This window comes from Bacteroides sp. An51A (assembly GCF_002161565.1).
Taxonomy (GTDB): domain Bacteria; phylum Bacteroidota; class Bacteroidia; order Bacteroidales; family Bacteroidaceae; genus Phocaeicola; species Phocaeicola intestinalis.
This window is the reverse complement of the sequence record NZ_NFIC01000004.1, coordinates 288,357-340,000: the sequence shown is the minus strand read 5'-3', so window position 1 is coordinate 340,000 and position 51,644 is coordinate 288,357. Positions and strand designations below refer to the sequence as shown.

48 protein-coding genes and 8 tRNA genes (1 of these 56 only partly in view) are annotated in these 51,644 nt (G+C 44.7%); 21 read left to right on the top strand and 35 right to left on the bottom strand.

Going from position 1 to position 51,644, the window contains the following annotated elements; all coding sequences use genetic code 11:
* The 7 genes from B5G04_RS09875 to B5G04_RS09845 all read left to right on the top strand — a co-directional run.
* Window positions 1-935 carry the 3' portion of a 2-isopropylmalate synthase gene (locus B5G04_RS09875; RefSeq protein WP_013618797.1) on the top strand. Its footprint begins 562 nt before the window's first position, so 935 of the gene's 1,497 nt are visible here — the last part of the coding sequence; its start codon lies beyond the left edge, outside the window; the stop codon is at window positions 933-935.
* 25 nt (window positions 936-960) lie between these two features.
* Window positions 961-2,361 carry a 3-isopropylmalate dehydratase large subunit gene (leuC, locus tag B5G04_RS09870; RefSeq protein WP_087396981.1) on the top strand — a complete coding sequence of 467 codons (1,401 nt, stop codon included), beginning with the start codon at window positions 961-963 and terminating at the stop codon, window positions 2,359-2,361.
* 57 nt (window positions 2,362-2,418) lie between these two features.
* Window positions 2,419-2,793 (top strand): four helix bundle protein, encoded by a 375-nt coding sequence (locus B5G04_RS09865; protein ID WP_022039219.1) that lies wholly within the window; start codon window positions 2,419-2,421, stop codon window positions 2,791-2,793.
* A gap of 72 nt (window positions 2,794-2,865) precedes the next feature.
* Complete coding sequence (gene leuD / locus B5G04_RS09860; RefSeq protein WP_087250812.1) at window positions 2,866-3,462, top strand: 3-isopropylmalate dehydratase small subunit; 597 nt, start codon at window positions 2,866-2,868, stop codon at window positions 3,460-3,462.
* Between the two features lie 231 nt (window positions 3,463-3,693).
* Window positions 3,694-5,220, top strand: a complete 1,527-nt coding sequence (locus B5G04_RS09855; RefSeq protein ID WP_013618800.1) for an alpha-isopropylmalate synthase regulatory domain-containing protein — start codon at window positions 3,694-3,696, stop codon at window positions 5,218-5,220.
* A gap of 117 nt (window positions 5,221-5,337) precedes the next feature.
* On the top strand, window positions 5,338-6,399 hold the full coding sequence (gene leuB / locus B5G04_RS09850; protein WP_013618801.1) for a 3-isopropylmalate dehydrogenase: 1,062 nt from the start codon (window positions 5,338-5,340) through the stop codon (window positions 6,397-6,399).
* A gap of 90 nt (window positions 6,400-6,489) precedes the next feature.
* Window positions 6,490-7,311, top strand: coding sequence for a tetratricopeptide repeat protein (locus B5G04_RS09845; protein WP_087396979.1), 822 nt, complete (start codon window positions 6,490-6,492; stop codon window positions 7,309-7,311).
* 68 nt (window positions 7,312-7,379) lie between these two features.
* Here B5G04_RS09845 and B5G04_RS09840 read toward each other — a convergent pair.
* From B5G04_RS09840 to B5G04_RS09805, 8 genes are all read right to left on the bottom strand, one after another.
* A tRNA-Gly gene (locus tag B5G04_RS09840) sits at window positions 7,380-7,452 on the bottom strand.
* A gap of 25 nt (window positions 7,453-7,477) precedes the next feature.
* Window positions 7,478-7,550 (bottom strand) — tRNA-Gly (locus tag B5G04_RS09835).
* A 7-nt stretch (window positions 7,551-7,557) separates the two neighbouring features.
* A tRNA-Leu gene (locus tag B5G04_RS09830) sits at window positions 7,558-7,638 on the bottom strand.
* A gap of 10 nt (window positions 7,639-7,648) precedes the next feature.
* Window positions 7,649-7,724, bottom strand: a tRNA-Gly gene (locus tag B5G04_RS09825).
* A gap of 9 nt (window positions 7,725-7,733) precedes the next feature.
* A tRNA-Leu gene (locus B5G04_RS09820) sits at window positions 7,734-7,816 on the bottom strand.
* Window positions 7,817-7,839: 23 nt separating this feature from the next.
* Window positions 7,840-7,920: transfer RNA gene (locus B5G04_RS09815), tRNA-Leu, on the bottom strand.
* A gap of 10 nt (window positions 7,921-7,930) precedes the next feature.
* Window positions 7,931-8,006 (bottom strand) — tRNA-Gly (locus tag B5G04_RS09810).
* Between the two features lie 207 nt (window positions 8,007-8,213).
* Window positions 8,214-9,116, bottom strand: coding sequence for a DMT family transporter (locus B5G04_RS09805; RefSeq protein ID WP_087396977.1), 903 nt, complete (start codon window positions 9,114-9,116; stop codon window positions 8,214-8,216).
* Between the two features lie 114 nt (window positions 9,117-9,230).
* Here B5G04_RS09805 and B5G04_RS09800 point away from each other — a divergent pair, with 114 nt between their 5' ends.
* Window positions 9,231-9,452, top strand: coding sequence for a hypothetical protein (locus tag B5G04_RS09800; protein ID WP_225226370.1), 222 nt, complete (start codon window positions 9,231-9,233; stop codon window positions 9,450-9,452).
* 4 nt (window positions 9,453-9,456) lie between these two features.
* Here B5G04_RS09800 and B5G04_RS09795 read toward each other — a convergent pair whose 3' ends face one another.
* From B5G04_RS09795 to B5G04_RS09760, 8 genes are all read right to left on the bottom strand, one after another.
* Window positions 9,457-10,083: an HU family DNA-binding protein gene (locus tag B5G04_RS09795; RefSeq protein WP_087396975.1), complete on the bottom strand. Its 627-nt coding sequence runs from the start codon at window positions 10,081-10,083 to the stop codon at window positions 9,457-9,459.
* Window positions 10,084-11,090: 1,007 nt separating this feature from the next.
* Window positions 11,091-11,288 (bottom strand): hypothetical protein, encoded by a 198-nt coding sequence (locus tag B5G04_RS09790; protein ID WP_022041244.1) that lies wholly within the window; start codon window positions 11,286-11,288, stop codon window positions 11,091-11,093.
* A gap of 9 nt (window positions 11,289-11,297) precedes the next feature.
* Window positions 11,298-12,674 carry an ATP-binding protein gene (locus tag B5G04_RS09785; protein ID WP_022041245.1) on the bottom strand — a complete coding sequence of 459 codons (1,377 nt, stop codon included), beginning with the start codon at window positions 12,672-12,674 and terminating at the stop codon, window positions 11,298-11,300.
* A gap of 6 nt (window positions 12,675-12,680) precedes the next feature.
* Window positions 12,681-13,499, bottom strand: coding sequence for a DUF2971 domain-containing protein (locus B5G04_RS09780; RefSeq protein ID WP_022041246.1), 819 nt, complete (start codon window positions 13,497-13,499; stop codon window positions 12,681-12,683).
* A gap of 12 nt (window positions 13,500-13,511) precedes the next feature.
* Window positions 13,512-14,621, bottom strand: a complete 1,110-nt coding sequence (locus B5G04_RS09775; protein ID WP_087396973.1) for a DUF262 domain-containing protein — start codon at window positions 14,619-14,621, stop codon at window positions 13,512-13,514.
* 3 nt (window positions 14,622-14,624) lie between these two features.
* Entirely contained in the window at window positions 14,625-15,482 is an 858-nt protein-coding gene (dinD, locus tag B5G04_RS09770) for a DNA damage-inducible protein D (RefSeq protein WP_087396971.1), read from the bottom strand.
* A complete protein-coding gene (locus tag B5G04_RS09765; RefSeq protein WP_087396969.1) occupies window positions 15,482-16,504 on the bottom strand; it encodes an adenine-specific methyltransferase EcoRI family protein in 1,023 nt (340 codons plus the stop codon). The genes dinD and B5G04_RS09765 overlap by 1 nt, the downstream gene beginning before the upstream one ends.
* 5 nt (window positions 16,505-16,509) lie before the next feature.
* Window positions 16,510-16,722, bottom strand: coding sequence for a helix-turn-helix transcriptional regulator (locus B5G04_RS09760; RefSeq protein ID WP_022041250.1), 213 nt, complete (start codon window positions 16,720-16,722; stop codon window positions 16,510-16,512).
* A 395-nt stretch (window positions 16,723-17,117) separates the two neighbouring features.
* Between B5G04_RS09760 and B5G04_RS09755 the strand changes: the two genes are divergently transcribed.
* Window positions 17,118-18,212 carry a DUF1848 domain-containing protein gene (locus B5G04_RS09755; RefSeq protein ID WP_239414075.1) on the top strand — a complete coding sequence of 365 codons (1,095 nt, stop codon included), beginning with the start codon at window positions 17,118-17,120 and terminating at the stop codon, window positions 18,210-18,212.
* Window positions 18,213-18,365: 153 nt separating this feature from the next.
* On the opposite strand, the gene B5G04_RS09750 is transcribed toward B5G04_RS09755, so the two are convergent.
* Entirely contained in the window at window positions 18,366-20,489 is a 2,124-nt protein-coding gene (locus B5G04_RS09750; RefSeq protein ID WP_087396967.1) for a DNA topoisomerase 3, read from the bottom strand.
* A 152-nt stretch (window positions 20,490-20,641) separates the two neighbouring features.
* On the opposite strand from B5G04_RS09750, the gene B5G04_RS09745 reads away from it, so the two are divergent.
* Entirely contained in the window at window positions 20,642-22,900 is a 2,259-nt protein-coding gene (locus B5G04_RS09745) for a cation:proton antiporter (RefSeq protein WP_087397104.1), read from the top strand.
* 37 nt (window positions 22,901-22,937) lie between these two features.
* A complete protein-coding gene (locus B5G04_RS09740) occupies window positions 22,938-23,363 on the top strand; it encodes an HIT family protein (protein ID WP_022041254.1) in 426 nt (141 codons plus the stop codon).
* Between the two features lie 61 nt (window positions 23,364-23,424).
* Here B5G04_RS09740 and B5G04_RS09735 read toward each other — a convergent pair whose 3' ends face one another.
* The 4 genes from B5G04_RS09735 to B5G04_RS09720 all read right to left on the bottom strand — a co-directional run bounded on the left by B5G04_RS09735 (window position 23,425) and on the right by B5G04_RS09720 (window position 25,807).
* Window positions 23,425-23,856 (bottom strand): RNA-binding S4 domain-containing protein, encoded by a 432-nt coding sequence (locus B5G04_RS09735; RefSeq protein WP_022041255.1) that lies wholly within the window; start codon window positions 23,854-23,856, stop codon window positions 23,425-23,427.
* A 79-nt stretch (window positions 23,857-23,935) separates the two neighbouring features.
* Entirely contained in the window at window positions 23,936-24,499 is a 564-nt protein-coding gene (gene pth / locus B5G04_RS09730; RefSeq protein WP_022041256.1) for an aminoacyl-tRNA hydrolase, read from the bottom strand.
* A 35-nt stretch (window positions 24,500-24,534) separates the two neighbouring features.
* A complete protein-coding gene (locus tag B5G04_RS09725; RefSeq protein WP_022041257.1) occupies window positions 24,535-25,131 on the bottom strand; it encodes a 50S ribosomal protein L25/general stress protein Ctc in 597 nt (198 codons plus the stop codon).
* 286 nt (window positions 25,132-25,417) lie between these two features.
* Window positions 25,418-25,807, bottom strand: a complete 390-nt coding sequence (locus B5G04_RS09720; RefSeq protein WP_087250797.1) for a DUF3276 family protein — start codon at window positions 25,805-25,807, stop codon at window positions 25,418-25,420.
* A gap of 182 nt (window positions 25,808-25,989) precedes the next feature.
* Between B5G04_RS09720 and nusB the strand changes: the two genes are divergently transcribed.
* The 5 genes from nusB to B5G04_RS09695 all read left to right on the top strand — a co-directional run bounded on the left by nusB (window position 25,990) and on the right by B5G04_RS09695 (window position 29,403).
* Window positions 25,990-26,916, top strand: coding sequence for a transcription antitermination factor NusB (gene nusB / locus B5G04_RS09715; RefSeq protein WP_022041259.1), 927 nt, complete (start codon window positions 25,990-25,992; stop codon window positions 26,914-26,916).
* A gap of 43 nt (window positions 26,917-26,959) precedes the next feature.
* On the top strand, window positions 26,960-27,268 hold the full coding sequence (gene yajC / locus B5G04_RS09710) for a preprotein translocase subunit YajC (protein ID WP_022041260.1): 309 nt from the start codon (window positions 26,960-26,962) through the stop codon (window positions 27,266-27,268).
* A gap of 11 nt (window positions 27,269-27,279) precedes the next feature.
* Entirely contained in the window at window positions 27,280-28,299 is a 1,020-nt protein-coding gene (locus B5G04_RS09705; RefSeq protein ID WP_022041261.1) for a YbbR-like domain-containing protein, read from the top strand.
* Window positions 28,293-28,898 (top strand): dephospho-CoA kinase, encoded by a 606-nt coding sequence (coaE, locus tag B5G04_RS09700; protein ID WP_087396966.1) that lies wholly within the window; start codon window positions 28,293-28,295, stop codon window positions 28,896-28,898. Before B5G04_RS09705 ends, coaE begins: the two co-directional genes overlap by 7 nt.
* A gap of 73 nt (window positions 28,899-28,971) precedes the next feature.
* Complete coding sequence (locus tag B5G04_RS09695; RefSeq protein WP_022041263.1) at window positions 28,972-29,403, top strand: DUF5606 domain-containing protein; 432 nt, start codon at window positions 28,972-28,974, stop codon at window positions 29,401-29,403.
* A 305-nt stretch (window positions 29,404-29,708) separates the two neighbouring features.
* Here the strand turns inward: B5G04_RS09695 and B5G04_RS09690 are convergent, their stop codons facing one another.
* The 5 genes from B5G04_RS09690 to B5G04_RS09665 all read right to left on the bottom strand — a co-directional run bounded on the left by B5G04_RS09690 (window position 29,709) and on the right by B5G04_RS09665 (window position 37,968).
* Window positions 29,709-32,375: a M64 family metallopeptidase gene (locus B5G04_RS09690; protein WP_087396964.1), complete on the bottom strand. Its 2,667-nt coding sequence runs from the start codon at window positions 32,373-32,375 to the stop codon at window positions 29,709-29,711.
* Between the two features lie 18 nt (window positions 32,376-32,393).
* The gene (locus B5G04_RS09685) at window positions 32,394-34,442 is read right to left on the bottom strand and encodes a BACON domain-containing carbohydrate-binding protein (RefSeq protein ID WP_087396962.1); all 2,049 of its coding nucleotides are present in this window, start codon (window positions 34,440-34,442) and stop codon (window positions 32,394-32,396) included.
* Window positions 34,443-35,270: 828 nt separating this feature from the next.
* Entirely contained in the window at window positions 35,271-35,999 is a 729-nt protein-coding gene (locus B5G04_RS09675) for a hypothetical protein (protein WP_087207189.1), read from the bottom strand.
* A gap of 13 nt (window positions 36,000-36,012) precedes the next feature.
* Window positions 36,013-36,870, bottom strand: coding sequence for a hypothetical protein (locus B5G04_RS09670; protein WP_022041268.1), 858 nt, complete (start codon window positions 36,868-36,870; stop codon window positions 36,013-36,015).
* Window positions 36,871-36,906: 36 nt separating this feature from the next.
* Window positions 36,907-37,968 carry a hypothetical protein gene (locus tag B5G04_RS09665; protein ID WP_143270454.1) on the bottom strand — a complete coding sequence of 354 codons (1,062 nt, stop codon included), beginning with the start codon at window positions 37,966-37,968 and terminating at the stop codon, window positions 36,907-36,909.
* 730 nt (window positions 37,969-38,698) lie between these two features.
* Here B5G04_RS09665 and B5G04_RS09660 point away from each other — a divergent pair.
* Together B5G04_RS09660 and B5G04_RS09655 are read left to right on the top strand one after the other, a co-directional pair.
* On the top strand, window positions 38,699-40,600 hold the full coding sequence (locus tag B5G04_RS09660; protein WP_087396954.1) for an ATP-binding protein: 1,902 nt from the start codon (window positions 38,699-38,701) through the stop codon (window positions 40,598-40,600).
* Window positions 40,581-41,222 carry a response regulator transcription factor gene (locus tag B5G04_RS09655; protein WP_087396952.1) on the top strand — a complete coding sequence of 214 codons (642 nt, stop codon included), beginning with the start codon at window positions 40,581-40,583 and terminating at the stop codon, window positions 41,220-41,222. The genes B5G04_RS09660 and B5G04_RS09655 overlap by 20 nt, the downstream gene beginning before the upstream one ends.
* A gap of 164 nt (window positions 41,223-41,386) precedes the next feature.
* Here B5G04_RS09655 and B5G04_RS09650 read toward each other — a convergent pair whose 3' ends face one another.
* Complete coding sequence (locus B5G04_RS09650) at window positions 41,387-41,623, bottom strand: nucleotidyltransferase domain-containing protein (RefSeq protein ID WP_087396950.1); 237 nt, start codon at window positions 41,621-41,623, stop codon at window positions 41,387-41,389.
* A 115-nt stretch (window positions 41,624-41,738) separates the two neighbouring features.
* A tRNA-Phe gene (locus tag B5G04_RS09645) sits at window positions 41,739-41,811 on the bottom strand.
* Between the two features lie 194 nt (window positions 41,812-42,005).
* Here B5G04_RS09645 and B5G04_RS09640 point away from each other — a divergent pair.
* Window positions 42,006-43,523, top strand: a complete 1,518-nt coding sequence (locus B5G04_RS09640; protein ID WP_087396948.1) for a DUF3843 family protein — start codon at window positions 42,006-42,008, stop codon at window positions 43,521-43,523.
* A gap of 106 nt (window positions 43,524-43,629) precedes the next feature.
* Here the strand turns inward: B5G04_RS09640 and thiL are convergent, their stop codons facing one another.
* From thiL to sppA, 5 genes are all read right to left on the bottom strand, one after another.
* The gene (thiL, locus tag B5G04_RS09635; protein WP_087251512.1) at window positions 43,630-44,664 is read right to left on the bottom strand and encodes a thiamine-phosphate kinase; all 1,035 of its coding nucleotides are present in this window, start codon (window positions 44,662-44,664) and stop codon (window positions 43,630-43,632) included.
* 3 nt (window positions 44,665-44,667) lie between these two features.
* Window positions 44,668-45,477 carry a purine-nucleoside phosphorylase gene (locus B5G04_RS09630; RefSeq protein WP_022041274.1) on the bottom strand — a complete coding sequence of 270 codons (810 nt, stop codon included), beginning with the start codon at window positions 45,475-45,477 and terminating at the stop codon, window positions 44,668-44,670.
* Window positions 45,434-46,549 carry a tetraacyldisaccharide 4'-kinase gene (lpxK, locus tag B5G04_RS09625; protein WP_087396946.1) on the bottom strand — a complete coding sequence of 372 codons (1,116 nt, stop codon included), beginning with the start codon at window positions 46,547-46,549 and terminating at the stop codon, window positions 45,434-45,436. The genes B5G04_RS09630 and lpxK overlap by 44 nt, the downstream gene beginning before the upstream one ends.
* Window positions 46,550-46,571: 22 nt before the next feature.
* Window positions 46,572-46,748, bottom strand: a complete 177-nt coding sequence (locus B5G04_RS19805) for a hypothetical protein (RefSeq protein ID WP_158098017.1) — start codon at window positions 46,746-46,748, stop codon at window positions 46,572-46,574.
* A 186-nt stretch (window positions 46,749-46,934) separates the two neighbouring features.
* Window positions 46,935-48,698 carry a signal peptide peptidase SppA gene (gene sppA, locus B5G04_RS09620; RefSeq protein ID WP_087396944.1) on the bottom strand — a complete coding sequence of 588 codons (1,764 nt, stop codon included), beginning with the start codon at window positions 48,696-48,698 and terminating at the stop codon, window positions 46,935-46,937.
* 375 nt (window positions 48,699-49,073) lie between these two features.
* Between sppA and B5G04_RS09615 the strand changes: the two genes are divergently transcribed.
* Together B5G04_RS09615 and B5G04_RS09610 are read left to right on the top strand one after the other, a co-directional pair.
* Window positions 49,074-50,309, top strand: a complete 1,236-nt coding sequence (locus B5G04_RS09615; protein WP_087247918.1) for a site-specific integrase — start codon at window positions 49,074-49,076, stop codon at window positions 50,307-50,309.
* A gap of 27 nt (window positions 50,310-50,336) precedes the next feature.
* A complete protein-coding gene (locus B5G04_RS09610; protein WP_087247920.1) occupies window positions 50,337-50,699 on the top strand; it encodes a hypothetical protein in 363 nt (120 codons plus the stop codon).
* 89 nt (window positions 50,700-50,788) lie between these two features.
* Here the strand turns inward: B5G04_RS09610 and B5G04_RS09605 are convergent, their stop codons facing one another.
* Entirely contained in the window at window positions 50,789-51,082 is a 294-nt protein-coding gene (locus tag B5G04_RS09605; protein ID WP_087340413.1) for a helix-turn-helix domain-containing protein, read from the bottom strand.
* Between the two features lie 32 nt (window positions 51,083-51,114).
* Window positions 51,115-51,405 carry a helix-turn-helix domain-containing protein gene (locus B5G04_RS09600; protein WP_087396942.1) on the bottom strand — a complete coding sequence of 97 codons (291 nt, stop codon included), beginning with the start codon at window positions 51,403-51,405 and terminating at the stop codon, window positions 51,115-51,117.
* Between the last annotated feature and the right edge of the window lie 239 nt (window positions 51,406-51,644).

Here is a 51,644-nt window from a genome sequence, read left to right as displayed (position 1 = left end):
TCGACCACGTGGACGGCATTGACAAAGCTGTCATTTCTACCCACTGCCACAATGATTTGGGTATGGCTACAGCTAATACCATCAGCGGTGTGCTGAACGGTGCCCGTCAGGTGGAAGTGACCATCGACGGTATCGGAGAACGTGCCGGCAATACAGCGCTCGAAGAAGTGGCAATGATTTTGCGTTGCCACAAGCATCTGAACATTGATACCAACATCAATACCCAGAAGATTTATCCTACCAGCCGTATGGTTTCCAGCCTGATGAACATGCCCGTGCAGCCTAACAAGGCGATTGTGGGGCGGAATGCCTTTGCACACTCTTCGGGTATCCATCAGGACGGTGTGCTGAAGAACGTGCAGACGTACGAAATCATTAACCCGAAAGACGTGGGAATCGATGATAATGCGATTGTACTGACTGCCCGGAGCGGACGTGCGGCATTGAAGCATCGTTTGCATGTGCTGGGTGTGGAAATGAATCAGGAGAAGCTGGACAAGGTGTATGAGGATTTCCTGAAACTTGCCGACAAGAAGAAGGATATTACCGATGACGATATTCTGGTGATTGCAGGTGCCGACCGCAATGTGAATCATCACATCAAGCTGGAATACTTGCAGGTGACCAGTGGTGTCGGCGTGCGTTCGGTGGCAAGCTTGGGCTTGAATATCTCGGGCGAGCATTTCGAGGCTGCCGCTACCGGTAACGGACCGGTAGATGCTGCCATTAAGGCGGTGAAACAGATTATCAAACGTCAGATGACCTTGAAAGAGTTCACCATTCAGGCAATCAGTAAAGGGAGCGACGATGTGGGTAAGGTACACATGCAAGTGGAATACGACGGACAGATGTATTATGGCTTTGGTGCCAATACCGATATCATCGCGGCTTCAGTGGAAGCGTATATCGACTGCATTAATAAATTCAGAAAATAACGGAACGAGATAACATTTGAAACGTATGGCTAATACTTTATTTGATAAGATTTGGGATGCACACGTGGTGCAGAAAGTGGAAGACGGTCCCACGCAATTGTACATCGACCGCCTTTATTGTCACGAAGTGACCAGTCCGCAGGCATTTGCCGGCATGCGGGCGCGGGGATTGAAATGCTTCCGTCCGGAACGGATTTATTGCATGCCCGACCATAATACGCCGACACACGACCAGGACAAACCTATCGAAGACCCGGTTTCGAAGGCGCAAGTGGATGCATTGGCAAAGAATGCCGCTGATTTCGGATTGACTCACTTCGGTATGATGGACAAGCGGAACGGCATTATTCACGTGGTGGGTCCCGAACGGGGACTGACATTGCCAGGCATGACGATTGTCTGCGGCGATTCGCACACTTCTACACACGGTGCGATGGGAGCGGTTGCCTTCGGTATCGGCACTAGCGAGGTGGAAATGGTAATGGCTTCGCAATGTATCTTGCAGGCACGTCCGAAGACCATGCGTATTACCATTGACGGCAAATTGGGAAAAGGAGTGACTGCCAAGGACGTAGCCCTTTATATGATGTCGAAAATGACGACCAGCGGCGCGACCGGTTATTTTGTGGAATATGCCGGCGAGGCTATCCGTAGCCTGACGATGGAGGGACGTCTCACTTTGTGTAACTTATCTATCGAAATGGGTGCCCGTGGCGGTATGATTGCTCCCGATGAAGTGACTTTCGAATACATCAAAGGGCGTGAATATGCACCGAAGGGAGCAGATTGGGACAAGGCTGTGGCGTACTGGAAGACGTTGAAGAGCGATGAAGATGCCGTGTTCGACAAAGAAGTGCGTTACGATGCCGCCGATATTCAGCCGATGATTACTTACGGAACCAATCCCGGTATGGGGATGGCAATCACCGCTCACATTCCTGTTACGGAAGGAATGAGTGACGTAGAGAAGGCGTCTTTCGAAAAGTCCCTGCATTATATGGGCTTCAAGCCGGGAGAACCGTTGCTGGGCAAGAAAGTCGATTACGTGTTCCTCGGCGCTTGCACCAACGGCCGTATCGAAGACTTCCGTGCTTTTGCATCTATCGTGAAGGGGCGTAAGAAAGCGGAGAACATTACTGCTTGGCTTGTGCCGGGTTCGTGGATGGTAGATGCGCAAATCCGTGAAGAGGGGTTGGATAAAGTGCTTGAGGAAGCAGGCTTTGCTATCCGTCAGCCGGGATGTTCGGCTTGTCTGGCGATGAACGATGACAAGATTCCCGCAGGCAAATATGCCGTATCTACCAGCAACCGTAATTTCGAAGGCCGTCAAGGTCCTGGCTCACGCACGTTGTTGGCAAGTCCGCTGACCGCAGCCGCCGCAGCCGTAACGGGAGTGATAACAGATCCACGGAGTCTAATGTGCTAATAAATAATTTGTTAATGTGCTAATGAAGAATGTGTTTAATGCACTAATAATATTCTAATGAAACGGGTGACTGGAAATAGAATTGTGGATTTGAGTTTCGATTTTGCTTTGCAGGTTATTGCATTTTCAGAACGATTAGAATCGGAACGGAAATATGCAATAGCAAATCAATTGTTGCGGTGTGGAACCTCGATAGGAGCCAACGTATCCGAAGCACAAAATAGTGAAAGTAAAATTGATTTTATCCATAAGTTGAAAATTGCCGCTAAAGAAGCCGAAGAAACAAAATATTGGTTGTTGCTTTGCAAATACGCAGACAGTTATCCTTTTGAGGAAAGTTTATTAGTGCAGATTCACGAGATTCAAAAGTTGCTAACAAGTATAATCACAACAAGTAAAAAGACTGTGGAGATAAACAATAAAGACAAGTAATTTAGCCTATTATTAATTGGCTCATTATTAATTAGCACATTGTTTATTTCCACATTGTCACATTAAATTATTATGAAACAGAAATTTGATATAATTACCAGCACTTGTGTGCCTTTACCGCTCGAAAATGTAGATACCGACCAGATTATACCGGCACGTTTCCTGAAGGCCACTACACGCGATGAAAAATTCTTTGGTGATAACCTGTTCCGCGATTGGAGATACAATCCGGACGGTTCGCTGAACAAAGACTTTGTATTGAACAATCCGACATATAGCGGGCAAATCCTGGTGGCAGGCAAGAACTTCGGAAGTGGTTCCAGCCGTGAGCATGCGGCGTGGGCGATTGCCGGTTACGGCTTCCGTGTAGTAGTATCCAGTTTCTTTGCCGATATCCACAAGAATAACGAATTGAATAATTTCGTGCTTCCGGTGGTGGTAAGCGAAGGGTTCCTGAAAGAACTGTTCGACTCTATCTTTGCCGACCCGAAGACGGAAGTAGAAGTAAACCTTCCTGCCCAGACCATTACCAACAAGGCGACAGGCAAGTCGGAAACCTTCGAAATCAATGCCTATAAGAAGCATTGTCTGATGAACGGGCTGGACGACATCGATTTCCTTGTAGAAAACAAGGATAAAATCGAGGCTTACGAGGAAGAACACAGATAACACGTTATATTTTTCACCACAGATTACGCAGATTTTTTCTGTTTATAATTAATATTGATAAAGATTAATGAATATCCTCATAGATAAAAGGAGTTAGAAGGGAGTTATGCCTTCGGCAGGAGTTAAATGCCAATAGCACAGAAGTATTGGCTTCTTAACTCCTTGCCGGCTAAATGCGGACATTTATAAAAGATTAAATCTGTGTAATCTGAGGTGAGTAAAAAAAGTTTTATGGAAAATCATCCGAGAATAGAAATCATGGACACCACGCTCCGCGATGGCGAGCAGACCAATGGCGTGTCGTTCGTGCCCCATGAGAAATTAATGATTGCCCGCTTACTGCTTGAAGACTTGAAAGTCGATCGTGTGGAAGTAGCTTCGGCACGGGTGTCTGAAGGGGAATTCAATGCGGTAAGGATGATATGCGACTGGGCGGCGCGGCGGAACATGCTTCCGCGGGTCGAAGTGTTGGGTTTTGTCGACGGCCACGTGTCGGTCGACTGGATTCACGATGCTGGATGCAGGGTCATTAACTTGCTTACGAAAGGCTCGGAGAAGCATTGCACGTACCAGCTGAAGAAGACTCTTGACGAGCATATCGAGGACATACGGGCGGTGGTATCGTATGCGCACGAACGGGATTTGGATGTCAACGTGTACTTGGAGGACTGGAGCAATGGCATGAAAGATTCGCCTGCTTATGTCTTTGGGCTGGTCGACGGCTTAAAGGATTGCGGTATCCGTCGGTTCATGTTGCCCGATACGTTGGGCATTCTCAATCCGCTGCAGGTCATTGAGTATATGCGGAAGATGAAGAAACGTTATCCCGACCTGCACTTCGATTTTCATGCGCACAACGATTACGACCTTGCCGTGAGCAACGTGCTGGCGGCTGTGCTGAGTGGGGTGAAAGGACTTCATACCACCATCAACGGTTTGGGCGAACGGGCGGGCAATGCTCCCCTTGCCAGTGTGCAGGCGATTTTGAAAGATCATTTCCATGCCGTGACCAATATCGATGAAAGCCGTCTGAACGATGTGAGTCGGGTGGTCGAGTCGTATTCGGGCATGAGCATTCCCGCCAACAAGCCGATAGTGGGCGAAAGTGTTTTCACGCAGGTAGCGGGCGTGCATGCCGATGGAGATAATAAGAATAACCTGTATTGCAACGATTTGCTTCCCGAACGTTTCGGCAGGGTACGTGAGTATGCTTTGGGAAAGACTTCGGGCAAGGCGAATATTCGCAAGAATCTGGAAAGCCTGGGCTTGGAACTGGACGAAGATTCGATGCGGAAGGTGACCGAACGTATCATCGAATTGGGCGACCGGAAAGAACTGGTGACACAGGAAGATTTGCCCTATATCATCAGTGATGTGCTGAAACACGACGGAGCGCAAAATAAGGTGAAACTGTTGAGCTATTTCGTCACCCTTGCTCAAGGATTGAAGCCGATGGCTACGCTCAGCATCGAAATCAACGGCAAGGTGTATCAGGAAAGTTCATCGGGCGACGGCCAGTATGATGCTTTCGTGCGTGCCTTGCGTAAGATATATAAAGGTACGTTGCAGCGCAAGTTTCCGATGCTGACCAATTATGCCGTGACCATTCCTCCCGGCGGACGTACCGATGCCTTTGTGCAGACCGTCATCACGTGGAATTACGAGGACCGTGAGTTCCGTACCCGCGGTTTGGATGCCGACCAGACGGAAGCGGCAATCAAAGCGACCATTAAAATGTTGAATATAATTGAAGAATAACAATCAGTTGACAAGGTACCAGGTACTAGTTGACTAGGTCTTGAATAGTTTTGTAAATGCTATATTAAACCTGGTCACCTGGTACCTAGTTTCCTGGTTACCTAAAAAAGAAGACCTATGGAATTTAAAATTGCAGTATTAGCCGGTGACGGCATCGGTCCTGAAATCTCTGTTCAGGGTGTCGACGTCATGACGGCTGTTTGTGAGAAGTTTGGACATAAAGTAAGTTACGAATACGCTATCTGCGGTGCAGATGCCATTGATAAGGTGGGCGACCCGTTCCCGGAAGAAACCTATCAGGTATGCAAGGATGCCGATGCCGTATTGTTCTCGGCGGTGGGCGACCCCAAGTTCGATAATGACCCTACGGCAAAGGTACGTCCCGAGCAGGGCTTGCTTGCCATGCGCAAGAAGCTGGGACTGTTTGCCAATATCCGTCCGGTGCAGACCTTCAAATGTTTGTTGCACAAGTCTCCTTTGCGTGCCGAACTGGTGGACGGTGCCGATTTCCTTTGCATTCGCGAGCTGACCGGAGGCATGTATTTCGGCGAGAAATACCAGGACAACGATAAGGCGTATGACACCAATTATTATACCCGTCCCGAAATCGAACGTATCCTGAAGGTAGGTTTTGAGTATGCTATGAAGCGCCGCAAGCACCTGACGGTAGTCGATAAGGCGAATGTGCTTGCATCGTCACGCTTGTGGCGTCAGATAGCCCAGGAGATGGCTCCTCAATACCCCGAAGTAACCACCGACTATATGTATGTCGACAATGCGGCAATGCGCATGATTCAGGAACCGAAGTTCTTCGATGTCATGGTGACCGAGAATACGTTCGGCGATATCCTGACCGATGAAGGCTCTTGCATCAGCGGCTCGATGGGGTTGCTTCCTTCGGCTTCTACGGGCGAAAGCACGCCGGTGTTCGAACCCATTCACGGTTCGTGGCCGCAGGCTAAGGGGTTGAACATCGCCAATCCGTTGGCGCAAATCCTTTCCGTAGCCATGTTGTTCGAATACTTCGATTGTAAGGAAGAGGGTGCCCTGATACGCCGTGCCGTAGACGCTTCGCTGGATGCTTGCGTGCGTACGCCCGAAATCCAGGCAGAAGGCGGTGCCAAGTACGGGACCAAAGAAGTTGGCGCATGGATTGTGAATTATATTAAAGAAGCTTGATTTTTTCACCACAGATTACACAGATTTTTTCAGTTAATAATTTTAAAGATTAAATCTGTGTAATCTGTGGTGAAAGTAAACATTTGTTTTATGCGAAGACTGATTATCATAGCGTGTGTCTGCCTGTGCTCGTTCGGACTGTATGCCCAAAACTATAACGAGCTGGTGGAAGAAGCGATGGCTTGTGCACAGAAGGACAGTTTGGTGCGTGCCGAACAGCTTTTCCGCGAAGCCTTGAAGCTCGACCCCAAGAATGCCCGCAATGCCTTGCTTTTTTCCAACCTCGGCACGGTCTTGAAGCGTCAGGGAAAGGCGGACGAAGCCATCGAAGCCTATACCATGGCGTTGAATATCACGCCATACGCTACGGCTATCCTTCTGAACCGTGCGGCATTGTATCTGGATAAAGGTTTGCTCGAAAAAGCATACATCGACTATTGCAACGTCATCGACCTTATTCCCGAAGAGAAAGAAGCACGCCTGTTCCGCGCCTATATCTACATGCAGCGTCATCAGTATAAGGAGGCGCGTATCGACTATAATGTCTTATTGGGCAAGGATGCGAAAAACAAGCCTGCCCGTATCGGGCTTGCCATGCTTGACCAGAAGGAAGGAAAGTTCATTGCAGCCCGTGACCGCCTGAATCTGTTGGTGGAAGAATATCCGCAGGATGCATCACTCTTGAAAATGCGTGCCAATGTGGAACTGGAGCAGGAATTTACCGATATGGCCTTGCTGGATCTTGAGGCTGCGGCAAAGCTTGACCCGAATGACGCTGACGTATATGTGATGATGGGCGACATTTATGTCCGCCAAAAGAAGAAACACCAGGCACGTCAGGCCTACGAGCAAGCTATTAAATTGGGTATATCAGCTCTTCAATTGGAAGAAAAGCTGAAAGAGGTCAGATGAACCCATATCTGGCTCTTAAGACATAAAAAACGAAAGGAGAGACTGGGATAACCCAATCTCTCCTTATGAGCGGCAAACGAGACTCGAACTCGCGACCCCGACCTTGGCAAGGTCGTGCTCTACCAACTGAGCTATTGCCGCAATGAAACCCAAAATAACTAACGTGAGCGGAAAACGAGACTCGAACTCGCGACCCCAACCTTGGCAAGGTTGTGCTCTACCAACTGAGCTATTTCCGCAATGATGTGCCCAGAACAGGACTCGAACCTGCATGCCTCTCGACACACGCACCTGAAACGTGCGCGTCTACCATTCCGCCACCTGGGCATCATTACTGTGGAGCGGAAAACGAGACTCGAACTCGCGACCCCAACCTTGGCAAGGTTGTGCTCTACCAACTGAGCTATTTCCGCAACAACGCGTGAAGAGAAGGAGACTCGAACTCCCACGACATAATGTCACTACCCCCTCAAAGTAGCGCGTCTACCAATTCCGCCATCTCTCCGATAAACAAACTTAAAAAGAACGTGCCCAGAACAGGACTCGAACCTGCATGCCTCTCGACACACGCACCTGAAACGTGCGCGTCTACCATTCCGCCACCTGGGCATCATTACTGTGGAGCGGAAAACGAGACTCGAACTCGCGACCCCAACCTTGGCAAGGTTGTGCTCTACCAACTGAGCTATTTCCGCAACAATCGTTGTTTTGTTTTGCGGTTGCAAAGGTAATGCTTTTTCTCAAATCAGCAAACAAACTGCTTGTTTTTTTGCGAAAAAATGTTTCTTACCGGAACTTAAAGCAGGAAAACGGAGCGGCAAGCTACCTTTTTCCTGCTTCAGAAATCAGACTTTTACACGGATGTATGTAGAGCCTGTTTAAATTTTTCTATAAAGAGAATCCTAACGGCTCCCCAGATACAGGAAGAACATGCCGAGAAGCACCAGTGCGAGATCGACCGCCTTGCTCCGCAGGTTCTTTTCGCGGAACACCATGGCACCGAAGAGGAACGATACCACCACGCTTCCCCGCCGCACCATCGACACGATGGAAATCATCGAGTCGTCCATTCCTAAGGCATAGAAATATACGAAGTCTGCCGCCGAGAGGAAGAGGGAAATCAGCGGGATGCACCAGTCCCAGTGGAAAGGGGTAGTGGTCTTGCGCTTCGGAAGCCACAGGAACATCAGCACCGCCCCCATCATGAAAAGCTGGTAGATGTTATACCAAGCCTGCACCACCATGTTGTTGAATATTCCCATCAGGTATTTGTCGTACAGGCCGCTGATAGCTCCCAGCAAGGCGGCAAGCACCACGAACCACACCCAGCGGTTATGTTCGAAGCTGATGCCTTCTTTCTTGCCCGAGCGGCTTAGCATGAAAAACGATACCACCGCCAGCAGCACACCAATCCACTGGTACAGGTTTAGCCGCTCGCCGAAGATGAGCAATGCGCCCACCAGGGTCATTACAGGGCGTGTGGCGTTAATCGGCCCTACGATGGTAAGAGGCAGGTGCTTCATTCCGAAATAGCCGAAGGTCCACGACGAGAGCACAATTACCGATTTCAGCACAATGTATTTGTGCACTTCCCAGCCTCCCGTTTCGGGTACGAAAAATATCGTGTCCTGCAATGCCGACGGACAGAACCGGGACACAAGGATGAAGGGGATGAAGATGAGGCTGGAGAACAGCGTGTTCAGCGCCAGTACGGGGAGCACCGCATTCCCGTTCAACGATTTCTTTTTGAACACGTCATAAAAGCCCAGCAATGCCGCCGAGCAGAATGCTAATAATAACCACATGTCGTTTCGTTTAGTTTCTAAATCGGGTGCAAAGGTACGAAAAACAATTGGTTAATTAATGCATGGAGATACATAAGAAACTATTTTGAGAAGCTGTTTTGAATTTATCGTGCGATGATTTGGGATGAGTTTTTGAGGCATTTTCGCTTCTGTGATGAGGAAGATAGCGGGCTATCTGACGAAGAACAGGAGCGAAAAGGACCAAAAAATCGCCCAAAGCACACACGAAAAACGGGATACATCAAGCTAAGAAAAACTTTTTGGAGAAATTCAAAACAGCTTCTGAATTTATCGTGTGCTGATTTTGTAGAATTTCAAAACAGTTTACTTTATTGAAAAATTAAAGCCCGTCATCCTGCCCCTTACGCTTCACATACACCCGGTGAGGAGCACGCCCCTTGATGTCGATAAGGTGCGCTTTCACCCATTTGTCCAGGTCCTGCCAAGCTTTGTATTTCAGCAGCCCCGTCAAAGTGCCATATTCCGCACGAGTGATATAGTCGTGGCTCTCCAGATACGATTGAAGCAAGGCGAGCCGCTCTTCCTCCGTATACGTGTACGAACTTTGCCGGAATTTCTTCCCCGAAGGGGCACGCAGTACCTTTCCGTCGCATTGCTTCGAGAACTGTTTCGATACGGTCACCTTCACCTTATCAAAACGGATGGATTGGGCGTGTATATCCCCTTTATCGTACACTTCCGCATCTGCCTTGAGCGAGGCAGAAACCGTGCCGATGTTCCCTATCTGCACGCGGTACCCCTCCGAAAGGAGCTGCTTGGTCCAGTTTTCTATTTCTTCCATCACGGCAAGGATATTTCCTTTGGTCAATCCGGAATGGGAGGCAATCTTTTCTGTAAGTTCATCAAAAGAAACAGTCTTGTAAGGACGCAGTTTAGGATAAAGGTGCGATCCGCTTTCATTGTTTCCTTTTGGCGGTACAGGCAAGAAATCATAAAGGGCACTCATGGCAATGTGTTTTTAAAAGGTTAATAATCGGTTTTCAGTTGTCTCCATTTTACGGTTTCCATATCGAAACCGTACGTTCTTGATATGGAAACCATACGTTCTCCAATTGGAAACCGTACGTTCTTGATATCAAAACCGTAAAAGGAAGCTATCTGCAAAGATAATATAGCCCAGAAGCGAAGTCAAGTGTTTGGGGGATTTATTTGAAAAAGATTCGGATATAAATTCTTAACCCATCAAATATAAAAGAATATCGTTTGATTTGTTCGTAAGGATTGCTTACTTTTGTGGCAGTGAGCAGGCAGAAGCGTCTGCGGCTCACTATTTTGTGGGAAAAATATTTGTGAGAAGCGTCATGCTTCATTCTTCATTCTTGTTCTTGAAACCCTAGGAAACTTTCAAGAGTTACACAGGAATGGACGTTGGCGGTTCCCACGCTGTATAGCGTGGGGCTGCTGTCTATTCACCATTGTGTGTTGGGTTTTCCTAGGACCTTCAGAGATGTGGAAATGGCACACAGTTCCATGCTTGAGCCGGATTATATTCTATATCTTTCTGATTATCAAATTTTATACATGACAATTTCTATAATTTGATACTACAAAGTTCCCGAATAAATAGTTCGTATCATTATATTACCAGCAATGTGAAAAAAGCTCGGAGTGCATATGTCTTTGCTGAAAAATAGCTGTCGCATGATATAACTTAGCAGAAAGTTATTAGATATTCAAGAAGCAAGTTATCGTGAATCATCATAGCCAGCCGAAATTTTATTTCGACAAAAAGAGCCTCTCACCAACACATATTGAGCCGCAGAAAAACATTATTCTGCGGCTTTTCGTTTAACTTTGCCTCCGAAAAAAGAAACATAACTTGTTAAAGCGATATAGCAATGAAACAGATTGATTTTAACGACGGGAACATGGTATTCCCATTAGGAATCGAACTGTTGATTCAAAAAGCTGAATATCTTTGATTTATCTTTCTGTAAGTAGCGTAATCTCCCACTATTGCTCCACCGGATTGTTGCAGCGTTCTGCGCCAAGTTGCGTGGAGGTTTCCTGCTGTAAGGATAAGCTTTTATCCTCAAAGTCGTGCAAATCATCGTAGGTATTTTCTCCCTTGATTCTTTCAAGCTCGTCTTGAAAGCGTTGCCATGCCATCAAATCCTTGTGCCTGCTTTCAAATTCTTCCAAATCGTCCATAATCCTCCTTTATTCTATAATTTGCCAATATCCTTGCTTCCTGCCTCCTATACGTTTCAGCAAGCCAAGCTCTTGAAGGCGGGAAAGATTATATTTTACACCATCCTCTGTAATATTAGAAAGGCCTTCGCTTATCTCTTTTCGGGTCGCTTCCGGATGTCCTTTTAAGAATGAGAGTATAGCTTGCTGTTGTTCCGTCAGATTTTGTATGGCCTTTTGGGTAGTCTTTTGGGTAGTCTTTTGGGTAGTTTTCTGGTCGCTTTGGGTAGTAGCTCTTTCTGGGTACTCGAACTTAAATGTAGTCCAAATACCCGAAGCATCATAGCGGAACTCCGGCGTGGAGAAACCGTCATTCTTACAAGCCGTGATGATACGCTCAATGCCGCGTCCCCATGCCTCAATCTCACCGGCACGAAAGAAGGTATTGGCAATATCCGGGTTGTAAGGCATACTCCGATGAGAAGACAATAATGTTTCCACAGTCCACCCTTCAGGCAACATCCCACCGTTTATTATCTCCAACTTATTTTCATACACGCGGATTTGAATGGGAGAAGGTTCTGCATAGTCTTTGTTGATGCAAGCATTTAATAATGCCTCACGCAGAGCCTCACGGGGCATAGGCAATGTTTCTATCCGTTGGATGCCCTCGTAAGTAATGATGGCTTTCATATATTTGGTACACAGCAAGTCCATCAGCTTCACAATTTGTTGGAACAGGTTACCATGCACTTCATTCTGATATACCAAATCCATACCTTCACGGAAGAAGCCGACCTTTACAAATGCTCCAGTCACATATTGTTCCGGGTCAGGATGGAACAACAAAGCGGCAGCACGTTTCAGATAACTGCCCTCATAAAGCCGAAGCTTCTCCAATAATCCGTGATTGTCGTCCATTAAGTCCGCTTCCTCCATGCGTCCGCTCCGTTTGGCATACTTGCGGAATAAATCGAATGTGGCGTTATCCAAGTCTTCCGCTTTCAGATAAGGTACTGGCACACCATCCCATGTTTTACCCTGCTTGCGGAGCATAAAACGATCGAGTGCAGCCCCTTTCAGTTCTTGATTGGTAGCCCCACTCCGCTGGTAATACTTTCCACGGAAACTAACGGGATAAGGATAAGCCTCCGTTACAATCTCCAGATATTGCTTTTCGTCCTTTTCCCTCAAATTGACTTCTACCAAGATACCCATCATATCGCGCACCTTGTTCGGAATATCCTCCATCAGCTTCTTGGCATCCTGCACACCGCACACTTCGCCATTGTCCTTTATACCCACATAAAGGATACCGCCTTGTGCATTGGCAAAACCGCATATCCATTTCTGGTATTCGTCGCGCCAAGATTCTTTGAACTCTATGTTTTGAGATTCGGTGACCATATCGTTTTATTTTAAGCGAACCACCTTGCCTAAAGCGCTTTCTTTTAGTGTAGCATTAGGAGCATATTTATCAATCAACGCCTGAATAATAAGCCTTTGTGATTCTGTCGCGGATGGACTTAGTGTAATCTCTAAATTATCAAAAACATCATCCTTTAACTTCATATCATAATAATGGAATGGCAATGATTTATTTCCTAAAAGACTTTGCACTACAATAGATGAAATTTCAGGGTTTACTCCTTCTAACAAGGGATTCATAGGAAGAGAATAGAGGACAAATCTAACTTCGTCTTGAAATTCCCATCGTTTATTCTTATAATAGCCAAAAGGTTTCATGTCCACATGCATATTGCCACGATTCCCTTGAACATTTGTTATTTGAATAGCATCCTTAGTGAATACATAGATGTCATCCACGTATTTTACATGTCTATAAAATAAATCGTTTTTATAATCTAACATGGGAAAGAAAAAGAAATTTGGATTTACCATGTCCTGAGGTGGAATTTTAGATATTATAGCTCCTTGAGATTTTAAGTTTCCAAAATTTAAATTAGAAACGAAGTATTCTTTAAACATCTCTTGTTCAAGAGAAATTCGTATTCCTCCGCTATCACCACCATACATTTTCCACAAGGGAATGCTTTCTTCTGTTGTTTCAGTCCAACAGGAGACAAAAACATATTTACAGAATTTTACTCCTAAAGATTCCGCATTACCTTCTTCTAAATCATCCACTTTGTCCAAGCGGTTGAAACGAATTGTTTTATTTTTAAGTATAAGTGCGAGTGATTCTATATTTGTATAATGGTATATTCTCATATTAGTACATATTTATTTTCCTCCTTTAATCCTATTACAATTCTTACAAAGCATTTGGCAATTCTCCGCCACCGTCGTACCGCCTTCTTTCCACGGCGTGATGTGGTCGGCCTCCATTTCCTCCAATTCGAAATGCTTGCCACAATGAACGCAAATACCTTGTTGACGCTCGTAAGCTTCGCGCTTCTGCTTTTTGTCGAAAGTTCGGAAACTGAGGTCGCGCAGGTCACCGCTTAATACATAACGGTAGATACCTGACTTCTTCATGATTTCATCATCCTCCATCAAGTCGTGTATCTGCTTTTCGAGGGCTGCCGTATCATACACGTTTTCGCCAAATCCATCATACATGGCTCCCCAATCCAGCCCCTTCATTTCACGGCGATATTTGGTAAACGTAGAACGTACCCATGTAATGATAGATACAAAGTAAGCCCATAGCTTATTGGCATTCGGGTCAAACTGATGCAGTGCCATGTATTTGTCCACGCTTTCTACACCGTCATGACGAGCCGCCCATTTCAAGATAGTAGCCAAATACGCCTGCTCTATGGCATTACCGCTCAAAAAATCGGCTCCCATCTTATAAGCTGGACATCCGTTCTTTGAGAAATGCCTGCGTGCATCTGTCACGAAAGGTCCGGCATAGACGGCGTTCAACAGTTCTTGGTCGAGAAGTTTCTCTCCTGCAATGTTGATAACTCGGAACCAATCGAGTTTTTCCTTGTCTGTTCCCTCGCAAAAATACACAGTCAGTTCGTAGTTGAGAAACTTGGCTTTCTCTTCCTCTGTAAGTGTGGAAAAATAGAGTGTACCCCGTTCAGGGTCAACGATATGAAAGTCGTGGGTGTAGAATCCGCATATCGAGAGGGTGCGCTGTTGCCCGTCAATCATTTCAAAATTGCCATTCTCATCTACGCTCCAATACATGATGTTGAGCGGAAAGCTTTTGAGAATGGTTTCCACAACGGCTTGTTGTTGCTTCTCATCATAACGAAATTCACGCTGATAAGGAGGGCGTATGTCTAACTTACCATGATAACCTTTTACTCCGGCATCGGGGTCGTTGATATATCCGTCAATCAAATCACAAATTTTTATGGACTTCAATTCTATTTGCATATCTTACTCCTTTCCTTTTTTTGAAGTTTTCTTCGTGCTTTGCTTCTTGGTCAATGATTTTTCCTCAGACTTCAATCGCCGTTCCACCTTCTTTACATCCTCTCCCGGTGGCAATTGCTCAGGGACTATTCCACGTTGCAGCAGCATATTTCTTACGGCGGCATTGTTATCCACGTGTTCACGAGTGATTTGTTCTTGTCCGTGCAAATCTTTCTGCTGTACATTTACCGAAGTCATTTCCGCAGCGAAATCCTTAGCCTTGATACTGATTGTCGGAAGGAAGTCTGCCAAAGGTCGATTGTCTGGAGCTCCTAACTTGCGTTTTAGCAATGCCGTATCCAAATGAAATAAAGCCTTGTCGCCTTTCGAACGGATGATTCCGAATCCTTTGTTATCCACTCCGCGCTCATAAAGGATGCCCGATAAACGGCTTTCCGTTTCTACAAGTTTATTACGAGCCACGACACGCTCATACTCCAATATCCTCTGCTGCACAAGTTCAGCCCGTCGTGTCTGTACCGCAAAATAGTTTTGTGCAAAGGCGACTTGAGGCTTGCGCGGGTCTCCATTTTGTGCTATAAGATAGCAGGCATAGCGTGTCAGCATATAGTCATTTACCTCACGCTGAGCGCCTGAACCAAGTGTGACCATTTTCCCCACGTGGAGAAAATGGTCGTCTGAATTTTCTCCTGCATTCAAGCACGCTTCCTTGGCTTTTTCTATCACATTATTAAATTTTTCCCATTTCGCATACCCCAATAAGGTAGAGAGTTCTCTTGCACTCCAGCATTCCACACCCTTATATTCGTTTGCGATGGATTCAAACTGACGGAACAATTCTATGATTTCTTCGGCTTTCATTACTTCTTGATTTTACGGATTATAATTCTTGTGAATGGCTTTTGAGGATAGCCATTGACCATATAAAACAGTTGACCATCCCGTAAACTTTTGTTTAACTCTTTAAGTTTTCTGTCAAAAGGAGCAAGCCCTAGTTCTTTACCAGAATCACCTTCTGCAATTCCGATGATTTCAAACTGTTCGGGATTGTACTTATCCATAAATGTAATAGGAACCCCCATCAGTCCATCGTAGTCGCAAGGAATATCAGCAGTTTTTGATACGTCGATTGCGTTATAATTTGCATACGTAGGATATTCCTCAGGTGTATAGTGCTTATAAAGAATAATATCTTCATGCCGCTTCTTTATTTCCAAATTGGTGAACCAAGTAACGCCAGAAACTCGAATCATGCCTTCACGATGGTCGCCAGCGGTTGCCTTGTCCTCATAATGTGAGATGAAATGCCCGGCTCCGCCCTTAAAGCCATATCCTAACCATAATTTGTTTTCTTTTATAAGAGGAAATATTTCTTTGTATTTAATAGCATTCTGATGCCCTATAATCAAGAACTTCTTTTCATACGTCATCAATTGCGCCACGTATTCTCGAAACAAGGAAAACGGTGGATTGGTTACCACAATATCCGCTTCTTTGAGCAGTTCGATGCATTCCTTGCTGCGGAAATCCCCGTCACCTTTCAACGGTTTTACGCCTATCTCTTCGGCATTGGGTATATGGTCGCCGTTCTTGTCGCCTTCGTAAACTAAATAAACGGCTTGCTCGCTCTTGTTCTGGCTAAACAAGTCAATGTTCTGATTTTTATAACAAGTGGTAATCAGTTTCTTCAATCCAAGGAACTCAAAGTTATAAGCAAAATAGGTGAAGAAATTGCTCACACGTGGGTCATCGCAATTACACAATACAGTTTTACCGCGAAAATGTTCCCGGTAATGCCGCAACTCGTTGTTAATATCTTCCAATTGCGTATAAAATTCGTCTTTCTTGGCTTCTTTTGCCTTGTTCAGATTCTTATTAGCCATATCATTTAATCGAATTTTCCCTTGTTAATCAAATCCTTTGCATTCACTTCCAGAATTTCCGCTATCTTCATCAGCATTTCCAATGAAGGCTGGGTAGCATTGGAACACCAGCGCGAAATAGTAGCCTCGTTCTTTCCTAACTGTTCAGCCAACCATTTCCCGGTTTTCCCCTGTTCTACCAATACTATTTTTAGTCTGTTTATTTTTTCTGTTCCCATATTAAAACGTATTGCATATGTGCAATAATAATTGATTGTATCTGCAAAGATAATGATTACTCATCAAAATCATTCAAGCTTTGACAAGAAAATGTGTTTATAATTGAAGTTTTTGAGTATTGCGAACCGGAACAATCCAAAGGTCTAAAAGGAAACCAAAGCATGTTTGACAAATTGTTCAAACCGATACTAAATGATGAGGTTATTAGTGATTTGGAAAAGCTGTATGATATGTAAATAAAGCACTGCGACATGGTCAAGACATTAAAGGAACAGCAACGCTTTATCATAGAAGGCTGAATAATATTTAAAAAGGTATTTAGATATTTATCATCTCATTGATAAAACATTGGCTTCCAATTATATTTTGTATCTTCGCGAGATGCTCAGTTATTATGGAAACGGATAAAATAACTCGTGAAGAGATACATGTTAAGTTCCGGGTAGCGAAGGAAAAGATAACCACCGATTCTGGCAAACAAATAGAAGCAACCGCTCCGGTAATCATTTCCGCCAGCCGCTCTACGGATATACCTGCCTTTTATGCCAAATGGTTCTTTAACCGCTTGGCTAAAGGGTATTGTGTATGGTATAATCCGTTTAACCGGAAGCCGATGTATGTGTCTTTCAAGCATTGTAAAGTAGTGGTGTTCTGGACGAAGAATCCGGAACCTATCTTACCTTATTTATATCAGTTGGATGAACGAGGGATTCATTACTATTTTCAGGTGACGTTGAACGACTATGTACGCGAAGGTTTCGAACCGAATGTGCCCAGTGTGGAGAAACGGATTGAAACGTTCTGCAAATTGTCGGAGCAGATTGGACATGAACGGGTGATATGGCGGTTTGACCCGTTGGTTATCACGCCTGACATAACCCCACGCATATTGCTGAACCGGATATGGAAGATAGGCAATCGGTTGAAAGGGTACACGGACAAGCTGGTATTCAGCTTTGTGGATGTAAAAGCGTATCGGAAAGTGCAGAGCAATCTGATAAAGGAAATGCATTGCTTTACGAAAGAGAATGTAGAAACCGCAGAACTGAATGAGGTGCAACGGTTGGAAATAGTGGAAGGTCTGGCGAAGTTACGCGATGTATGGAAAGCCGAAGGCTGGAACCTGACGCTTGCCACGTGTGCCGAAGAAGCTAATTTGGAGAAGTATGACATTGATCATAACCGTTGCATAGACGGGGAGTTAATGGAACGTGTGTTCGGCGAAGATAAGGAGTTGGTTTACTATCTGCATACCGGCAAGTTGCCCGAACCGGATTTATTCGGAGAGATTCCTCCTATTCCTATTGAACGGAAAAATCTGAAAGACAAGGGGCAACGTAAAATATGCGGATGCATGGTGAGCAAAGACATCGGGATGTATGATACGTGCCGTCATTTTTGTGTATATTGCTATGCCAACACAAGCCGTGAATGTGTGTTGCGAAATAAAGCAAGGCATTCGGACAATAATGAAAGCTTGATAAAATAAAAACGGAGTAACTGAAAATCAACTTTTTCATTAAAGTTGTTGAAATCCAGCTACTTGACCTGTTGCGTTATGCTAAACCTTACCAATGAACTCGTTTGTTTTCAACGGGTTAGTTATAAATTTAACGATACGAGTCTGTGGTAAGAAAAACTTTCAGAAAGGTTTGCGGAACGTACATCCGTTTTTCCATTCCGAACAGCCGTATGCGGTTTTCCCTTTCAGTATTGTACCTTTTCCACATAAGGGGCATTTTGTTCCTACGATAGCATCTTCTTGCGGTAGTGTATCGGTGGCGGTATTGGGAGAAGAAACAACTTTCTTGCTTCGTTTGGTGGAAGTTGTTTTCTTCTTTTTGGGCATGTCTTTGGTAACGGTTTTGTGTATAGGTTCTTCTGCTGTTATGGTGATGCGTCGGTTTGTATTGTCACTTAACACGCTGTTGACTATTTCACTAACCATTTGTTTTAATTCGTTCAAGAACTGTTTGGCATCATAGCTGCGCCGTTCTATTTCACGCAGTTTCTTTTCCCAAATGCCGGTCAGTTCGGCAGATTTCAGTAATTCTTCGTGTATTAGTCCGATTAATTCTACACCTGTGGGAGTAGCTGTCAGGCTTTTGCGTTCCTTGCGGATGTAATGCCGTTTGAATAATGTTTCGATGATGGCTGCACGGGTGGAAGGACGTCCTATTCCGTTCTCTTTCAGGGCGTCGCGCAACTCTTCGTTATCCACTAACTTGCCTGCTGTTTCCATAGCCCGCAGCAAGGTGGCTTCGGTATAGGGTTTGGGCGGTTGTGTCCATTTTTCATTCAGCATAGGTGTATGTGGTCCGCTTTCTCCTTTGGTGAAAGCAGGCAATACGCTTTCTTCTTCCCCTTCTTTCGTATCGTCTTTCGGTTCTTTGGCAAAGATGATTCTCCAGCCCGGATCGATGATCTGCTTGCCGCTAACCTTGAATTCAATGCCATCAGCTTCTCCTGTGACTGTGGTGGTGGAAAATTTGCAATCCGGATAAAATATGGCAATAAAGCGTCTTGCTATCAGGTCGAACACTTGTTTTTCCATATCAGTCAATCCTTTAGGTTGTACGCCTGTAGGAATGATGGCATGGTGGTCGGTCACTTTCGAATTGTCGAATACTTTTTTCGATTTAATCAGGGCCTTTCCGGATAGAGGAGCCGTGAAAGAGGTATAATCTTTTAATCCTTCTAGTATCTTGGGACATTTGGGGTAAATATCATCACTTAAGAAAGTGGTATCTACACGGGGATAGGTTGCCACTTTCTTTTCATAAAGCGATTGGATGAGCTGTAGGGTCATATCGGCAGAATAAGAAAACTTCTTGTTGCATTCTACCTGTAGTGAGGTCAAGTCGAACAGACGAGGAGGTGCTTCTGTTCCTTTTTTAAGAGCCGTGTCAGTAATTGTAAAAGGTACATTGCTGATACGTTCAAGTAGCAGTTTTCCTGTTGTTTCATCGGTGATGGGTGGAATGCCGCGATTTGTTTCTTCTTTATTGATGGTTTTTTTAGATGCTTGTGAAGTTTGGGATGCTTCTTCCGCAAGCTCTTCGTCACTTTTGCGCACGATGGCACTGAAAGTGGTATCTCGGTATACAGTCTTCAGCTCCCAGTATTGTTTCGGTACGAAGTGTTCTATCTCTTGTTGCCGGTTAACTATAAGGGCAAGGGTAGGAGTCTGTACTCTCCCGATGGAGAGCACTTGGCGGTTTTGTCCATATTTCAGTGTATACAGTCGGGTGGCATTCATTCCCAGCAGCCAGTCACCGATGGCACGGCTCAGTCCTGCTTCGTAAAGCGGCTGGAATTCAATTTGGTCTTTCAGTTTGGAAAAACCTTCACGAATGGCTTCTTCAGTGAGTGAAGAAATCCACAAGCGTTTCACCGGACAGTGTGCACCGGCTTTTTGCATCACCCAGCGCTGTATGAGTTCCCCCTCTTGTCCGGCATCACCACAGTTGATAATTTCATCGGCAGCCTGCATCAGGTGTTCAATGATTTTAAATTGTTTGTGTATGCCTGGGTCTTCAATTAGTTTGATGCCGAACCGTGGTGGTATCATAGGCAGGCTGGAGAGCGACCATGATTTCCACGAAGGTGTATATTCGTGCGGTTCTTTCAGTGTACAAAGGTGACCGAATGTCCAAGTCACTTGGTATCCGTTTCCTTCGATGTATCCATCTTTGCGTTCTCTGGCTCCAAGTACATCGGCGATGTCGCGTGCTACACTTGGTTTTTCGGCTATGCAAACTATCATATATAAATTTATTTGATTGTTCTGCAAAGGTAGTCAAAAAATAGCTTTTGCGTGTCCGTGCACTGATTTTTCTTGAATCTGTTCTGTATGTATTCGTATCTATCGGATTTTTTGTTACATTTGTATGGAAATATACATACAACTTGAACAATATGTCTCAATTAGCCCCTCTTATTAGTGACTTGGCATTGATTTTGATATGTGCCGGAGTGATGACGCTTATATTTAAAAAACTGAAGCAGCCTTTAGTATTAGGTTATATAGTTGCCGGTTTTTTATGCAGCCCGCATTTTCAGTTCACTCCTTCCGTAACCGATGAGGCAAATATACATTTATGGTCAGAGATAGGTGTGATTTTCCTGTTGTTTGCTTTGGGGCTTGAATTCAGTATGAAAAAACTGTTGAAAGTAGGAAGTTCGGCAGTTATTTCAGCCTGTACCATTATTTTGTGTATGATCGTGGTCGGTATATCAGTGGGATGGATGTTTGGATGGAAACAAATGGACTGTATCTATTTGGGAGGAATGATAGCCATGTCTTCTACTACGATTGTCTATAAGGCTTTTGATGATATGGGTTTGCGTCAGCAGCATTTTGCCGGTGTTGTATTGGGGATTCTGATTATCGAAGATATTCTTGCCATTGTATTGATGGTTATGCTTTCTACAATGGCGGTCAGTACACATTTTGAGGGAGTCGAAATGGTGTACAGTCTTGCCAAACTGGTGTTCTTTTTAGTGTTGTGGCTGGTGGTGGGACTTTATCTGATTCCATTGCTGTTGAGGCGATTGCGTAAATTGATGAGTGATGAAACGTTGCTTATTGTATCGCTTGCTTTATGTTTCGGAATGGTTTATTTTGCAGCTGCTGTAGGTTTTTCTCCTGCATTTGGTGCCTTTATTATGGGGTCAATCCTTTCGGAAACTATTGAGTCGGAGCATATCGGGAGATTGGTGGCTCCGGTTAAGGATTTGTTTGGTGCCATTTTTTTTGTATCGGTAGGCATGATGGTTAATCCTCATATGATTGTTGAATACAAATATCCGATTCTAGCCATTGTAGCAGCTGTACTGTTGGGGCAGACTCTGTTTGGAACGGCAGGTGTCTTGTTGTCGGGACAACCGTTGAAAACTGCGATACAATGTGGCTTCAGCCTGACTCAAATCGGAGAGTTTGCCTTTATCATTGCAGCCTTGGGAGTCAGTTTGGGAGTGACCGGTAATTTCCTTTATCCGATTGTGGTTGCGGTATCGGTGATTACTACTTTCCTTACTCCTTATATGATTCGGCTTGCTCTTCCTGCTTATAATCTGGTTAACAGCCACTTGCCTAAGCGTTGGAGCCTGTTGCTTGAGCGGTATTCGGCGGGAGCATCTACGGTGAATCATAAGACTAATTGGCAGAAACTGATGACGGCAGTGCTTCGGATTGTGGTTGTTTATTCTGTCCTTTCAGTTGGTGTCATTATGGTGTGTCTGCATTTGGTAGAGCCTTTTGCTACGAATATGTTGGGCGACTTATGGGGCCGGGTGTTGACAGCTGTTGTCACGATAGCAGTGCTGGCTCCATTCTTACGTGCGATGATTATGAAGAAAAACCATTCGGAAGAATTTCGTACTTTATGGGCAGACAATCGTTTCAATCATGCCTTGTTGATTTCTTTAGTTGTCTTCAGGGTTATTATAGCTGCAGGATTTATCGTGTCTGTAATCGAACGCTTGTTTCACACATCGGTGGCGTTGATGATGGGGATAGCTATCTTGCTGGTATGTGCTATGGTCTTTTCGCGTTTCCTTAAAAAGCAGTCTATTGTGCTGGAGCGTACGTTTGTGATGAATTTGCGTTCGAAAGAGATGCAGCAGGAATATTTGGGCGGCAAGCGTCCGTCGTATGCCGGCAAGTTGCTTGACAGGGATTTACACTTGAGTGATTTTGTGGTGTCTCCTGATTCGGAATGGGTCGGACACACGCTGAAAGAACTGGATTTAGGGAAAAAATACGGTGTGCATGTGGCATCTATCATACGAGGCAACCGACGGTTGAATATCCCTGATGGCGCATCGCGTATTTTTCCAGAAGATACGTTACAGATTATTGGTACCGATGAACAGTTGTCGTTTTTCTCTTCAATGGCAATGAAGGCGATGCGTACCTCTGATGACGGGGAGTTTGAAAGGCATGAAATGTTGTTGAAGCAGTTTATTGTGGATAAAGATTCTCCCTTTGTCGGGAAAAATATTATTGAATGTGGTGTGCGGTCGAAATATCATTGTCTGGTAGTAGGGGTAGAGTCGTCTGGGGAGAATGTGCTTCGTGCTCCTGACGTACATTTACCTTTAAGTGAAAATGATATTGTCTGGGTGGTAGGTGAAGAAGCGAATTTGAAACGATTGTTTGCGGCAGAAGGATAAAACCATTATTTTATAATTATTAAATATAAAAAGAAGTATGAAAAGTGATCCGAAAGATTGTCTCTATTGTCAGAACAATGAGACGTTGCACAATTTGATGATTGAAATTGCTCCGCTGAGTGTTTCGCGTGTTTTCTTGTTTAAAGAACAAACTTATCGCGGACGTTGTCTGGTGGCATATAAAGATCATGTAAATGACTTGAATGAGTTGAGCGATGAAGACCGTAATGCATTTATGGCAGACGTGGTACGTGTGACCCGTGCCATGCAAAAGGCATTCCATCCTGAGAAAATCAATTATGGAGCATACAGCGACAAGTTGTCGCATTTGCATTTTCATTTGGCACCCAAATATGTAGATGGTCCGGATTATGGAGGAACTTTCCAGATGAATCCGGGAAAGGTTTACTTGTCGGATGCCGAGTATCAGGAATTGATTGAAGCCATCAAGGCAAATCTGTAACAGGCAATAGAGGCATAAAGTTTAGAGTCTTACGTGCTCTGTGCTTTATGCCTCTATGTTTTTATTCCTCATCGTCCGAATCTTCGTCATCGAAATCAAAGTCGAAGTCATCATTATATTCGGGCATAAAGAAGTCGTCCAATTCACGACGGTCTTTTTTGGTTGGTCTTCCTGTACCTTTAGCACGATTGACGAACCCGCTTATCTTACTCATTTCCAGTAATTCATATTGGTCAGGTGTCGTGACATTTTCCATAATTTCGGGAACCAGTTTGGCTCCTACGCGTTTCTCTATCGCCTGCAATACTTTGAAAGAATAGGTAACGGGCGGTTTTTTTACTTGAATGACATCTCCCGGCTTGACCATACGGGAAGGTTTTGCTTGTGCCCCGTTGATGTGTATTCTTCCTTTTTTACAAGCCTCGGCGGCGATGGTGCGGGTCTTGAATATGCGGGCAGCCCACATCCATTTGTCTATTCTTGCTTCAGGCATAGGTTGTTCTGTTTTAGTATTAAAGTATTAAAGAAGTCAGAGGGGTAAGTATAAACGGATGCTCTGCCTCCTTTTATACTTATTTATTATTAAATTGATTCATGGTGATGTTCAATCCGGCAAGACAGAAACTTTTGATGATTTCTTCCGCTGTACTGATCCGTTCGGGAAGAATTTTCCGTTCTTCTTCATCGAAATGTCCCAATACATAATCTATCTGTCCTCCTTTCGGGAAGTTATTGCCGATACCGAACCGTAGTCTTGCATAGTTTTGTGTGCCTAGTATGGCGGCTATGTGTTTCAGTCCGTTATGGCCGGCATCACTTCCTTTGCCTTTCAGGCGTAAGCTTCCTAATGGGAGTGCCAGATCATCTACTACGATGAGGACGTTTTCTAATGGAATTTTTTCTTGTTGCATCCAGTATCGGACTGCATTTCCACTCAGGTTCATGTAAGTGGATGGTTTCAGCAGAATAAGCTGCCTGCCTTTCAGCGATAGTGATGCCGTAGCTCCGTAACGTCCGTCCTTGAAAACAATATTGGACGCTTTAGCTAAAGCGTCCAATACCATAAATCCTATGTTGTGTCGGGTCTCGTGATATTCGTCACCGATATTTCCCAGACCTACAATCAAATATTTCATTGAAAGTGGATTTGTACTTTTAGTGGTTTACAGGATTATTTTGCAGCGGCAGCCTGAGCACCACGTGCGGCACGGGTCAATTTGACAGCACATACCACAGCTTCTTTGGCATTGAGGATTTCCATATTGTCGTAGTGCAATTCACCGACTTTGATGGTTTTGCCCAGTCCTAAGTTGGTAACATTGATAACCACACGTTCGGGCATATTGTTGTACAAAGCTTTCACTTTCAACTTGCGGATTTGCAGTACCAGTTTACCACCGGCTCTCACACCTTCAGCCAGACCATCCAATTGAACCGGAACTTCCATTACAATCGGATTTTCTTCGTTGATTTGATAGAAGTCAACGTGCAGGATAGCATCAGTTACGGGGTGGAACTGGATATCTTTCATGATTGCATTGTAAACCTGTCCGTCGATGTTCAAGTTTACTACATAGATATGCGGAGTGTAAACCAGTTTGCGCAAACCTTCTACCGTAACAGTGAAAGGAGTGGCAACGGGCAGACCGTTTTCGTCTTTCTTCATGCCGTACAATACGCATGGAACTTGACTGTTCTTACGCAAAGCGTGGGTAGCCTTCTTGCCTGTTTCTGTTCTTAAAGAACCTGTAATGTCAATTGATTTCATGTTTGATAAATTTTGTGTTACTCTAAATTAAGTGATATCTTTGCTTAATTCACCATCACACGATGCGTCAATGTCACAACGATGAAATTGAAAAAGCGGTGCAAAGGTAGTGATATTCTTTGATATTGCAAGCGTATGGACTATTTTTCTTGAACGAAATGTTTTCGTCTTTTATTGAAGATATACTTCAATGGGTCAAGAATATATCTTCACCTGCCCGGGTAGATATTTTCATTGGCTGGTGAATATATATCCGTTGACCAAAAAGCGGGTGTACCTCTGGTTATTAAAAATCGATGTCGATTTTGATGTCTTCTGTCTTTAGCGGCTCATTCAGGATTGCGTTGCCTCTGAGGTCGGTGTTTTCAGCGATGTGGCTTTCTCCTACAATCGGTCCCTGCTCACGCTCGATGTACCGGATTACTTCATGAAGCCCATCCATGAATTTTTCAATATCTTCTTTATAAAGGAATATCTTATGCTTCTCAAAGCTGACCTGCGACATTTCCCTTTCACCTGTTACGACTTTCTTGCTTTCCGTGATGGCGAGAAACATTTCGCCTCTTCTGCTTTTCTTCACATCCAAATAATAGATTCTTTTCCCGGCTTTGATAGCTTTCGTAAAAACGATTTCTTTGTCTATTTCAGTCATCGTATTCTTCTTAACTTCTTCCATTGTCTGTAAAATCTAAAATTCCGATGCCAAAATTGCTGAATTTTCTGCAAAAAGCCAAGGAACTATGTCTTAAAATATCTATAAACAGAAAAAAACAGTAAAAATGCGTACTTTATTTGGAGCGTATGGATGAAAATCATTATTTTTGCACCTCATAATGTGACATAGTTATAATAATTAGTATGATTAACAGAGTTCTTATTCGTTTGAAGGTGGTTCAGATAATCTACGCTTATTATCAGAATGGCGGGAAAAATTTGGATACTGCAGAAAAGGAGTTGTTCTTCAGTTTGTCCAAGGCGTATGATCTGTACAACTATCTTTTGCTTTTGATGGTAGAAGTGACGCGGTATGCCAGCAGGCGGCTGGATGCTGCCAGGCACAAGCTTGCTCCCACGCCGGAAGATTTGAATCCTAACACAAAATTTGTAGACAACCGATTTATCGCGCAACTGGAAGTGAACAGGCAGCTGAATGAATTTGTCAATTCTCAGAAGAAAACATGGGAGAACGAGGGCGAGTTCATCAAGAGTTTGTGCGAGCAGATTATGCAAAGTGATATATATAAGGAATACATGGCAAGCGAAGTTTCTTCGTATGAAGATGACCGTGAAGTATGGCGGAAGCTGTATAAGAAGGTAATTTTCAACAATCAGGCATTGGATGAAGTGCTGGAAGACCAGAGTTTGTATTGGAACGATGACAAGGAGATTGTCGATACATTCGTGCTCAAGACCATCAAACGTTTTGCCCCCGAAAACGGGGACAAGCAGGAACTGTTGCCCGAATTCAAAGACGATGAAGACAAAGACTATGCGCGCCGTCTTTTCCGTCGTACCATTTTGAATGCCGATTATTACCGTCACCTGATTAGTGAACATTCGAAAAATTGGGACCTGAAACGGGTTGCCGCAATGGATGTGGTGATTATGCAGGTTGCACTAGCCGAGATACTGACTTTCCCCAATATCCCGGTCAATGTATCGCTGAATGAATATGTGGAGATAGCCAAATTGTATAGCACTCCCAAAAGTGGCGGCTTTATTAATGGCACACTGGATGGAATTGTTAATCAATTGAAAAAGGAAAACAAGCTGACAAAAAATTGATATATTTGTCTGCTGATATTTTATTAACCAAGAAAAGATAATTATGAATTTGTTAACTGTATTTATGGCAGCACAAGGAGGAGGCGACTACTCTTTCTTGATTATGATGGTAGCAATTTTTGCTATTATGTATTTCTTTATGATTCGTCCCCAAAACAAGAAGCAGAAGGAAATAGCAAACTTCCGCAAAAACCTGGAGGTAGGACAGTCGGTCGTTACAGCCGGAGGTATTTATGGGAAGATTAAAGAAATAGAAGACAATGCTGTTATTGTAGAAGTGGCTCCGAGTGTAAAACTGAAAGTAGACAAGAACTCTATTTACGCTGATACACAGGCTGCAAACAATAAATAAGAGACGGATATATGTTCGATGTAAAGAACATACAGCAATATTATAGACTGGGAATACGGAAGATCAGAAAATTCTTGCTTAGCGATAAGTGCAAGGAGAGTCTGGTCTTCTTGTTTTTTGTCTTGGTCTCTTTCGCTTTTTGGATGTTGCAGACACTGGATGATGTCTATCAGACAGAATTTAAGGTGCCTTTACGCTTGAAAAACGTCCCGAAAGAAGCCGTGTTGACATCCGAACTGCCAGGCGATGTGCGGGTAAGGGTGGAAGATCGGGGGACAGTCTTGCTGAACTATATGCTGGGAAGAACCTTTTTCCCTATTTCGTTTGACTTTAACGACTATAAGGACCGGGGGGCGCATGTGCATATTTCTTCGGCAGACCTGTTGAAGAAGATTTCGGCACAATTGAACGTCTCTACCCATCTGCTTTCGGTACGTCCGGATACGCTTGATTTTATTTACACGATGGGCAAGGCGAAGAAAGTTCCTGTCAGGCTGGCAGGTGAAGTAAGTGCCGGCTTGCAGTATTATATTTCCCACATAGGTTTTTCTCCCGATTCGGTCATCGCATATGCCCCCGAAGAAGTGCTCGATACATTGACGGCTGCTTATACCGAGAAAGTGCATCTGCAAAATGTAACGGATACTTTGAACCAGCGGGTAATGTTGCAGAAGATTAAAGGAGTGAAGTTTGTTCCGGCATACGATGACCTGCTGGTGTATGTCGATATGTATTCCGAAAAAACTGTAGAGGTGCCGATTGTGGGCATTAATTTCCCTGCCGATAAGGTGCTGCGTACTTTCCCTTCGAAAGTACAGGTGACGTTTCAAGTAGGTTTGGCGCATTTCAAGGATGCCACATCAGACGACTTTTTTATTGGTGTTACTTATGAGGATATCATTCGGGCCAAGAGTGACAAGCTTCCGCTGACTCTAAAGACTTCTCCCGATTATGTCAGTCATGTCCGTATTACGCCAGCTTCGGTCGATTATTTAATAGAACAGACATCGGGGGAGGAAACCGAATGGTGAAGATAGGTATTACCGGAGGAATTGGGAGCGGAAAATCGTATGTTTCCCGCTTGTTGACAGAACACTATGGAATTCCGGTCTATAATACCGATTCGGAAGCAAAACGTCTGATGCTTTCTGATGAAGGGATTCGCCGGAGGCTGACAGCATTGCTTGGAAAAGAGGTTTACAAGAGTGACGGCACACTTAATAAGCCTTTGCTGGCAAATTATCTGTTTGCCGATTCTTGTCATGCCGGGCAAATTAATGCCATTGTCCATCCGCAGGTAAAGGCTGACTTTCTGAAATGGGCGGACAGGCAAACCGGATGTGAGGTTGTGGCATTAGAGTCGGCTATCCTTTTTGAGTCGGGCTTCGACAACATTGTAGATAAGGTTGTCATGGTGTATGCTCCGGTAGAACTTCGGATTCGTCGGGTCATGTTGCGTGACAGTACAACCGAAGAGAAAATACGTCAGCGGATAGTAGCTCAGATGGATGATAAAGCCAAGCAGGACCGCTCAGACTTTATCATATTCAATGACGGGAGTCGTCCGTTAAATCTTCAATTAGACGATTTGCAGGAAACTTTAGAAAAAATGATAAAAGGTAACGGATAAAGTTTGTGTATGTCGGTCGTGTATTGTATTTTTGTCCTATTAAAATAAATTATTAAACTAATTAGAAACTCGTATGTTGAAAACTATTTTGGCAATCTCGGGAAAACCGGGACTGTATAAGCTGATTTCTCAGGCTAAAAATATGTTGATTGTTGAAAATATCGCAGATAAGAAAAGAATGCCGGTCTATGCCAGTGATAAAGTGATTTCGTTGGGCGATATTGCTATGTACACCGATGCTGAAGAAGTGCCATTGGCTACTGTGCTCGAATCGGTAAAGAAAAAAGAAAATGGTGCTGAAGTGCAGTTCAATTATAAGAAAGCATCCAGTGACGAGCTGCACGGGTTTATGGCGGCAGTATTGCCCAATTATGACCGTGACCGTGTTCATACCAGTGATATCAAAAAGCTGATTCAATGGTACAATCTGCTTGTGTCAAGTGGTGAAACTGATTTTGTAGAAGGTGTTCAGATGGAAACCGTAGAGACTGCTGTTGAAGAATAAACAGAGACTATTTATGCACATTTGAAGCCATAAATTGAATGAATTAAACGACAATTCCTATTTGGGGATATTCAGTAAATGTCCCTAAAACATAAAATGGCATATGGAGATGACAGACGATAATCACTCTATGTGCCATTTTTATTGTAATTTTTCTGTGTTTCTCACATAATAACTGTGTCTCCTGACATTACCGATATCTTCGCTTCTCAGATACAAACTTACGGCAGGCATATAAAAAACAACGGCCGGAATCCCTCACGGACTCCGACCGCAAATTATGTCTCTTCAATTTTATGCTACTATTATCTGTAAGGCACCACGGTATTATTCTGCCACGGGCTTTTTATGAATGTCGGCGGTCGGTGTATCACTTTTCTCTTATCTGTCGAAAGACTTTTAGCACTTCGTGCCATTGTCCGGTTGATTGCATCATACGAGGCAAAGTCCTCAAAGTCATATGTCCAATTATCACCTTCGGATGCACGCATGATGGCTTTGTAGATGGCCTCACGGCTGGGAGCATTGAACCACGAGTAATCCTGATTCATTACACTTTTTTCTGTCGGACGGTATACTCCTTTCGCCCATAAGTATGCACCTTCGTAAATACCTACCTCGTTAGCATAACGTTCGTCTTTAAGCAGATGCGCCCATTGAATCTCGTCGGGTGAATTCGTGAAGTCTATGTTTGCACCCCATCCCCTTGATTTGTAATATGAATCAAAAGAAGCTTTATCTTCAGTAGTTGCCGTGACATTTTCATATCCTTCATAGATGTATTCATCCAATAGCTTGGCAAAGCCATGGCCACCCGCTTCGTGGATGATGACTTCTGACGGACCACCGACATCTATATGAGCGACAGATGCTCCTGTATCGTACATATTGGTATACCCAGAAACAAAGAAACCATTTGGATTATTCACAACATTTACAATTGTCGCATTATCTAAATCTATGTCAGGAATCTTAGAAGCATATTCAAAGCAGATATTATCGTCTCCGCCATAGTCATTTCCCATAAACATACCGATTCGAAGATCCATGCGCCCACTTTGGTCTGAAATGTATTCTGTACCTGATATCACTTTTACTGCATATACATTAAAGCGGTTGCGGAATGACTTGTATGGTTCAATGGAGAAGAAATATTCCATGGATTGTTTCATATCTGTTTCATATTTACCTCCGGTTTCCATGTCCCTATCTACGTAAGCATCGCCCATAAACACTAAGTCAATCCCTTTACCCACACTTGCCGTTTGCAAAGTAACCACTTCTCCATCACGTGAATAATCCGTAGATGTATAATATTCAGTAGAGAATATGGGATGTTCCTCCGGTTCTCCCAAACGCGCATAAAGAATACTGTCCACGATATCTGTATAATAAGATTCAGGAGCACCCCAATCTTTATTGAGCATTTCAATCAAATTTCCCTCATTGTCAATAAGGAAGCTATTACCCATTCCGCTTAGTCCTGACAAACTTCCATTCCCCAATGAATTCCAAAGCCTTATCATATCTTTAATTGGGTAATCTTTTGTGTCTTGAATGGTTCCTTCCCTTGTTGCACCCATCCAGTCTTGGTGGGCTATGATAGTTGCATAACCTTTATTGTGATAGGAAAGATGGATGTTGGCGAAAGCATCGCTGGGCGTGTCAATCATGATATGGTTGACTTTATTTTTTCTCAATATGTCATAGATGTTAGTTTTCCCTTGCGATTCATCCAAGTACTCAACCTCTTCATCTTCCATTCGGAGGTTGATATTTGTCATATCAATACGACCTCCATTCCAAGGATTTTGTTGTATGATATTCCACCCGAAGTTATCCCATTCAGAATGTTGCTTCACCGCATCCGGGACAAAACCATAAATGCCGTTTCCGCTTATATCCAGACTTCCTGCTTCCAAGCTATTCATCAAGTCAGCAAATTCTGGTGGTAATTGTCCATATAATCCATTATTAGCGAGGTTAAGCATAACCACATAGGGACTTTCTATGGTGCGATATTCATTATTGTTCACACCATACCATTCATAAATGGGTTTGTCGCTCAGCCAATTCGTATTGTTTACCCAACTTTCTCCATGGGTAGCGTGATACAATGCGATTAATGCTTCTTTTTGCTTTTCCATTTCTTCCAATTCCTTCTCACTTCCTGTATCCAAAATATATACATGTCCGGCTTTAAAACCTCCTTTGGGTGCAGTCCTTGCGAAAAGAAAATCCCCCCATCCATCTTCTCCGAAATAATAAAAAGTTAACCTTGTGCCATCAGGTTGAGGTAAAATAGGGATATACATGCTTGTAGAACCGTTTTCCAAGTTTATATCCATAGAAACTTGGTTAATGCCTTCTTCAATGGATAAAGTTTCTGCAGACAGGTTGAATGTTCCTTTTCCCTGTAAAATATGCTCTCCCCAAATCGCCATAGATTGAGGATGACAATCTTTCGGGAAAAGGTTCTCTGTCACAGTGAGCTTCAGATAAGCAAATAAATGCTTAAAAGTTAAATGGACTTGATTGTTCTCTACTTTACTCTTGGCATAAAGGAATGTTGAATAATTATCACAGTTTATTTCTATTCCATCATTCGTATAAGTGTCATTCGGATAATTTTTATAGGCGGGGAAATAAGCATAGACCGAATCTCCCTCTTCTCCATTTAACGCCTCAGGAGTCCCTTTGACAAACTCAACTTGATTAGAATTTTCAGTTGTCATTGCTTGATAATATATGGGAACTTGCCCCTTCGTATAAAGGGAGATAGCATCCATTTCTTCCCATGTAACGTATGTTTTATTGGCACTTTCATCTTCGTGAAATGCTACACGTGTTTTGACGTTAGAATCTGCAAATATTCTAATGTCTTTATTCGTTGCGTTAAAGGAATTGTCTTGACAGGCTATTAAAGACAAAGCCGAGAATATTGCTACGGATATATACTTTATTGCTTTCATATTTTCATACTTTTTGTGTTACCATTCTTCTGTTGGCATATCGTCGATACCTGGTTTAACAGATACGTCCCCTCTTTGCAAAATCGTTACAACTTCTCTAACCGTATAACCATTGTGATAGATAGAAAATGTAATCTGCCCGCTTCGCACATCAGAGGAAGCATTTGATTCTGCATTAAATTTATAAGTAGTAATATAAGTGCCTTCTGACTCCTCGGTGAAAATGTCTCTCAACTGAATCCAATAAGCATCTTGACTTACGTCCCAATATTCCACTTCACTCTCTGTTACGATAATAAACTCTTGTTCCTTATTATCCAGTTCTTGAGGAGCAGAGATTATTTTAAGGGTAGGAGCTTTACCTCGTTGCACAACCTGAATCTCGTGAGTTACGTTCGGACTTGAGATTGTAATGATAGCAGTCCTTTCTTTTACTTGAGGATTCTCCTCTACATTGAAATGCAATACCTGTTCCGTCAAGCCCCGCGCACTTATTTGCGTTATCCAATCTTCAGAAGTCGTTACCTCAAAATCCATATTAGCTTGCAAGGGCAAATCCAATACACCTCCTTCTGCCCCTATTTCATAAGAACTTTGCTCTATAAGAATGTCATACAATGCTTCCTGTGTCACAGTAACTGTCTTTTCTATGCCTTTCTCTGTATTGACAAAACGTATTTCGGCAGTACGAGCATCGTAAGTGTCATTAAGCAAAACCTCGAAGAAATGCGTGCTTCCATCGTACATCGTTTCTATAATCCAACTTTCATCAGGCATCATCACTTGATATTCAATATTTGTCCGAACATCAATCTGGAAAGTGCCCCCTGCATTACCGGCTTTATACTCTTGTAAAGACAATTCGATGAAAGGTTCTTCTGTTTTTCCGAATTGCTGTACCTTGATGATTTGCGTTGCACTCCCGCTTTCCAAAGTTATCGCCGCTTCACGCATTTCTTCCCCTTCATTCGGTGCTACATCAAAACATAACATCCGTTCTGTCAATCCGCGCGTCTCGACTTGTGTAATCCAATCCGCATTTGTACTTACGGTAAAATCTACATTGGCTTGCACGGCGAAATCCAAAGCACCGCCTTCCACACCGATTTGGTAAACATTTTGCGCCACAACAATGGCATCCCGTTGCATCTGTGTGACGGTCACGGTTTGCTCTATCCCGTTTTCCCTATCTATAAACCGGATCACCGCGCTACGCGCGTCGTATGTTTCATTCGGGTCTACTATAAAATAATGTGTATAGGTGGAAAGGCTTCGGGAGGAGTTTTTCCTTAACCAATCTACACCGGGCATTTCGATTTCGTATGCCGTATTGCTTCGTAATTCCACCTGAATGGTCTCTCCGGCACTGCTTACGATGTACTCTGACTGACTTAACACCAAGGCAGGACCGGTTCCTATCTGATAGACCGTAACTTCTTCGGTCAAGCCGTTTCCTCCAGCTAACTTGATGACAGCCTGACGGGCTTCCGCCTCCTCATTAGCTTCTGCATGGAAGGCCAAGAATGAGGAAGTTAGTCCACGAGAACGGGCAACGGGAGTCAACCACGTTTGTGCACCGGATTCAATCTCATAAGTCACTTCAACATTCGCCTGCAGCTCTATCGAGAAATCGCCTCCCTCCGCTTCCAGCTCCACTTTGTTGGAAGTCAGAATCAACGCATCCTTTTGCTTCTGTGTCACGGTAATGGTTTTCTTTACGCTTCCCGATGTGATTGTGACCGAAGCATTACGTTCATCATAGCTATCATTTGCCGTAGTGACAAGGCTCAACGTATGAGTGCCCGCTTCACCGCTTGCAGGCGAAACACTAAGCCAACCCGAGGCAGCACCGTCAACAGAAGCCGTCCAATCGGAAGTAGTTGTAAAAGTCAAGGCGAGCGTACCGCCAGCAGTATCAAACACAGGAATATCTTCTTCCGATTCAACCGTTATAGACGGAGACTCAGGAGCAGGAGGATTCTCTTCTTTATCCTCCGAACATCCCTGGCAAAGCATCAGCAGCAAGCCAAGGACAGGCAAAACAAACAAATTTTGTTTCATTTTCATACTATCTAAATTACAGTCAAAACTATTAAAGAGTTATCATTTATCTGTGGTATAATACGGTCAAGAATAAGCCGCACTATCATATCGTTCTCTTTTCGCCAACGAGCGGGCAATACTCCGAAATATGACCATAATGGCTGCAAAGCGTACAAGCCTTTTCCTTGGAAACTAACATCGCGTTCTTATTACCCTTTTGTGCGGCTTGATATACCTTATTTAAATCTCTTTCCCAAGGCGAACACGAAGACAGCCCCCAACACAAAAGCATTCCCAATAAGACCAATCCGGAATGCATAAAAGATTTCCATGCCAACATTGATTTTACAGCCATATCTATTATTATTGTTTTTTCATAGTATAAATTCCGCAATTTGCCAATCCGTCTGTGTGAAAAACGCAGTAGTACTTACTTTGCCTCTGAAGTATATATCCGTAGGCGGATGAAGTATATATTCAACCGCACATGCAGTATATATTCATCTGTCCATGCAGTATATATTTGTTTTCAAAGGGTATGTATTAACTGGATACGGATATTCAATTTTCATAATATGCCATACAATTACTAAGCATACACTTTTTGCAAATTACAGCATTTTTTTTCAATTAGCTTGTCACCTAAAACAGTGATATTTGAAGCATATTGAACTTTTATGACCGCCCAACCACACATGTCCCGTAAGCCTTATCTTTGCTTTTGTATAGGAACATTCTATAAAAAGCGGTCGGAGTTCCTCCCGGAATTCCGACCGTAACAACTATTCAATAATATGCTGTTATTTTATCATATAACAGATAAAGCCGATTGAGACAAATGGAATAAGAAAATCACTTATCATCTTCTTTTTTAATTCCGTATTTGGCTTCTAACTCTTCATTCCATTTCTTAGCTTGTTCACGCAATGCATCCCGTTGCGAATAATAGGTATATTCTGTGACAAATTTTAACATGTTGCAGGCTTTTGCATATTTTGCAGGGACATCCGGAGCGGTAATTTTATCCTTAACATGTATTGTATCGCCTACAGCATGTTTCCCTAATCCTGAGCAAGATCCATAACCGATAGGTGTATCATCATCCATAATCAAATAATACAACCTGATATATTCTTCTGAATTTTGAGTCATTACGATGTCAAAGTTCACATGAAGCCGTGTAGTCTGCTCACCACCCCCGAATAATGCATATTCAGGAAGAGAAACTTTTTTCACCTCAATGTCCGACACAAGCTGATAAGACAGGCTATCCGACAATTCATATGCTACTTTTTCCCCTACCAGTTTGTCTGCCAACGGTTGGGCTTCTTTTCCTGCTTCTTCATACATCACCTGCATCTTGGCGACCAGCCCAAGAGCTTCACCCATACTCGCCTCCTTGCCTTGCATGGATGCGGCTTCTTTCAACAAGTCTACCGCCTTTTCTTCATACAATTCCGGTATATCGCCGAATAAACTTTTCTTGGCTACACCCGATGAGGATGTTCCATTACCTCCACAAGAGGCGAATGCCAATGCTGCTATCGCAACAAGGGCAAAAACTGATTGTTTTGTTTTCATAGATTCTATTATATTAATTATACCGTTCCAATCCCACAAGAATCATACTCCAGCCTTTGAACACCAGCCACAAAGCAACCAGCGAAATAAGCCCTACGACCATCCCTGTCAACGGGAATAAGTCGATAATAGCTGCTATCAGCAAAATAATCATGCTGATGCGTAACTTGCCTGCACCTGCTTGCCCTTCGGTGCCTAAAGATGCCGACTGCATCATCGAGCCATACCCTAAGAACTCAATGATAAATCCAATAATCAGCAAGATGCCTGCCACGATGCCACCCAACAAGGGAATCCAGCCGAACACAACTGCCACGATACCCAAAATAACGGCTATCTTCAGACGCGACACGCCCTGTGCACCTTTCTGGTCAACACTTTGCTTGAGTTTGCCTAATCCCACAAAGAAAAGCACCAGGCCTATCAGTGCTGCAATGCCTGTCATTGTAGAATCGCCGATGCTATCGTATACATGTAGCAACAGAGCCATCAATACCAGGTAAGCTCCCTGGCTTCCACTATTTTTCCAACGGATGCCCAAAGCCCCTGCACTCATAAACAAAGCGACAAGCAAGGCTATCAGACCCACATAGTCCAACCAAGCCGGCATATCGGGGATAAGCGAAAGCAACCCTATCACGATTCCGCCACCTGCCAGGCACAAGAAAGGTACGGGCATAGGCCCGCTTTTGTAGAAAGCGTATAAGGCCCATCCGGCTCCGATCACACCTACCAACTGGCTGCAAAACACCGAAACGCTGAAATCGGGTAACCCCAACAAAGAACCCAAATCGGGTAACAAGGTACACACCAGCAACAGCATACAGAACTGAAGCTGCAAAAACTTCTGTTTTCTTACTTTTTCGTCCATAAACGTATCATTTTAAATGAAAATATATACCTAACTTCAACTATAAAAAGGACAAGAATATGCCTTCCCGTCATATTTATCCTCTGGCAGATATTTCTCACAAGAACCATGTTTATAAAATTGACAGAATTGGCAAGTCTTTTCTCCGAATACAGGTTTGCCTACAACTTTCTTCTCTTTACCATCATCAATTTTAAAGGCTTCAGCAAACATACTTGGGACAGACCTCACAATTGCAAAAGCAAACAACAAGAGAGGTATCAACACTATTGTTGTCAAAGTAGACAAAACGACTGGAAGCAAACATATCCAAAAATAAAAGAAGATGTAAAACATTTCAAACACATTTGCTTTAACTTTCATATTCACAATGAACAAAGCAATCAAATGCAACGCCACAATGCCATACAGTGCCCAAAGAAAATAGTCGTTAAGGGTATTGGAACTAAACAGATAAACCACTGCCCATACCATCACTGCAAGAAAAGCATATCCCGTACAGGAATTACGCCCTGACCATACTTCCGAAAGCATAATGACAGCTTTATAAGCAAACAAATTCACTCCAATCAGCACAAAGCAAGCAATCCAATAAAGAATAGTATGTCCCCAACCGTATATGCTCGGTGAAAACAGATATTCATAATACCCCCATGTATCACAGGAGGAATAAATAAAAAAGAGGACATTGGTAAACAAAGAGACCAATGACAACAAGGAATAATAAACGCCGATCATTGTCCGGTTTATATTCTCCCTTAAAAGAAGGAAGAATCCAACAACACACAAAACCAACAAGACTATAGCACCTATAATCATGTAGCGTTCATACGTCTTTAATGTCTCTTCAGGAATCTTAAGCGTAGGTATTCTCTCTTCCCACAGATTACCACGGTCCTTTGTCTGCAAATCTTCATACATCGACTTGCCGGTATCCAAATTGAACAACAGCTTCGAATCTACAATATGCCAAGCACCAGTCCGAGCATTCTTGACACAAATATCTGAACCTATCTCAAAAACTTTCTTTATGGTCAATTTATCCCCGACTTTTATTGTGTCTCGACCCGGTCCTAACAATCGCTTTGTTTTAGTCACAATTTCGTCTTTAACTCCATATTCCTGAGTCGGATAACATGAAGTTAAACCCAAAAGACTTAACACCAATATAATAAATGATAATATTCTCATTTTGCCTCTAAAATATATATCCACAGGCGGATGAAGTATATATCTGTTTTCAAAAGGTATATATTGGCAGGATGCGGACATTCAATTTTCATCATATGCCACACAATCTACTGAGCATACACTTTTTGCAAATTACAGCATTTTTCTCCAATTAGCTTGTCACCTAAAACAGTGGTATTTGAAGCATATTGAACTTTTATGTCCATCCAACCTCACATATCCCATAGGCCTTATCTTGGTCTTTGTATAGGATAATTCTATAAAACGGCGGAATTCCTCACGAACTCCAACCGTAATAATAACTATTCAATTTAAAAGGTTATATAAATTCAATGTTATTGAACTAACTAAAAAACATATTTTTGCAAATTACGGCATTTTCATACAATTAATTTGTCACCTAAAACAGTGATTTTTCAAAGGAGAATAAACTTTATTGAATGTTCGCATGAAGAGCCTTTGCAAACATAAGTGATGTGGCTGGCTCACTTATGTGAAACGTCCGACTCACTTATGTTAAACAGGCAACTTACTTATGTTTATCAAAATGCATCCTTGAATGAAAAAAATCCAACCACCCGACATGTGGTTTCAAATAAATTACTATTTTTGCATCGGTTAACTATTATAAACAATTATGCGCACGTATTGCCTGCATCTTATCCTGCTGATTTCCGCTTTCGTGATACCTTTATCCGAAAGCAAAGGAAAAGAATTGCCTACCGATACCCTTCTGGCGCATCTCTATGATCAGGCAGTCTCGCTTATGGGAGAAGGCGAATACGACTCGGCTCAGGCTTGTTTCGACAAGGCTTTTGCTATGGAAGGCGTAACCGGCTCGCCCCTTTATCCGGTTCTGCTCAACGAGCAAGCCACCTTGCTCTTCTATAAAGGCGAACTCGCCCGCTCGCTGGAGATGAAGAAAAGCGTATTGCCCTACTTGCCCGAAGTGGAGGACTTAGAGAAGCACGTCAGCGTGTACAACGACCTGGGTGTGCTTTATCACCGGTTCAACCGGCAAGATTCTTCCCTTTATTTCTATAACAAGGCACTGGATGCCGCCCGGCAATACGGAGACAAGAGCTGGATAGGAAACCTCAACCTGAACCTGGCAGTATTCTACTTTAACCTGCGGAACTATGAAGACGCGGAAAGGCACATCGACGATGCGTTGAGGTATGTGCTCCAAACCGACGACCTTCCCACCACATTCGCTGCCTGGCAAGTGCGGTCCGCCATCAAGGCGCAAATCGGAAAGACTGAAGAAGCGGGGGCTTCCATCCAACAAGCGTGGCAAATCGCATGCGGTCCCGAAGGCAATGCGGAATGGAAGGTGCGCTGCATCCCCGGCATGTACCGGTACTTCCAGCGCAAAGGGATGACCGACTCTATCCGTTATTACATCGGTATAGGGAACAAACTTTTGGGAAAGCTTCCGCCTCATAACATTTCCGCCGTGGGATTCATCCAGACACGAGGCTTGGCGAACTACGAACAAAAGCGGTATGCCGAAGCCCTGAAAGACTTTATCTACCTGAATACCCATCCGACGGGAAGCGAAAAGAAATCGCTTTTCGAAAAAATGGCGGTCTGCTATCATCATTTGGGAAATCCGCAAAAAGCCTTCGCCTATATGGACAGCGCACGGATGTGGGCGGACTCGCTCGCCAAGCAAGAAGTCACCTCGCAAATGGCGGAAGTGAAGGTGAAATACGAGACACAAGAGAAAGAACTGGAAATCATCCGGCTCCGCGAGAAAGTCTTGAAGCAAGAAGCCGACTCGCTGAAGATAGCCCTCGCCCTGATAGCCGGACTGGCATGTCTGGTTATCATCCTGCTCCAGCAACGCCACAAGCGGAGGAACGCCGAACGGGAACTGCTCCGGATGAGGCAAGAAAAAGAACTGGAATCGGCACGAAGCTACATCGAAGGACTGGAAGAAGAATGCAGGCATTTCGCCAAAGAGCTTCACGACGGTACCGCCAACGACCTGCTTGCCCTCGAAATGAAAGCCCGCACGGAAAAACAGGCGTCAATGGCTGAGGCTATCAAACAGGTAAGGGAAAACGTAAGAACCATCTCGCACGAACTGATGCCGCCCGAATTCGAGAGCCTCAGCCTGAATGAGATATTGAGCCAATATGCCCGAAGCCTCACGGGAAACACGGGCGTCCGCGTCAGCTATAACGAAGGCTCATCTTCGCCAACGCCACCCGACGCGTTGCCCCAAAGGACCGCCCGCGAAGTGTACCGCATCGTGCAGGAAATCACCATGAACGTCATCAAGCATACCGACGCTTCAAGCATCGGCATCCGCCTCACCCGCCATACAGACGGAAATATCCTCTTACAGATTACAGATAACGGACATCCCATATACCCGAACCGTCCCCAAACGGAAGAAAAAGGCATCGGGCTACGTACCATAAGCGACCGTGCCAAAGCCATCCGAGCTACAATCGAAAACCAGACCGGCGAAAAAGAGAACCGCTTTATAATGACTTTCAAAATCGAATCCAATGAACGAGAATTTGTATAACATCCTTATGATAGATGATCATCCCATCGTGACCGACGGCTTGGAAAAGTTACTTAGTACGCATATCCAAGCACATTGCATGAAAGCCAACGACTTGAACACGTTAAAGCAAGTCCTTACGGGAACGGATTTCAACCTGTGCATCACCGATTTGGAATTTCCGGGAACAGACGGTTTCAACCTCATCCGAATGATACACGAACATCTGCCGCAATGCCCCATTCTGGTATATACTATGCATGAGGAGCCTTGGATAGCTACCAAGCTATACGAATCGGACATCCGCAATTTCATTAGCGGAGCTGTATCCAAACACGCTGACCTTAATGAAATTCCCATGGCAGTAAATACCATACGGAACGGTCAGGAATACTTCAGCCAGTCATTCAGTCTATTGTACGGTAAACGGAGCAGAACCGAGAACAGGTCACCTTACCGTACCTTGTCTGACCGGGAAAAAGAAGTGTTGACATACCTCATGCAAGGGCTGAGTACGCGAGAGATAGCCCGGCGCATGTATCTCAGCATAAACACGATACAAACCTACCGCAAACGCCTGCTTGAGAAAATGAATGCGAAAAATGTAGCCGAACTGGTCAGCAAATGCAAAGGATTATTTTGATGGAAACCAAAACTTTTATTGGCATCAAGCTTATGCAGGTTGTGCATACTGGAGGAAAACTCACCGTAGTTTACACCTCGGCTTACACATAATTATTAACAATTGTATTACTTATCTCATATAAATATAGTGGTCCTATATTGGATAGGTCTCTATATTTCTGTTTATATCAGTATTCCCGTTTTGAGAATATCTGCATAGAGAGGATTGTTTGTATCTTCTGTAAGTAGAACTGGCTCTATAAGATTGCTTATCTTACGTTTCAGTTTCCACAATAAAGGAGTATCTTCAAAATAATCATCACTCATTCGTTCTACCACAACGGCAATGTCAATGTCGCTGTCCTCTGTGTGGTTGCCTTTGCTGTATGAGCCATAAAGGTAAAGAGCCTTTAAGGGCAAATATAGCTAATTCTTTTTAGAAACAATCATTTGATGTTGAAAAACCTTTTTATTTCGGACTCCCAATAAAGCAATAAAAAAGAGAGCTACATCGCTGTAACTCTCTGACTCTTTGTGGTGCCAACGGGAATCGAACCAGTGACACAAGGATTTTCAGTCCTTTGCTCTACCAACTGAGCTATGGCACCAACTTTACAATCATTGTTTCTTGATTGCGAGTGCAAAGGTAGGCAAATTTTTTGAATCTGCAAACTATTTTGAAACTTTTTTATCAAAAGTGCAGAAATAACCGGGAAAGCAACAGGACAAACGTTTTTTTATGTACTTTCGGTCAAAATTGACAAGAAAGAACAACGATGTGTGCAACTAAAATCAATAAACAATGAAGAAAATATATCCGAAAGAATGGTTAAAATTGCATCCTTATCAAATTGTGGACGAAGTAGACCGCTATTACACCGATGTAGCCAATCAGATTTACCAAGTACTGAACACGCCTTTAGCAGACGGAATGTTTGAGGAGAAGGATGCCCGCTATTTTAGCCTTTGCCTGACAGCCTGGTTTGAGGATGTCATCAGCCAAGTAGGAATTTGGACTACTTTTACAGCAGCGTGTAAGAAACGTTACGGGAACTGGCTTCCCTTTTATCCGCTGGATGAAAATTATTACCCCGATGAAATTAATGTAGAAGACATACGCTTTCTGTTATGGCATCATATACAGTTCTCTTCCCGAGATGAAGGACGTATTATTAATCCCGAAAATCCAGTGATAGAACTTTTCGCGAATGAACTTTACTGCATATTGGATGAGATTTATGAAACAGCACCCGAAAATGAACGGCTTTGGCAATTTATGCATCCCGAGGGAAAAGGAGGATGGGACAGTTTCGAGAAGTATCGTTTAGTATTGCAATGGTTTCATTATGACTCTTATTTCAATATCGAAAACCAAAAGCAATATGAGGATGAATTAGAAGAAACAACAAGCGATTTAAGCGAGGATTGGCAAGGGAAGAAGAACTTGCTCGTATATAACACCTATACAGCCTTGATGTTGCAAGGGCGCAGAGACCTTTTATCCTTGACATCTTGCGAATGGCTGGCATTGTGGGCTGAACAGAACAACGGTCCGCAAGAATGGCGTTCGACAAAGGAGTATATAGAAAGTTTCTTCTTGCTTACAGGGGAAGATGACGGTTTCTTGTATTTACAGGACTTATGCGGTAAGGATGAAGTGTATCGAGTTACTAAGGATTCTTTCGACTTGAGTTCTATCAAAGACAGGCAAGTGGGTGAATCAGTTGCTCTCTGCACCTTGCTGCATTATGGAAAAGTGTGGAATCAAATAGGTATAATGAGTCTGTTGCCGTCATTGAATAATGACATAAAGCAAGCTGTAGAAAGCCTGCGTGACAAAAAAGAACATCGGAACGAAAAGGCTGTGTATGAAGACTTCATACGGGCAACCGGCGGAAAGCTTTTTTATTTCTGCAAATCCCGGCAGGAAATGATTGACTTCCTGACTCATGAGATGAAATACCGTACGGCTGAAGGATTGAAGTTGCCTCCAATAAGAGCAAAGCATGGATTGATCTTGATGGCAAGTCCTCGAACCGGACTGTACATACAAACCCAGTTATGCGAATGTGTCAAGTCGCCCGACAATCCGTTTTACGATGCAAAAGCCGCTGCTCAAAAAGCGCTTTCTTTCTTACTTAGCCCGGACGTGATTCCATACGACTTGAGTTGCATGTTGCAAGACAGGGGCATGCTACCGGATGCGATGCTGAACAGTTTAAAAGGGGAAGAGTACGGACGGAAATTCTTACAACAAAACGCGCACTTTCTGACAGATTATTTCTTCCACCGTTGTCGGGAGAAAGATTATGATGCATAATTTAAGCATTCTATTCACCACAGAGGACGCAGAGGCACACAGAGTATTTAAATTTTTCTCTGTGGTACTCTGTGCCCTCTGTAGTGAATAATGCTATTTCTATATCTTACTTCAGCGGATTCCAGCCTTGGGCTTTCAGTTCCAGCTCGGTGCCGTCGCGCGTAAGCAAGGCACAGCCTAAGTCGGGCTTGGTGATGTAGCCAATGACTTTCACATCCTTTATCTGCTCTACTTGCTCGTGTGCCGTGAGGGGGACGGTGAAGAGCAGTTCGTAGTCTTCGCCTCCGTTGAGGGCACAGGTCGAAAGGTTCATGTTGAATTCTTCCGCCATGACGGCGGTCTGGTAATCTATCGGGATGCGCTCCTCGTAAACTCGGCATCCTACCTTGCTTTGCGTACAGATATGCAACAATTCAGAAGAAAGTCCGTCGGAAATGTCCATCATTGCCGTGGGCTTGATTCCGGCTTTCGCCAGGCTTTCGATGATGTCGCGCCGTGCTTCCGGTTTCAGGATGCGTTCCAGCAGGTATTCTTTTCCGGCAAAGTCGGGCTGCACGTCCTTCTCTCCTTGGAATACCGCTTTCTCACGTTCCAATAACTGAAGTCCCATGTAAGCGGCTCCCAAGTCACCCGATACGCAAATCAGGTCGGTTTCTTTCGCACCGTTGCGATAAACCACACAGTCCTTGTCCGCTTCCCCAATGCAGGTAATGGAAATGGCAAGGCCTGTTACGGAGGAAGTGGTGTCTCCGCCTACGATGTCCACGTGATGCTGCCGGCACGCCAGTTTCACTCCCTCGTAGAAATCATCCAAGTCTTCGATGCAGAAGCGTTTCGATACGGCAAGCGATACGGTGATTTGCTTGGGTGTCCCGTTCATGGCATAGATATCCGAGAAGTTCACCATGGCCGACTTGTACCCCAAGTGTTTCAGCGGAGTATATACTAGGTCGAAATGTACGCCTTCCATCAGCAGGTCGGTAGTAACCAATACCTGTTTATCCGGATAGGAGAGTACGGCGGCGTCATCGCCTACGCCGTACACCGACTCCTTGTTCTCCAATTTAATATCTTCCGTCAGACGCTTGATTAAGCCAAATTCGCCTAGCGTCGCTATTTCGGTTCTGTTTCCTTCGTGCATGGCTTACGCTCTGTTTATCAGTTCTCTCATAATAGTGGTCATGCGCGGCTGGGCGGCATCTGCCGCCTTTTGCACTTCTTCGTGGGATACTTCCACGATTTTACCTTCTACGCCTAAGTCGGTGATGACCGATACGCCGAATACCTTAATGCCGCAATGGTTTGCCACGATGACTTCGGGCACGGTCGACATACCTACCGCATCACCGCCCAAGATATGAAACATCTTGTATTCTGCCGGCGTTTCGAATGTCGGGCCTTGTGTGCCTACGTATACGCCTTGCTGTACCTTGATGCCTTTTTCCTTGGCGATTTCCAATGCTTTGGCGATTAATTCTTTCGAATAAGCCTCGCTCATGTCCGGGAAGCGGGGACCGTAATCGATGTTCTTTCCACGCAACGGATGTTCGGGGAAAAGGTTGATGTGGTCGGTGATAATCATCAGGTCGCCTATCTCGAAATCAGGATTCATGCCTCCGGCAGCATTCGACACAAAAAGCGTCTTAATGCCCAACTCACGCATCACCCGCACCGGGAAGGTCACTTGTTGCATCGAATAGCCTTCGTAGAAGTGGAAACGCCCTTGCATCGCCAGGATGTCTTTCCCGCCCAACTTGCCGAATATCAGCTTACCGCTATGTCCTTCTACGGTTGAAAGGGGAAAGTTGGGGATATCTTTGTAACTTATTTCATATTTATCGGTTATCTCATGTACTAAACTTCCCAAACCGGTTCCCAAGATAATGGCGGTTTCAGGATGAGTCTGCATTTTAGCCTTCAGAAAGGCTGCTGTTTCTTGTATTTTCTCTAACATATTCTATGATGTTTTGGTTGAACATTTCTTTTTCTTCTTCATCGAGGAACTCTACCGTAATAGGCAGCACATATATATAAGGTATCAGGTCCTTGTCCATATCAGGGTGTCCGATGAGCCTGGCTGCATCTTTTTCGGTCGTGACGATGAACCGCTTTTTTTCCGGCAATTTCCCGAATCTGTCTTTGATGCATTGTATATCGGAAGCATCGAAGGCGTGATGGTCGGGAAAAGTAAGCGGAACGATATGCGGACTGTATTCCGACAGTTTTTTTATGAGAGGGGCAGGCGAAGCGATACCCGTAAGGAGCAAGATGTACTCATCCGTCCGGACGCTTTCAAGGTTACGTTCGGGTGCCTCTACAAACAAAGGCTGGAGTTTCCCGTATGCCAAGGTCGTGAAAAACAACTCTTGTCGGGGGAGTGGCGCCAGTTCTTTCCGTATGGCATTCCGGATATCTGTATCCAGACCGGGCGGACACTTGGTGACTATCAGAATGTCTGCCCGTACTTTCCCGCTTACCGGTTCGCGCAAACGCCCGGCAGGGAGTAAAGCATCGCGCGTAATCAGGCGATGATAATCGATAAGCAGAATGGTGACGCCTGCATTCACATACCGATGCTGGAAAGCATCATCCAAGAGGATAACCCGTGTACCGGGTGCCGTATGCCCATCAGTCAGCAGGCGGATACCATGACACCGGTCGCGGTCTACCGCTACGTAGATGTCCGGAAACTTGTGCAACATCTGGTAAGGTTCATCACCTATCTCCTCAATGGGCGTTTCCGGATTCCCTAACACAAATCCTTTCGATTTCCGTTTGTATCCCCGGCTCAATACTGCTACTTGCCATTCCCTGTGCAACAAGCGTATCAGGTATTCAGTGTGTGGGGTTTTGCCTGTGCCTCCCACCGTGAGGTTCCCGATGCAGATAACCGGTACGGAAAACGTGTGCGAATGCAGCACGCCTCTATTGAATAAGGAGTTGCGCAAACGCACTCCCACTCCGTATAGCCAAGCTAGGGGCAGCAGGATGCGGTATATCTGTATGTCGTTCGGCTTGTTATGCATATTTTTAGTTGACTAATGTGAATCAGGAGTTAGAAGCTGTTTTGAATTTCTCCAAAAAGTTTTTCTTGGCTTGATGTATCCGTTTTCGTGTGTGCTTTGGGCGATTTTTGGGTCCTTTTCGCTCCTGTTCTTCGTCAGATAGCCCGCTATCTTCCTCATCACAGAAGCAAAAATGCCTCAAAAACTCATCCCAAATCATCGCACGATAAATTCAAAACAGCTTCTTAAACGTAGTTATGTTTCACAGGAGTTATCACTTCGTTCAGGAGTTAAAAGCAATAGCCTTGCTTCTGAAAGTGGTGCAAAAGGTATGGGTTTCTAACTCCCAGCCTGCCAAGCGGGCGATAACTACCTATAACTCCCTTTTAACTCCTGATTGGCATGACTAATTAATTGTCAATATAAAAGGCATGCGTGCCTGGATGTGGTCTGCATTCTTGAGGTTCTTCACAAAACGGAACGGTTCGTACCATTCGCCCAATTGCTCTTTCAGTCCGGCGGACAGATAGTGGTCTGTTGTCGAATTGAGCAGGCTAAGGAAGAATTCCTCTTGTTTGGGATAGTCCATTACGGTGTATTCCGTTATCTCTGCACGCTCGGCTGCAATGGCGATGGCACGGTCAATACCGCCCAGTTCGTCTACCAGCTTCAGGTCTTTTGCCATTTCGCCTGTCCATACACGGCCTTCGGCTATTTTCTTGATGTCTTCTACCGGCATCTTGCGTCCGTCGGCGCATCGTTTGGTAAAGAGCTCATAGCCTTTGTTCACCATTCCCTGTACCAGATTTTTTTCTTCTTCGGTAAACGGACGGCTGATATCGCCCAGGTCGGCAAGCCGGTTGGATTTCACTACATCAAAATGGATGCCCAATTTGTCGTTCAGTAACTTTTGGGCATTAGGTATTACTCCAAAGATACCGATAGAGCCGGTCAGTGTAGTAGGTTGGGCTACAATCCAGTCGGCTGCACACGAGATGTAATAACCGCCCGAAGCCGCATAGTCGCCCATTGACACAATGACCGGTTTCTTTTCTTTCAGCAAGGACACCTCACGCCATATCTGTTCCGAACCGTATGCGCTTCCGCCCGGTGAATTGACACGCAATACTACGGCTTTCACGTTTTCGTCTTCGCGCAGTCGGCGCAGATCGTTTATCATCTGTTCTGAGTTGATACCTTCGTCCGAAGCCAGTGCGCCGTCACCTATCTCGCCGGCAGCATAATATACCGCCAGAATGTTTCCACTCTTGTCTTTCGGTATGTTGCGCTGTACATTCACCATATCTTCTACGTAAAGGGTGTTCAGGTTGTCGTCCTCATCAGTCTCGGTCAGTTGCTTCAGATAGGCAAGCATTCCGTCCTTGTACAGCAGTGTGTCTGCCAGTCCTGTCTGGATGTACGCTTCGGCAGGCTGGAAATCCATGTTTCGGTCGGCAAGTGCATTGAGTGTATCGGCAGGGATGCCGCGCGATTCGGATACATTTTTCACCATCTGTCCCCAGATAGAGTTGACAAATGCCTGTGTCTGCTCGCGGTTTGCCGGACTCATTTCGGTGGATGTGTAAGGTTCTACCGCCGATTTGTAAGTTCCTACACGAAAGATTTGCATCTCTACGCCCACTTTGTCAAGCAAGTCTTTCAGGAACATTGATTGTGCAGCCAGTCCGTGCCAGGCAAGGCTGCCTTGCGGATTTACAGCCACTTTGTCTGCTACGCTTGCCAGGTAATATGTGCTTTGGCTGTAGTTGCCTCCGTATGCCACAACAAATTTTCCGCTTTCCTTAAAGTCGAGCAGGGCATTACGTATTTCCTGAAGCGAGGCACTTGGGCAGACAAAGGCTTCGGCATTGAGGCAGATACCTTTTATCTTTTCGTGTTCTTTTGCTTTGTGGATGGAATTGAGAATGTCGTTCAGTCCATAGGTCGTAAACTTGTCACCTAAGAGCTGGTTCATAGGATTCGATTGGCTGCGTTCGGCCACATTTCCACTGAGGTTGATTACGAATACCGAATTGTCTTTCACCGTGGTTTCTGTTCCCGATGATGCCACCATGCCGGCAATGCTTGCAATGCCGATAATGGTAAAGATGGCCCCCACGATACACAGACCGATAACGGTAGCCAGCAAGTACTTTAAGAAATCTTTCATTGTCGTAATGTATTTGGTTTTGTTTCTTTGCTGCAAAGATAATACAAAAAAGTGAGATACTGAGCAAATCACGGAAATATGATTGAAAGTTAATGATTTATGGGGTTTTGGCGATTTGGACGGGTGCCAACTGAAACCGTGAAAATGCCAACTTGAACCGAAATTACGTTACCATCTCGTTACTTAAAATCGGAACGGGTAACAGGATGGAAAAGCCCGGCAAAACATGGCAAGAACTGCAATTATACAGGCAGTTGGCAAGGTTCGGGATGAAAAAGTCTTGCGGCAGATTCGATTGCGTTGGTCTGCTGCGGTTTACATACAGGCAAACAGCTCTACACAAGGTAATTTTGCAACCATAAAAAAGTATGAACTATGAGTAGAGCGACATTCAAGATTTTATTTTACCTCAAGCGCAACGCGCCGAAGAAGAACGGGCTGATACCGGTCATGTGCCGTATCACGGTGAACGGGAAAATCGCACAGTTCAGTTGCAAGCTGGACGTGGAGGAAAAGATGTGGAGCGTGGAAACCGGACGGCTGACCGGAAGGAGCAACGTGGCTCTGGAAGGCAACCGTATGCTGGACAAAATCCGCGTGGGTGTGAACAAGGCCTATCAGGACGTGTTCGACCGTGACACTTATGTCACGGCGGAGAAGGTACGCAACGAATACCTCGGCATGGGCATGAACCACAAGACGCTGCTTGCCGTGTTCCAGCAGCACAACGAGGACTATGCCAAATTAGTGGGCAAGATGAAGAGCCAACGCAGCTATTGGAAATACTGCGTGGTTTACAAGCACCTGTCGGAGTTCATCAAAACCCGGTACAAGGTGGAGGACATCGCCCTGAAAGAGCTTGCGCCCGCCTTCATCACGGACTTCGAGCTGTTCCTGCGCGTGGAGAAAGGGCATTGCACCAACACCGTGTGGTCGTACATGATGCCTTTCCGGAGCATCATCTTCACCGCCATCAACAACGGCTGGTTGCAGCGCGACCCGTTCTATGCCTACCACATCACGAAGGAGGAAACGAAACGCGGCTACCTGACGAAAGAGGAAATCACGCAGATGATAAACTGCACGTTCAAGAGGAAGAACTATGAACTGATACGCGACCTCTTCATCTTCTGCTGCTTCACCGGTTTGAGCTGGCGTGACATGGCGAACCTCACGGAAGAGAACCTGCAAATTTCCTTCGACGGGCATCTGTGGATAAAGACGAGCCGCCAGAAAACGGGAGTGGAAACGAACATCCGCCTGCTGGACGTGGCGAAGCACATCATCGACAAATACAAAGGCGTTTCCAAAGACGGCAAGCTGCTGCCTGTCCCATGCTATAACATCTGTAAATACGGCATCAAACAGGTAGCCAGACAATGCGGGATAAACAAAAACGTGACCTGGCACCAAAGTAGGCATTCGTATGCCACGACGATATGTCTTTCCAACGGCGTACCCATTGAAACGCTGTCGAAACTGATGGGGCATACAAGCATCCGTTCGACCCAGATATACGCGAAAATCACGGCTGAGAAGATGAGCCGGGACATGGAACTGCTCTCCCAAAAACTCGCCCCGATGGAACAGTTCATCTGCCAAGCCATTTAGAAGTTGAACCCGAAAACGAAAAGAAGCATGGAAACGAGAGGCATCATAACAATAGAAGAAAAGACGGTAGTCCTGCCCGATGCCGAAGTGTGGATGACGACCGGAGAAATCGCAGGCCTGTTCTATGTGCGCGGCGTGTCGGTGGAAGCCGCCATAAGGAAACTGAAAAAGGACGGCATCGCGGACGGCGGTTCATGCCGGCGCATACGGCTACAGGAAGCAAAAGGTTATACGGAGATTTACGGCATGGAAACGGTCATAGCCCTGTCGTTCCGGTTCGACACGGGGCAGGCGGCACTGTTCCGCAAATGGCTCGCCCGGACGGTGGCGTGTTCCAAGAAAGAGCCTACGGTCTTGTTCCTGCATCATCCGCATGGGGCATACTGCTGAACGGCACAGGCACGGTCTGAAATGAACATCGGGAGCGGCAACCCGCATGAGGGTATCCGTCTCCCGATGTTTTTTACTTGCCGCAAGCGTCAGTATGCCTTGCGGTAGTTACGTTCCAGTACCTTCTGGATGTCGCTCTCGCGGTAGAGCGTCTTGCCGCCGAACAGGAAATAGGGCAATATCCCCTCGTGGCGGTACTGCTGCAAGGTGCGCCGGCTCACGTGCAGCCTTTGCGCCAAGTCCCTGTCGGTGAGGTAACGCTCGCCGCCCATCGGTGGGATGTATCCGTCGGCGAGCCTGTCCGCCATTTTCAGGCTTCTCCGGACGGACTGCATGGCGTCGGCAAGTACGCCGCAGTCCTTTGTCAATACATTGTCATTCATCTTACATAGGATTTAGTGGCACACTTCAAGTGTCAGACGGACGGTTGTCCCGTTTCGGGAACGGGCAACAGCCGTTCCACATCCTCCGGCCTGTAATAGAACTTGCGTCCGATTTGGGAATATGCAATGCCGTGCATGTCGCGCATGGCCTGCAAGGTCTTCGGGGTTATGCTCAGCATACGGCACACGTCCTCCGTGTCCATCCATTCGGCAAGGCGGCGGTCGCCGCCCTTTTCGGCAAGCGTCCTCACCCTGTCCTCCAATGCCTTCACTCCGGCAAGGAGCATATCGAAGGCGGTCTTCTCAATGATTACTATTTCCATTCTTTCAAAATTTTATCGGTTTGCCGCAAAGTTACACAGCCGTGGGCCGGAACCGACCGGGCAAGGAAACAGTGGCAGCTTGTGGCTCTTTTTATTGTGCCACATCAGGACATGAGGGAAACAGACGGCTTGGAATGTCCGTTTGGCGGTTTTCCATGATAAAAATGCCCGTTGAAGCCCCTGCAAGGTGGAAAATCCATAAAAATCTCACGTAAGTTACGGGTAAGTACCGTGCCCGC

Excerpts from the sequence above, each read along its gene's own strand:
- B5G04_RS09855 (WP_013618800.1), top strand. The coding sequence starts at position 3,694 with ATGGAAAATCATCCGAGAATAGAAATCATGGACACCACGCTCCGCGAT.
- B5G04_RS09780 (WP_022041246.1), bottom strand. The coding sequence starts at position 13,499 with ATGAGAATATACCATTATACAAATATAGAATCACTCGCACTTATACTT.
- B5G04_RS09790 (WP_022041244.1), bottom strand. The coding sequence starts at position 11,288 with ATGGACGATTTGGAAGAATTTGAAAGCAGGCACAAGGATTTGATGGCA.
- leuB (WP_013618801.1), top strand. The coding sequence starts at position 5,338 with ATGGAATTTAAAATTGCAGTATTAGCCGGTGACGGCATCGGTCCTGAA.
- leuD (WP_087250812.1), top strand. The coding sequence starts at position 2,866 with ATGAAACAGAAATTTGATATAATTACCAGCACTTGTGTGCCTTTACCG.
- B5G04_RS09605 (WP_087340413.1), bottom strand. The coding sequence starts at position 51,082 with ATGAATGACAATGTATTGACAAAGGACTGCGGCGTACTTGCCGACGCC.
- B5G04_RS09735 (WP_022041255.1), bottom strand. The coding sequence starts at position 23,856 with ATGCCTGAAGCAAGAATAGACAAATGGATGTGGGCTGCCCGCATATTC.
- nusB (WP_022041259.1), top strand. The coding sequence starts at position 25,990 with ATGATTAACAGAGTTCTTATTCGTTTGAAGGTGGTTCAGATAATCTAC.
- B5G04_RS09745 (WP_087397104.1), top strand. The coding sequence starts at position 20,642 with ATGTCTCAATTAGCCCCTCTTATTAGTGACTTGGCATTGATTTTGATA.
- yajC (WP_022041260.1), top strand. The coding sequence starts at position 26,960 with ATGAATTTGTTAACTGTATTTATGGCAGCACAAGGAGGAGGCGACTAC.
- B5G04_RS09795 (WP_087396975.1), bottom strand. The coding sequence starts at position 10,083 with ATGAGTGCCCTTTATGATTTCTTGCCTGTACCGCCAAAAGGAAACAAT.
- B5G04_RS09775 (WP_087396973.1), bottom strand. The coding sequence starts at position 14,621 with ATGCAAATAGAATTGAAGTCCATAAAAATTTGTGATTTGATTGACGGA.
- B5G04_RS09600 (WP_087396942.1), bottom strand. The coding sequence starts at position 51,405 with ATGGAAATAGTAATCATTGAGAAGACCGCCTTCGATATGCTCCTTGCC.
- B5G04_RS09675 (WP_087207189.1), bottom strand. The coding sequence starts at position 35,999 with ATGAAAACAAAACAATCAGTTTTTGCCCTTGTTGCGATAGCAGCATTG.
- B5G04_RS09765 (WP_087396969.1), bottom strand. The coding sequence starts at position 16,504 with ATGGCTAATAAGAATCTGAACAAGGCAAAAGAAGCCAAGAAAGACGAA.
- B5G04_RS09660 (WP_087396954.1), top strand. The coding sequence starts at position 38,699 with ATGCGCACGTATTGCCTGCATCTTATCCTGCTGATTTCCGCTTTCGTG.
- B5G04_RS09610 (WP_087247920.1), top strand. The coding sequence starts at position 50,337 with ATGGAAACGAGAGGCATCATAACAATAGAAGAAAAGACGGTAGTCCTG.
- B5G04_RS09615 (WP_087247918.1), top strand. The coding sequence starts at position 49,074 with ATGAGTAGAGCGACATTCAAGATTTTATTTTACCTCAAGCGCAACGCG.
- B5G04_RS09720 (WP_087250797.1), bottom strand. The coding sequence starts at position 25,807 with ATGGAAGAAGTTAAGAAGAATACGATGACTGAAATAGACAAAGAAATC.
- B5G04_RS09865 (WP_022039219.1), top strand. The coding sequence starts at position 2,419 with ATGAAACGGGTGACTGGAAATAGAATTGTGGATTTGAGTTTCGATTTT.
- thiL (WP_087251512.1), bottom strand. The coding sequence starts at position 44,664 with ATGCACGAAGGAAACAGAACCGAAATAGCGACGCTAGGCGAATTTGGC.
- B5G04_RS09655 (WP_087396952.1), top strand. The coding sequence starts at position 40,581 with ATGAACGAGAATTTGTATAACATCCTTATGATAGATGATCATCCCATC.
- pth (WP_022041256.1), bottom strand. The coding sequence starts at position 24,499 with ATGAAATATTTGATTGTAGGTCTGGGAAATATCGGTGACGAATATCAC.
- B5G04_RS09805 (WP_087396977.1), bottom strand. The coding sequence starts at position 9,116 with ATGTGGTTATTATTAGCATTCTGCTCGGCGGCATTGCTGGGCTTTTAT.
- B5G04_RS09690 (WP_087396964.1), bottom strand. The coding sequence starts at position 32,375 with ATGAAAGCAATAAAGTATATATCCGTAGCAATATTCTCGGCTTTGTCT.
- B5G04_RS09685 (WP_087396962.1), bottom strand. The coding sequence starts at position 34,442 with ATGAAAATGAAACAAAATTTGTTTGTTTTGCCTGTCCTTGGCTTGCTG.
- lpxK (WP_087396946.1), bottom strand. The coding sequence starts at position 46,549 with ATGCATAACAAGCCGAACGACATACAGATATACCGCATCCTGCTGCCC.
- B5G04_RS09785 (WP_022041245.1), bottom strand. The coding sequence starts at position 12,674 with ATGGTCACCGAATCTCAAAACATAGAGTTCAAAGAATCTTGGCGCGAC.
- B5G04_RS09670 (WP_022041268.1), bottom strand. The coding sequence starts at position 36,870 with ATGGACGAAAAAGTAAGAAAACAGAAGTTTTTGCAGCTTCAGTTCTGT.
- dinD (WP_087396971.1), bottom strand. The coding sequence starts at position 15,482 with ATGAAAGCCGAAGAAATCATAGAATTGTTCCGTCAGTTTGAATCCATC.
- B5G04_RS09705 (WP_022041261.1), top strand. The coding sequence starts at position 27,280 with ATGTTCGATGTAAAGAACATACAGCAATATTATAGACTGGGAATACGG.
- B5G04_RS09755 (WP_239414075.1), top strand. The coding sequence starts at position 17,118 with ATGGAAACGGATAAAATAACTCGTGAAGAGATACATGTTAAGTTCCGG.
- B5G04_RS19805 (WP_158098017.1), bottom strand. The coding sequence starts at position 46,748 with ATGATTTGGGATGAGTTTTTGAGGCATTTTTGCTTCTGTGATGAGGAA.
- B5G04_RS09845 (WP_087396979.1), top strand. The coding sequence starts at position 6,490 with ATGCGAAGACTGATTATCATAGCGTGTGTCTGCCTGTGCTCGTTCGGA.
- B5G04_RS09740 (WP_022041254.1), top strand. The coding sequence starts at position 22,938 with ATGAAAAGTGATCCGAAAGATTGTCTCTATTGTCAGAACAATGAGACG.
- B5G04_RS09640 (WP_087396948.1), top strand. The coding sequence starts at position 42,006 with ATGAAGAAAATATATCCGAAAGAATGGTTAAAATTGCATCCTTATCAA.
- B5G04_RS09725 (WP_022041257.1), bottom strand. The coding sequence starts at position 25,131 with ATGAAATCAATTGACATTACAGGTTCTTTAAGAACAGAAACAGGCAAG.
- leuC (WP_087396981.1), top strand. The coding sequence starts at position 961 with ATGGCTAATACTTTATTTGATAAGATTTGGGATGCACACGTGGTGCAG.
- B5G04_RS09630 (WP_022041274.1), bottom strand. The coding sequence starts at position 45,477 with ATGTTAGAGAAAATACAAGAAACAGCAGCCTTTCTGAAGGCTAAAATG.
- B5G04_RS09750 (WP_087396967.1), bottom strand. The coding sequence starts at position 20,489 with ATGATAGTTTGCATAGCCGAAAAACCAAGTGTAGCACGCGACATCGCC.
- sppA (WP_087396944.1), bottom strand. The coding sequence starts at position 48,698 with ATGAAAGATTTCTTAAAGTACTTGCTGGCTACCGTTATCGGTCTGTGT.
- B5G04_RS09800 (WP_225226370.1), top strand. The coding sequence starts at position 9,231 with ATGATTTGGGATGAGTTTTTGAGGCATTTTCGCTTCTGTGATGAGGAA.
- coaE (WP_087396966.1), top strand. The coding sequence starts at position 28,293 with ATGGTGAAGATAGGTATTACCGGAGGAATTGGGAGCGGAAAATCGTAT.
- B5G04_RS09760 (WP_022041250.1), bottom strand. The coding sequence starts at position 16,722 with ATGGGAACAGAAAAAATAAACAGACTAAAAATAGTATTGGTAGAACAG.
- B5G04_RS09695 (WP_022041263.1), top strand. The coding sequence starts at position 28,972 with ATGTTGAAAACTATTTTGGCAATCTCGGGAAAACCGGGACTGTATAAG.